The sequence below is a fragment of the Streptomyces sp. TP-A0874 genome (genome assembly GCF_001748085.1).
In the GTDB taxonomy this organism is placed as follows: Bacteria; Actinomycetota; Actinomycetes; order Streptomycetales; family Streptomycetaceae; genus Streptomyces.
Genome location: NZ_BBZK01000011.1, coordinates 1 through 56,427, shown reverse-complemented (window position 1 = coordinate 56,427; position 56,427 = coordinate 1). Strand labels below are relative to the sequence as shown.

The following is a 56,427-nucleotide window of genomic DNA, read 5'->3' as shown; positions in this document are numbered from 1 at the left end:
CTGCGAGCCGCCGGTCCGGACGGCAGACCAGTACGCCGACGTCGCCGTCGGTGGCGAGACGTTCGAGCTCGTCCCGCAGCCCGCTGGGCACCGGGGCGGGGATGGCGTGGGTGAAGCCGTGACCCGTGCTCTGGATCTCCCCCGGGCCGTCGGGAGCGTGGGGGAGCTGGCCCTCCCAGAAGGCGGCTTCCCTCATCTCACCGAGGGACAGGTGGTGCAGGTGGAGGCAGTAGGCCGCCCTGAGGTGGCCCGCTCCGGCGGCCAGCTGCCACCAGAACTGGGCGCTTTCAGGATGGTCCGACAGGTAGAGCAGGCAGGCGAACACCTGGGCGCCCTCGACGTCCAGGTCCTTGAGCGGCGCGCGGGTGACCTCGCCCCCTTCCTCGCCGATCTCGGAGGTGAGCCGCTCGACGTGGTCCAGGGCGCTCGGCTGGGTCAGCGACCAGCGCGCCACGGCGGACAGCCGACGCCGTGCCCGGGAACTCCTCCGCACCGAGCTGCCGGGCCCGACGTAACCGGCGTCCTCGGCCAGGCGGCGCAGCCCGGCCGCGACATCGAAGGGGCGTCGGGCCTCGCGCACCGCCGCCCCGGCGTCGGCCAGCAGTTGTTCCATGGCGGTCATGTGCGGTCCCTCTTCTCCTCGGCGCGCGGGTAGACCGCGGCGTACAGGCGCTCCCTGCCCTTGCGGCAGTGGTAGTCGACGGTGCTTGCGGTCACCCCCATGTACCAGCTGATCCTCTTGGTGTCGTGCCCCAGGACGTACCGCATGACGATCGCGTCGAACTGACGCGGAGGCAGGCTGCCGAGCGCGGTGAACAGTCCGAGGTCGCCGTCCAGCAGGGCCAGGTTCTCGCGGAAGTCGATCAGTGCCTGCGATATGACGACCCGCCGGAGGATGGCCCAGATCTGCTGCTGGAGGTTGTCCTCCGCCAGCAGGGCGTCCCAGTGGTGGAGGGTCTCCAGGGCCGCGCGGTGGACCGCCTGCTCAGCCGCCTCGTTGGAGCCCAGTAAGAAGAGCGCGTAGTTGTGGAACTCCTCCTGATGGGCGAGGTAGTGCGCCTCGAACTCGAGGGGCAGCGGCAGCACGGTGTCGACGGCCGGACGGGCCCGGGTGCCGTCCGTGCGGGGGTCTTCGTCAGTCACGGGGCATACCTCCGTCTTGAGAGGAAGTCGGGACGCGGCCCGGGAGAGGCCGCGTCGTTGGAGACACCACTCAATCGCTCCGGGGGGCCGAACACGCATGCGCGGCTCGACGAATATCACGCACAGCACGGAGGCATATTCGGATCGTAGTATTATTAACGGTCGGTAACCGGTGCTGAGCTGGGATTTTACCCAGCGTCACCTGACGCGTCGGATGGTGCTGGGATACATGGCGGTGACGCAACTCACATCTCAGGCCAACGCGTCTGATGGGGATCATCGCCGCCAACGATCCGATTCCCTGCCTCAACGGCCTCCGTCGACGGCAGGGGCGCTCCGCGGGCCCCTCCGGGGCGGCCGCCGCTCCGGTCCCGCTCGGGCAACGGCTGAACAACGCCTGGCCGGTCCTGGCCCGGCCGCCCGAGAGGTGCCTGAACCCGGCGCTCTCCGTGTCTCCGCCAGATGTCCGAGCCGGTTCTCGGCGGCAGGCGCGCGGCGTCGGCCCCGGTACCCGGCCGCGTCGCACGACGGAGCACCCGAGCATCGCTGACGCTCGGGTGCTCCGTTGCGCGACGCGAGGTCAGCGCCGTGTGGTGACCGTGTGCTCGAAGCGATGGAAGGCGGATTCCTGACGCCACTGGGTGGCGGCCTTCTCGCTGGAGCGGAGCAGGGCGCGGCAGCGGGGGCCGGGAGCAGAGCTGCCGGGGTGTTCGTGGCGGCAGGCGCCGACGGGGACGTAGCCGTTACGGGTGGGGTTGCCGGCCCAGAGACTCCGACCGGGGAGGAAGGCGTACTCCAGGGAGGAGCGGGCGAGGTCCTTGAGCTCGGGGTAGGTCAGGCCGTAGGTCCTGGCCGCGTACTGGTACTCATGGCCGATGTCGGTTCGCGAGACACCGGGGTCGTCGGTGGCGAGCACGACCGGCACCCCGAAACGGCGGTAGGTCGCGAAGGGGTGCTCGTCGCCCTTGACCCCGAGGATCTGCGCGTTGCTGGTGAAGGGGACCTCGACGGCGATCTCACGGGCGGCCATGGTGCGGGCGGTCTTCTGCCAGTTGTCTTCGTGCACGAGGTCGACGCCGTGGCCGATGCGCTCCGCTCCGGCCACCGTGACCGCTTCCTTGATGTGGAACGCGAGGTCCTCGGGTTTGGCCAGGCCAGGCCACAACTCGCCGGCGTGCAGGGTGAGGTGGGCCTTCGGATAGACACCGCGCAGGTACTTCAGCATCCGCATCTGGAGGCGGTAGTCCGCCAGGGCGGTCTCACCGTCCTCGGGCTGGACGAGGTTGACGGCGACGAACCGGTCGTCACGCTCGGCCAGTCGCATGCCCAACGCCATCTGGGTGAAGACGCGTTCGGGGGAGCTGCCGCGGGAGACCTGGGAGATCCAGCGGACGGTCAGGTCGCAGCCGGGCTGGGCGCGCTCGGTGCCGCAGTGCGCGGCGGCGCGGAACTCGGCGTCGGCGTCGTCGGCCTCCACACCGGCCTCGTCCACCAGCTTGTCGAGCCTGCCGCCGGCGATGAGCTTGCCGTGCAGCCTGTCCAGGTCGTCTTCCCAGCCGACGTCGGTGGCGAGCTTCTTCGCTCCCTCCGAGGCCGGGGTGACCAGCGTCTCCAGGTAGAACTGGTTCTGCGTCGCTGCGGTGTCGGCGACATCGGCCAGGAGCTTGCCGCGGTGGCGCCAGGTCACCTCGCCGAACTTGCCGAAGGTGGCGAAGAAGTGGTCGTGTCCGTTGCCGTCGGCGGGGAAGTCCTGCATCGACCACTCGCGCACGATGGCGTCGCGGAAGGCCTCGTCGGTGCGTGCGTCGGTGGCCGGACGGGTGCCGGGTCCGCAGGGCGGTGGGACAGCGGTCATGGTGGCGGTGTCGATGCACAGGCCGTCCTCGCCGGCCAGTTCGACGAGGTACTCGGTGGTGACGGCGCCGGAGAGGTGGTTGTGCAGATCACCGCCTTTGGGCAGGGCGGTGAAGAAGCGGGACAGCCGGCGGGGGTCGTCCCGGATCGTGTCGAGATAGGCCTGGGTGTTCGCCTCGGAGGCGGTCGTCGGCCACCGGTCGGGCACGTCGACGGCGTGGGCCGGGCCGGCGGGCAGGGCCAGGGCGGAGCACGACAGCAGTCCGGCGATCAGGGGAAGGGCCTTGCGGCCGAGACGCGCGGTGGCTGTGGGTCGGTGTTCAGGGATCACTGGCTCATGATCAGCAGTAACGCTTCGCCCGTATGGCTCCTGAGGGGGCAAATCACTCGGTCGGATGAAGGTTCTGACGCGGTTCAGAGACTTTCGGCGGGCTGCGTGGGGCCTCGACCGGCGCCCCACTGCCGTGTCAGGCGGCATTCCCCCCGTCGCGACGCCCGGCACGCTGCCCAGGGCTCTTCGAGCAGGCGCTTCAGTTGTTGTGGAGTTGTCCGTCCCCGGGTGGCGGCGCTGATGGAGCCGGATTGCTGGTGGTGAAGCGTTGGCGGTAGGCGGTGGGGGTGATGCCGAGATGGCGGTCGAAGGCGCGGCGGAGTGTCTCGTCGCTGCCGAATCCGCTCTTCCGGGCCGCGGTGGTGACACTGTGACCGTCGAGGAGCAGTCGTTGGGCGTGGTCGAGTCGGACCCGTTCGACCCAGCGGGCGGGGGTGGTGCCCACTTCGGTGTGGAACAGCCGGGTCAGATGCCGCGGGCTGACGGCCACGGTGCGGGCCATGGACGGCAGATCGTGATCGGCGGCCGGATCGGCCAGTACGGAGTCGATCAGAGTGCGCAGTAGGGCGTTGCGTGCGGGCGGAGTGGCGGCCGTGGTGAACTGCGACTGGCCTCCCGGGCGCTGCAGGAAGACCACCAACTCCCGTGCGATGCGGCGGGCTGTCTCGGCTCCGTGGTCGTCCTCCACGAGAGCCAGCGCCAGGTCGATGCCCGCGCTGATCCCCGCCGAAGTGATGTACCGTCCGTCGCGAACATGGATCGCGTCCGGCTCGACGCGCACTCCGGGGTGGCGGCGAGCGAGGGTGCCGGCGTGCCGCCAGTGCGTGGTCGCCCGACGCCCGTCGAGCAGACCCAGCTCGGCCAGGACGAAAGCGCCGGTGCACACCGAGGCCACGCGCCCCGCCCGCACGGCGGCGGTACGGGTCGTGGCCAGTAGTTCCGCGTCCACCGGCTGCTCGACCAGGCGGTCTCCGCCGGCCACGAGCACCGTGTCGACGCGGCCGGCCTCGGCCGCCGTCACGGTGCCGCTCAGTGGCACCCCGGTCGAGGTCCTGACCTCCCCGCCACGTCCGGAGATCAGGACCAGGTCGTAGGGGTGGCCGAGCCGGCCCGCCTGGTGCAGGACCTCCGCCGGTCCACTGACGTCCAGCATGGTCACACCGTCGAACACGATGAAGCCCACGCGGCTCGTCATGTCCGAATCCGTGGTTTTTCTGTCAGGAAGGACATGGCGCCATGGTACGTGCTCGGCGATGCTGGAAGAGAGCGGGCGAAGAACCGTCGACACGAGGAAGTGCAGGGAGACACCTATGAGCGAGATGATCGCGGAAGTGCCGATCCCGGACAGCGCCATGGCGCGTGAGGCGACGGAGCTGGTCCGTGAGGTGGCCTCACCGTTGCTGTTCGACCACTCCCGGCGCGTGTTCCTCTGGGGAGCGCTGCGAGGACGCGAACAGGGGCTCCAGTTCGATCCGGAGCTGCTCTACCTCGGGGCGATGTTCCACGACCTGGGGCTGACCGAGCGGTTCCGCCGCACGGACCAGCGGTTCGAGATCGACGGTGCCGACGAGGCGCGGCGCTTCCTGCACGCCCACGGTGTCACCGGCGAGGCGGCCGACCTGGTCTGGACGGCGATCGCCCTGCACACCACGCCGGAGATCCCCCTGCACATGGCCCCCGAGATCGCCTTGGTCACCAGGGGAGTGGAACTGGACGTGCTGGGCATCGGCTACCACGCGGTCTCCGACGAACAACGCGCCGCCGTGGTGGCCGCCCATCCCCGCCCCGACTTCAAGCCCCAGATCCTGGCGGCCTTCACCGAGGGCATCAAGGACCGCCCCGAGACGACCTTCGGCAACGTCAAGGCCGATGTGCTCGCCCACCACGTGCCGGGGTTCGTCCGGGGCGACTTCGTCGAGGTCATCAGGAACTCCGCCTGGCCCGAATAGCCCCCGTCCACCAAGACGCGCTTGCCGCCCGAACGTCCTCAAGCGCGGCAGGCGCGGTCGCGGGGCGCCGCTCCTGCCGGCCGTACACGGGTTTCCCCCTCCGGACGACGCCTGAAGGCCGCGGGGTGCAGCGGCGCGGAAGCGCGGCGGGTCACTTCCCGTCTGTTCCGATCGCCCGCCGCAGCACTTGTGCCAGGTGTACCGCCCGGCGTCCGCTGCCGAGTTGGCCGATCTGGGTGCGGCAGCTGAAGCCGTCGGCCAGCACCACGGTGTCCGGACCGGCGGTGCGCACCGCCGGCAGGAGTACCCGCTCGGCCGCTGCCACGGACACGTCGTAGTGGCCGCGCTCGAAGCCGAAGTTCCCGGCCAGTCCGCAGCATCCCGAGTCCAGCACCTCGTTGTCGAGTCCGATCCTGGACTCGACCCGGCGGTCGGCCGAGGTGCCCAGTACCGCGTGCTGGTGGCAGTGCACCTGGGTGACGGCCTGACGGTCGGAAGGCGGCAGCCGGGGCAGCTCGACGGTGTCAGCGTGCTCGTCCAGGAACTCGGCCAGGGTGCGGACCCGGGCGCCGAGCGCCCGGGCCACCTCACCGTGCCGCGGATCGTTGCCGAGCAGCCGGGGCAGTTCCTCGCGCAGGGCCGCCGTGCAACTGGGTTCGAGGCCGACGATCGGTGTGCCGTCGGCGATCTGCTCCCGCAGGTTGCCGGCGGTGTGCCGCATCACCCGACGCGCGGTGTCCAGTTGCCCGGTGGAGAGCCAGGTGATGCCGCAGCACACCTGTCCGCCCGGCAGCTCGACGGCGAAGCCGAGGTGCTCGAGGACCTCCACGGCGTCCTGCGCCACCTCCGGCTCCATGTACTGCGAGAAGGTGTCGGGCCACAGCAGCACCCGGGGGGCGTCCCGCGGCACCGGGTGCTCGGCCCGGTACTCCCGGAACCACTGGGTGAACGTCCGTTCAGGCAGGGCCGGTAGCTGACGTCTGCCGTCGATCCCGCCGAGACGCTTGAGCAGTGCCGAGAGGCGGGGTCGTCCGCTCACCAGGTTCGCCAGCCGAGGTGCCAGGGCCGCGCCGCGCAGCCACAGCGGCAGCCAGCCCATCGAGAGATGAGCGGCCGGGCGCAGCCGCCGCCGGTAGTGCTGGTGCAGGAACTCGGCCTTGTACGTGGCCATGTCGACGTGTACGGGACAGTCGCTGGAGCAGCCCTTGCAGCCGAGACACAGGTCCAGGGCCTCGCGCACCTCGCGGGAGCGCCAGCCGTCGGGTATCGCCTCGCCGCGCAGCATCTCGGCCAGCAGCCGCGCACGTCCCCGGGTGGAGTGCCGCTCCTCCCCGGTCGCCATGTAGCTGGGGCACATCACGCCGGTACTGGTGTCGGTGCACTTGGCCACGCCGACGCAGCGGTGCACCGCCCTGGTCAGGCTGCCGCCGTCTTCGTCGTAAGGGAAGGCCAGCGGCAGTTCGCGCATGCTCCGGTGCGGCCCCCGCGGCGGGTCGAAACGCAGATCGCGGTCGAGTGGCCTCGGGTCCACGAGGTTGCCCGGGTTCAGCAGGTTCTCGGGGTCCCAGATCCGCTTGAAGCGGCCGAACAGGTCGATGATCTCCGGCGGGTACATCCGGGGCAGCAGCTCCGCGCGGGCCTGTCCGTCGCCGTGCTCCCCGGACAGCGAGCCGCCGTGCGAGGCCACGAGGTCGGCGGCCTCCTCCATGAACCGGCGGAAGACGTCCCGGCCACCGGCTTCGGTCAACGGGAAGTCGACCCGCAAGTGGACGCAGCCCTCACCGAAGTGCCCGAAGGGGACGCCCTGGAACCCGAAGCCCGCCATCAGCTTGCGCAGATCCCGCAGGTAGGCGCCGAGGTGCTCCGGTGGAACCGCGGAGTCCTCCCAGCCGGGCCAGGCCTCCGAACCGTCCGGCAGCCGGGTGACGATCCCGGCGGCCGCCTCCCGGATGGCCCACAGCTGCCGTTGCTCACCGGCGTCGGTGAGGACGGCGGCGGTCGCGCCGCGCTCCGACCGCACCGCCGAGGCCAGGGCCCGGGCCGCTTCCTCCGCCGCCTCCGGACTGTCGCCGCCGACCTCCATGAACAACCAGGCGCCTCCGTCCGGGAGCCGGTCGAGCGCGGGGGGACGGGGACCGGCGGCCACCAGAGCGGCGACCAGGTCCGCCGCCATGCCCTCCAGGGTGAGCGGGCGCAGGGGGAGCAGCGAGGGCACCGCGTCCGCGGCCGCCGTCTCGTCGGGGTACCCGGCGACCAACAGGACCCGTGCGGCCGGCGCCTCGACCAGCCTGACCGTCGCGCCGAGCAGCAGCGCGCAGGTGCCCTCACTCCCGGTCAGCGCCCGCGCCAGGTCGTACCCGCGCTCGGGCAGCAGCGCGTCCAGGGCGTAACCGGAGACCCGGCGCGGCAGGGTGGGAAAACCCTGCCGGAGCAGCGACAGGTTGTCCCCCGCCAGGTCCTGGAGCGCCCGGTGCAGCTCGCCCTCCCTGCCGGGAAGCGAGCGCAGCCGACGTCGCTCCTCCGGCGTGGCCGGACCGCCGACGGTCAACTCGGTGCCGTCGGCGAGCAGCAGGTCGAGTGACTCCACGTTGTCAGCGGTACGGCCCCAGGCCACCGAGTGGGAACCACAGGCGTCGTTCCCGATCATCCCGCCGATGGTGCAGCGGCTGTGCGTCGAGGGATCGGGGCCGAACCGCAGCCCGAACGGGCGGGCGGCGGCCTGCAGGTCGTCGAGGACGGTCCCGGGCTCCACCCGTGCGGTACGGCGCTCGGGGTCCACGGACAACACCCGGTTGACGTGTCGTCGGTAGTCGAGCACCACCGCCCCCGGACCGATGGCCTGCCCGCCGATACTGGTGCCCGCCCCCCGCGCGACCACCGGCACCCCGTGCTCCCGGCATACGGCCGTGGCCGCCCGGACATCGGCGGCATCGGCCGGCAGGACCACGCCCAACGGCATCTGCCGGTAGTTGGAGGCGTCATGGCTGTACACCACGCGCTCGGCGGTGTCGAAGCGCACCTCACCGCGGACGGCCCGGGCCAGTGCGCGGGCCAGGTCCGCCGCCTCGGCACCGCGAGCGTGCGGCCGTGTCCCCTCTGCGTTCACTCAGATCCTCCCGGTCAGCATGCGACCGACGACGTGTTCGGCGATTGCCAGCGCCGATGTGGCGGCGGGGGACGGCGCGTTGCGGACGGCGACGACCCGGTCGACGGTCTCGATGCGGAAGTCGTCGACCAAGGCGCCGTCGCGGTCGAGCGCCTGGGCCCGCACCCCGGCCGGCGCCCGGCGCAGATCCGCCGGGTCCAGCTCGGGCACGTAGGCGCGAGCCGCCGCGACGAAACGCCTCTTGACCACCGAACCGGCCAACTCCCGCGCTCCGGTCCGCCAGTGCCGGCGGCCCAACTGCCACAACCCGGGCCAGGCCAGCGACTCCCTCAGGTCGCGCAGGTCGACGTCGCGGTGCCGGTAGCCCTCGCGGGCGAGCGCCAGCAGCGCGTTGGGGCCCACGTCCACCGAGCCGTCGTGCCGGCGGGTCAGATGCACACCGAGGAAGGGGTAACGCGGGTCCGGGACCGGATAGATCAGCCCGCGGACCAGGGACGCCCGCTGCGGGGTCAGGCGGTAGTACTCGCCCCGGAACGGCACGATCCGCGGGCCCGGCGCGCCGCCCGCCAACCGCGCCAGCCGGTCCGCGTGCAGCCCGCCGCACAGGACCGCCTGGTCCGCGACGACGTGCTCCGCGCCGGTGGAGACCCGGACCGCGCCCGCCGACTGGTTGATCGCGCGGACCGTACGACCGAGCAGCACCTGCCCGCCGAGGGCGGTGATGTCCTCGGCGAGGGAGCGGGCGACCCGGGGGAAGTCCACGACGGCCGTGTGCGGGGAGTGCAGGGCGGCACGCCCCGTGGCGTGGGGCTCGATCGCGCGCAGTCCGTCCGGGCCGAGCATCCGGATGTCGGGTACGCCGTTCGCCAGCGCACGCTCCCGGATGCCGAGCAGACGGCTCTCCTCGTCGCGGTCGAGCGCGACCAGCAGCTTGCCCAGCTTCTGGTACGGGATGCCCTTGTCGGCCGTGTACTCCTCCAGCAGCCCGACGCCCCGGCGGCACAGCACGGCCTTGAGGGAGCCCGGCGGGTAGTAGAGGCCCGCGTGGACGACACCGCTGTTGTGGCCGGTCTGGTGGGCCGCGACGGTCGGCTCCTTGTCCAGGACGGTCACGGCGCTGCCGGGCCTGCTGAGCAGCAGGGCCCTGGCCACGGACAGACCGACGATGCCGGCCCCGACGACGACGTAGCTCACGCCCCGGCTCCCCGCGCGCCGGTGTCAGTGGTGAGCAGGCGCCCGTCGAACCGCAGCGGTACCGGGCAGTCGGAACCCCCGGGGCCGCACCGCAGCTCCTCCGGTAGCAGCTCGGCCGGCAGCCCCTGGAGCGAGGAGGGGCGCAGCCAGCGCTTGATCGCAGCCGCACCGACGCTCGTCGTACCGGAAGCCGTCGAGGCCGGATATCCGCCGCCGTGGTGGGTGGCCCATCCGACCCGCAGACCGGCCGTCGGCCCGTTCCACACCACCCGGCCGGAACCGGCGGCCAGCAGGGGGAGCAGGTCACGGACGGCGGAGGTGTCCTCGGGGTCGGCGTGGACCGCGCAGACCAGCGAGGCGGGCAGCGCGGCCAGGGCCCGGGCGAGTTCCGCGGTGTCCCGGTAGCGCACGACGACCGCGTACGGGCCGAAGCACTCCGTCAGCAGCGACCGGTGCCCCGGGTCGAGCAGTGTCTCCACGTCCGTCGAGAGGAGCAGCGGAGGCACGGGGGAGCCGCCGGTGTCCCCGCTCACGTTCCGGGTGAACAGCACCTCGCACCCCGGCAGGGCCGCCCGCTCCGCGGTCCCAGCCAGGTACGCCTGCCGGATCGACGGGCTCAGCAGGACCGGTTCCGGCGCGGCGGCCAGCCGGTCCCGCAGACCGTCCACCACATCGGCGCACTGGTCCGGGACGAAGATCAGGCCCCCCTTCGTGCAGACCTGACCACCCCTGACCAGCAGCGAGGCCTCCAGTGCCGCGACGATTCCGGCGGGCCGGGCGGACCCGGCGGAGGGCAGCACCACCACCGGGTTGACGCTGCCGAGCTCCCCGTAGAACGGGATCGGCTCGGGCCTCGCCGCGCACAGGTCGAAGAGTGCGCGGCCCCCGGCGACCGAACCGGTGAACCCCACCGCGTGCACCGGCGGTGCCTGGACGAGCGCGGCCCCCGCCTCGAAGCCGCTGACCATGGTCACCACGTCGGCGGTCGTCCCCGCCCTCTCCGCGGCCTCCCGCAGGGCACTGAGGACCAGGCGGCAGGTGTCGGGGTGGGAGGGGTGCTCCTTGGCGATGACGGGACAGCCGGCGGCGAGCGCGGAGGCGGTGTCACCGCCCGCCACGCCGTAGGCGAACGGGAAGTTGGAGGCGCCGAAGACGGCGACCGGGCCGAGCGGCACCAGCCACCGGCGGATCAGGTCGGCGTCGTCGCCACCCGGCGCGGCGGTGTCCACCGTCGCCTCCAGGTACGAACCCTCCCGCAGCACCTCGGCGAAGAGCCGGAGCTGGTCGGCCGTCCGCACCACCTCGGCCGCCAGGGCGTCCTCGGCCAGGAAGGTCTCCCGCCGGGCGGTGGCGGTCAGCTCCTCACGCCGCTCCAGCAACCGGGCGGCCATGGCCTCCAGCAGTTCCGCCCGGCCCTCCCGGCCGAGCGCGGCCAGTGGCCCGGCCGCGCTCGTAGCGCGGGAGACGGCATCGGGGACGGGCAGCAGGCCCTCCGGCTGCCCGCACGCGGAGTTCCCAGTGCTCACGTTGCCTCCTCATCGGTGGACGGCGTGTCGGTGGACAGGCCACCGGTGGACGGGGCGGCGAACGCCTCGACCTGCGCTCTGGTCGGCATGGAGGTCTGTGCCCCCATCTGGCGTACGTTCAGGGAGGCGGCGCGTACCGCGAAGGCCGCGGCCTCCGGCAGCGGGAGCTCTCCGGCGAGGCCGTCGGCGAGGGCCCCGCAGAAACAGTCACCGGCGCCCGTGGTGTCCACGGCGGTCACGGCGGGTGCGGGGATCAGCGTCGCCTCCGGCCCCTCCACCACGACGGCCCCCCGGCCACCGAGCGTCACGACCACCCGCTCGCACGGCAGCTCACGGGCGAGCCGGACGACCTCCGCGGTGTCCCCCGGCACCTCGGCGCCGCACAACCGGGCCAGCTCACCCCGGTTGGGGACCACCACATCCACGTGGCGCCACAACTCCTGGGGCAGCTGAGCCGCTGGCGCGGGGTTGAGGACGAATGTGCCCGCAGCCAACCGGGCCGCCTCCAGCACGGCCGCCACGGGGATCTCCAACTGCGCCAGAACCACCGCGGCCGAGGACAGCCGCTGCCGCGCCGCTCTTATCTCCTCCGCGCCGACCCGGGCGTTGGCTCCCGGCGAGACGACGATGCTGTTCTCCCCGTGCGGGTCGACCAGCACGACGGCCTGCCCCGTCGGGACGTCTTCGGCCTGCCGCAGGCAGCCCACATCCACGCCCTCGGCGCGCAACCCGTCCAGCAGCCGCCGACCCGCCGCGTCCGACCCGACGGCGCCGACCAGACTCACCGCGCGGCCCAGCCGGGCCAGGGCGACTGACTGGTTGGCGGCCTTGCCACCCGCGAACAGGGTGACCGGACCGCCGAGGACGGTCTCGCCCGGCAGCGGCAGCGCCTCCACCTCGATCCGGTGGTCGGCGTTGACACTGCCGACCACGACGACCTCACGGTTGAGGTTCACGCCTCGCCTTCCTTTCCGCGCGGGGCACGCAGCCGGTCGTGGACGCCGCCCATGAGCCGGGGCTTTCCGGGCAGCAGCTCCTTCGCCAGCGAGACGGCGACGGTGTACGAGGGATTGACCAGATTGCCGACGCGTGCGGTACAGCCCTGGGACACCAGTTGGTAGGCGTCGAGCCGCGACAGCCCGCAGACGCCGGCGACCCAGTGCACCAGGTCCGCCACGGCCACCCGGTAGGCCTCCTCCAGCGGACGCCCGCAGCCGATGGAGACGATCTCCTCGTCCGTCTCCGCACGCGGCCAGTCCACGCCGTCCGCGTCCCGCGCCGCCCCGGCGGACAGGACGCCCGCACGCAGCCGGGTGAGCATCGCCCCCTCCACGGCGGTTCCGGCGAACTCCCCGTCGCCCTGGGCGAGGTGGCCGTCGCCGATGGACAGCAGACCGCCGTCGACATTGGCCCGGAGGTACAGCGTGGTGCCCGCGGCGACGACCGGCAGGTCGAGATTGCCGCCGTAGGCGTCCGGCACAGCGCTGGTGCGCACCTCTCCATGCGCGGGTGCGACCGCGACCGTGCCGTGGAACGGGCGCAGCGGCACGGCGAGCGCATGCCCGCCGTCCACCGTGGTGCGCACCGTCCCCGAGGCCGGGTCGGTCCGCCAGATCCACACCCGTTCCTCGGTCTGCGGCTGGAGGTTGGGGCTGAACCGGGTGCCGGACAGCGTGCCGAAGCCGGGGGAGACCGTGGACACGCCCCAGTCACGGGCGGGCTCGACCGCGCTCAGGTGGACGGCCACGACATCCCCGGCACGCACCCCGGTCAGCTCGATGGGCCCGGTCAGCGGGTTGACCCGGGGAAACGGGGCCACCTCGCGGGGCTTCCCCGAGGTGGTGGAGAGCCGCCCCGAGAAGCAGTCCTCGGTGAAGACCTCGAACTCCTCCCACAGCCCCACGGCCGCCATGGCCTCGCGCCCGCCGACGGTGAACGCGTACTCGCCCTCGCCCGGCTCGATACGCCTCATGACCCGGCCGCCGTCCGGTACAGGTCGTCGACCACCGTCACGAAGGTGTCCAGGGCATCCCGGTGGATGCTGTGCCCGGCCTCGGGGACGGTGACCACCGCCTCCGGCCCGACCGCCGCGACCAGGGACTCCGCGTCCGCCGCGGGAACGAACCGGCTCTCGCCCGGCAGCAGCCAGCGGGTCGGCACGTGGCGGGCGACCTCGGCCGCGGACTCCCGCAGGTCCCACGGCGCGTTGCCGGCGAAGGCGGCCCGCGCGGCGTCCCAGTCGGTCTGCTCCAGGCTCAGCAGCTTGCCCGCCGCGTCCAGGCGGCTCCACCCGGGGTTGAGCGCCAGGAGGCCGTCGATGTCCCGGGGCAGGTTCGTGCGGTCCCACTCCAGCATGGCGGTGGGCACCTCCCTGTCGGGCTGGTGGGAAACGGGGTCCTCCAGCACCATGGCCCGGGGCCGGAACAGCCCGCGGAGGACGCCCTCCTGGGCGAGGTACCCGCCGAAGGAGTGGCCGATGAGGACGTCCATCCCGTCGGGGACGACGGCGCCGAGATCGGCGAGGAGCGTGCCGGTGTCGTATCCCCCGGCGGGCTTGGGGCTCTCGCCGTGCCCGCGCAGCTCCGGGGCGAGGACCCGGAGACCGAGCGCCGCCAGCCGGGGACCGACCGCCGTCCAGGATGCGGCGTTCGAGGTGATCCCGTGCAGGCAGAGGCAGACGGGGTCCCCGGGCCTTCCCCAGGCGGCCACGTTCAGGGGCAGGGCCGGTGCACTCATCGGTTCTGCCCCGCCGTCCAGGAGACCAGCCCCTGCCACATCGGGGCGTAGCCCTCCCAGTCGGTGAAGGCGCTCGGGGCCCAGTGCGGGGCGCAGTCGGACGTGAAGACCGCGCCGCGGCCCTTGCCGTACTCCCAGGTGGCGATGAGCGGGTCGCCGCCGACCGTGGCCAGCACATCCGCCTCGGGCCGGGGCTTGACGACGTTGTAGCCCAGCAGGGCCGGCCAGTCCGCCGGGGGTACCTCGGAGAGCGCGGGGTGGTCCTTCATCTCCACCGAGGGCGTGATGCCCGCCGGGCGCTCGGACCGGTCGTCGAACAACTGCATGGTGACCGGCAGCGCCTCCTCGACTGCCGTTCCGGCGTACCGGGCCTTGCCGTCGATCCCCTGGAACGTCAGATAGCCGCCCACCATGATCACGCCGCCGCCGGAGTACACCCAGTCGCGGAGTACCGCGAGCCGGTCGGGCAGCGCCACCGACTTGGTGAAGGTGTCGGGGTGCAGCAGGAAGGTGTTCGCACCGACATCGCTGATGACCACGCAGTCATAGGCGTCCAGTTCCTCGGCGGTGGCCGGGAAGTCCGTGGCGGCTACGTGCGCGGGCTGGTAGGTGACGTCCCAGCCGCCGGCCTCGAGCGCGTCACGGAGCCAGCCCACCCCTTCGGAGTACTCGGTGGTGGTGAAGCTGTCGAACCCCTTGTGGTGGATGCTGTGGACAGTCCAGGACTCGCCGGCGATCAGTACGGACTTGCGGCTCATGATGGGTCACTCCTCAGTGGCGGGGGGAAACGTTTATGCGAAGGCGGGGTTGTGCGAGACCGGGGCGGATCAGACACCGGCCCGGGCGGGCAACCTCCTCAGGGCGTCCACGAGGGCGTCATGGACGCGCGCGGCATCCAGCCTGATGACCACATCGGCGTTGGGCTCCTCCGAGGACTTCCCGCCGAGATCGATCACGGTGCGCCCGTACGTGTACCTGCCGGCCAGCTCCACATCGGCACGCACCGTCACGCTCTGGCCCAGTGAGGGGTCCGCGGCGTACAGGACGGCGCACGGATCGTGCAGGGGGACGGGCGTGGGGCCGAACACCCCGGTGCGATGCGTGGTCTTCAGGGAACTCAGCAGCTCCGCCGACAGGACGGCCGAGGCTGTGCCCGGCTCGGCGACCCGGCTGATGAGCGGGTCATCGATCGGAACGGTGGTGGTGGCATCCGTCGGCAGCACGGTCAGCGGCAACCCGCTGCCGTAGACCACGGAAGCCGCCTCGGGGTCGCACCAGACGTTGAACTCGGCCGCGGCCGTCTTCCCACCCAGGCCCCAGGCGCCGCTCAAGGTCACGACCCGGGCGATGTTTCCGGCGACACCGGGGTCCTTGCGCAGCGCCGAGGCGATATTGGTCAGCGGACCGCTCGCCACGACGACCAGGCCGGGGTGCTCCCGCGCGGTCTCGACGATCAGATCAACAGAGTGGCGCGAGTCGAGCTCCACCGCGGGCAGATCGTCCCGGAACCGGTCGAGACCGCGCTCCAGATCCACGATGCCCGCCAGCACCTGATCCCTGACCAGCGGCTTCTCACTGCCACGGGTCACGGGGACAGCGGAGCCCGCGTGGTGTACGGCGATCGCGGCGTTGTGCGCCGACTGCTCGGCGGGGGAGTGCCCGGCGACTGTCGTCACGGCCAGCAGATCGATCTCCGGGTGCCCGGCCGCCGCCATGATCGCGACGGCCGTGTCATTGCCCGGGTCACAGTCGTAGAGCAGAGGGATGGTCATGGGGGTGGTGCCTTTCTGCGGTGGATCTTGGGGTCGGCTGGTGGGGCGGGCGGGGCGCTCCCCGCGATCACGTGGTTCGCATCCGCTTGGCGCGCAGCCGCTGCAACAGCCCCATCCGGGCGGCGGTCAGCGCCAGGATCGCCGCGATGTAGGGGACCGCGAGCACGAGCTGGTTCGGGATCGCTCCGCCCTGCAGCCGGTCGGCGGCGGCTCCGGCCGTGCCGAACAACGCGGACGCCGCGAACGAGCCGCCCGGGGTCGCCCCGCCGAAGAGCATCGCGGCGAGTCCCAGGAACCCCCGGCCGCTGGTCATGTCGGGCAGGAAGAAGTGCAGCGTGGCCATCGCGAGCTGGGCGCCCGCCAGCCCGCCCAGGAGACCGCTGATCAGCACCGACACCAGCCTGGCCCGTGGCACGTTGATCCCGGCGGCCTTGGCCGCGTGCTCGTCCTCCCCGGCCGCGCGCAGGGTGTAGCCGAAACGCGTCCGGTACAGCACCAGCGAGCACACCGGCACCAGGAGCAGAGCGAGGAAGACGATGACGCTCTGCCCGTTGAGTGCGGGACCGATGACCGGGACGGCCTTCAGCCAGGCACCCTCGATCTTCCACAGCTCGGGGAATGAGTCGGGCCGCAGCCCGCCGGGGTTGTCGTAGACCCGCTCCAGCAGGAAGACCGTGATACCTCCGGCCAGCAGGTTGATGCCCAGGCCCGCGACCAGCGGGTTGGTGTTCAGGCCGAGGGTGAACACCCCGAAGAGCAGGGCCATCAGCAGGCCGGCGCCAACCGCCGCCAGCAGGGCGAGCAGCATGCTGCCACTCATCAGCCCCACGGCGATGGCGGTGAAGGCCGCCATCAGCATCATGCCCTCCACGGCCACGTTGAGGATGTTCGCCCGCATGGTGAACAGCGCGGCGAGGGCCGCCAGGAGCACCGGCGTGGTCTGGAGCAGGGCGGCGAACAGGAACTCGCTCATGACGACACCTCCTTGCTGAGGCCGCGCCGGCGCCGCCGCCGCACCTCGACGGTCATGAACAGGACCAGCAGACCGGTGAGCAGGCTCACCAGGGACCTCGGCACATCGGTGGCGATCTGCATGTAGGCGGCCCCGTTGAGCATCACGGCGTAGAACAGGCTGGCCAGCAGGACGCCGACCGGATGCAGCCGGGCGAGCAGGGCCACGGTCAGGGCGATCAGGCCGAACTCCGGGGAGAAGTTCTGCTCGAACCGGTGCCCGGTCCCCAGGACGTACACCGCCCCGGCCAGACCGGCGAGGCCGCCGGAGAGCAGCATCGCCCGGACGATCTCGCGGTGCGCCCGCACCCCGACGGTCTCCGCGAACCGCTGGTTGGTGCCCGAGGCACGCAGATCGGCACCCCAGGTGGTGCGGAAGAGCACAAGCCACGCGAGGGGTACCAGGACCAACGCGATCAGCAGCCCGATGTTGGCCCCCTGCAGGCCGGGCACCCCCGGCAGCGCCGCCTGCTCGGGCAGCATCTTGCTGGTCGCGCCGTACGCCTGCGGATCCCGCAGCGGCTTGGCCACCAGGTAGGAGGTCAGCAGCATGGCGATGAAGTTCAGCATCAGCGTGGTGACGACCTCGTCGACACCGAACCGCACCTTCAACTCGGCCGGGATCCATCCCAGGAACGCCCCGGCCAGCACACCGGCCGCCAGGCACAGCAGGATCAGCACTACCCCGGGCAGGTCCGGCAGCGCCAGCCCCACGGCCGCCGCGCTCACGGCGCCCACGTAGAGCTGGCCCTCGCCACCCACGTTGAACACACCGGCCCGGAAGGCGAACACGATGCCGAGCGCGATCATCAGCAGGAAGGACGTCCTGGTCAGCAGCGAGCCGATGGCCGCCGGCGTGGAGAAGTTCGCCAGCAGCAACTGCTCGTAGGCGAGCAGCGGCTGGTCCGAGACGAGGACGACGATCAGGAAACCGAACGCGAGGGTCAGACCCGCGGCCAGCAGGGGCTTGCGGACCGCTTCCCACAGACCCTGGGCCCGTCGGGGGGCCGCGGACAGCGCCGCGTCGCCCGCTGCCGCGTTCGCGGCGGCCTCCGGTTTCGCGGTCTCTTGGGGGATCATCACGCGGCCTCCTGTCCGCCGCCGCTCATCAGCAGGCCGATCCGGGTCTCCGTGGCTTCGGCAGCGTCCAGTACGTCCACCAGGCTGCCCTTCAACATCACGCCGATCCGGTCCGACAGGGCGAGCACTTCGCTCAGCTCCGAAGAGATCAGCAGTACGGCCGTACCGCGGGCGGCCGCCGCGAGGATCTGGTGGTGCAGGAACTCACTGGCCCCGATGTCCACTCCGCGGGTCGGCTGGGCAACCACGAGCAGGCTCGGCTCACGGGCCAGCTCCCTGGCCACCACGACCTTCTGCATGTTGCCACCGGACAGGGTGCCCACCGGGGTCTCCGGCCTGGCACCGCGGATGTCGAAGCGGTCGATCTGTTGGTGGGCGAACTCCTCCAGCCCCTGGCGGGAGACGAGCCCGCGACTGGTGAGACCCGCCCGTCGGTAGTTGGACGCCGCGAGGTTCTCGGCGACGGACATCGCCACGCTCAGTCCGCGGTCCAGCCGGTCCTCCGGGATGAACGCGCATCCGGCCTGGCGCCGGCGGTGCGCCGGCCAGGACGTCACATCCCGCTCCTCGAACACGACGGCGCCGGAGGAGACGGCACGGAGTCCCGTCACGGCCTCCGCCAGCTCCGTCTGGCCGTTTCCCTCCACACCGGCTATGCCGAGCACCTCGCCCGGGCGTATAGCCAGGCTCACCTCGTCGAGCACCCGCCTGCCCTCCTCGTTCTGGCAGGTGAGCCGGTCGAGCCTGAGAAGCGGGGGCACACCGTCGGTGCGCGGGACCGTGGTCTTGCGCTCGGCGAGGAAGACCGAGCGCCCGACCATGAGACTGGCGATCTCCGCCTCCGCCAGCCCCTCGGTGGACCGGGTGCCGACGCTCTCGCCGTGACGGATCACGGTCACCCGGTCGGCGACCGCCTTCACCTCCCGCAGCTTGTGCGTGATGAAGAGCACGGTGCAGCCGCGCTCCCGGAGATTCGCGATGATGCCCATCAGCTCGTCCACCTCGGACGGGGTGAGCACCGCGGTCGGCTCGTCCAGGATGAGGATGTCGGCGTCGAAGGCCAGCGCCTTGATGATCTCCACCCGCTGCCGCTGCCCGACCGTGAGCGAGCCGACGCGCTGGTCAGGGTCCAGATCGAAGCCGTAGCGCTCCAGCAGCGCCCGGCAGGAGGTGCGCATCGCCTCGCGGTCCGCCAGGATCCCCCAGCGCCGGGGCTGCCGGCCGAGGTAGACGTTCTCGGCCACCGTCATGGACGGCACGAGTGTGAAGTGCTGGTGCACCATGCCGATGCCCAGGCGGGAGGCGTCCGCGGGACCGTCGATGCGCTCGGCCGCGCCACGGATCCGGATGGTGCCCGAGTCGGGCTGGTGCAACCCCACAAGAATGTTCATCAGCGTGGACTTACCGGCGCCGTTCTCGCCGCAGATGGCGTGCACCTCGCCTTGGGCGACCTCCAGGTCCATGGACCTGATGGCCACCTTTCGGCCGAATATCTTGCTGATTCCGTTCAGTTGGAGAACCGGCCCACCGGGAGTGTTGCCGTCCACGTCGTTCCTTCCGATGGTCAGGGGTGAGGGTGGCTGGGAAGCTGCGCCGTCCGGGCCGAGGGCTGGCGGACCGGACGGCGGCTGCGCCGGGAGGTGGCTACTTCAAGGTGTTGGACTTGACCTTGACCTCGCCGCTGATCACCTTCTGCTTGGCGTCGTCGATGGCCTGCTTCACCTTCGCGGGCACGAGTTCGTCGTTGTAGACGAGGCCGACACCGTCGTTTTTGAGGCCGTAGATGACCGTCTCGCCCATCTTGAGGTCTCCGCTCTGCTCCTTCTGGATCGAGTCGTGGACCGAGGCGCCGATCTGCTTCAGCATCGAGGCGAGGACGTTCTTCGGGTACAGCGCGTTCTGGTCGGAGTCGACCCCGATCGCGTAGTGGTTGGTGTCCGCCGCGGCCTTGAGGATGCCGAGGCCCGCCGGACCGGAGACGTTGTAGACCACGTCGGCGCCGGAGCCGTACATCGTGGTGGTCAGGTCGTACGCCTTCTGTGCGTCGTTGAAATTGCCGACGTAGGAGACCTTGACCTGGATGTCGGGATCCACCTCGGCGACGCCCTGCTTGAAGCCGATGATGAAGTCCTGGATGGGCGGCAGGTCCTCCCCGGCGACGACGCCGATCTTCTTGGTTCCCTTGACCAGCGGGAACGACTCGGGGTCGCTGGCCGCGGTGGCGGCGAGCACGCCCGCGAGGTACGAACCCTCGTTCTGCGCGTAGCGGATCGACAGGACGTTGGGGGCCTTCAGCTCGTCGTCGAAGAAGACGTACTTCTGGTCCGGGTGCTGCGGGGCCACGGCCGCGAGGTTGTCGTGCATTCCGGGACCGGTGAAGACGAGCCGGTACTTGCCGGAGCCGGAAACCGCTTCCAGGTTCTGGCGCCACAGCTGCGGGTCGGTGGGCGATGCCTGCAGGAGCTTCGTACCGAACCCCTCGCGCTCCGCCTTCTTGAATCCGGCAGCGGCCGAGTCATTGAAACCCTTGTCGCCAAGGTTGTCCGACATGACGTAGGTGACATCGAATTTGGAGTCCTTCGACGAGGACCCCGCGGTCGAGGTGCTGCAGGCTGCCATCGAAACGGTTATGAGTCCCACGAGGAGGGCCACAGATCTCGAACGAGCAAGGTTGGATCGCACGGCGCCCTGCCTTTCTTTCTCATGTGTACGGAACACGATAACGGGAAATACGCGCCCAGGATTTTCGGATCGAATTGTGAATCGCGGATCCGTGCTCTTCGGAAAGACGGCCGAATCCTGCCTCGACTCGGTCGCCGCCGCCGTCCGCACCTTATGATCCGCTCGGACGAGCGAGCGCCGTCGTCTGGCGTTCGATAAGAGAGACGGGAAGAACCCGGTCACGCACCGGGCCGCCGTCGGAAGCGCCGTCGAGGACGTTGAGCAGCGTGTCAGCGGCGATGGAGCCCATGGCCACCGCGTCCTGCCGGACGGTGGTGATACCGGGGGTGGTATGTCGGGCGGTGAAAATATCGTCGAACCCGACGACCGAGCACTCGTCGGGCACGGACAGCCCTTCCTCTGCCAGCGCCCGCAGGACGCCGAGAGCGGCCATGTCGTTGAGGGCGAAAACGGCGGTGACCGCGTCACGGCCTATGGAGGGGGCGCGGTCCTTGACCGCGTGGTAACCAAACTTCTCCTCGAACGATCCCTCGACCATACTCGGTAGGGATCCGGTGCGCTCTTCCCATACGGCGGAAAAACCCTCCACGCGGCGTCTGGCGCTTTCGAGACCGGAATTCACGCCGACGATCAGTGCTCGGGTGTGCCCGAGGTCCGCGAGATGCTCTGCGACCATACGGCCCCCCGCCTCGTTGTCGGAGACAATGGTGGCGAGGGCGACATCGCCGAGTTCCTCGTCGACCGCGACGACCGGCATTCCGGCCAGCATCTCGGTGAGCTGGGAGGAGGGCGCCGGAACTCCTGCGGCATAGACGACGCCGTCCACGGCCCGGGATCTCAGCGTCTCGATGTAGAAGAGTTCGCGCTCGAGGTTCCAGCCGGTGTTGCAGAGAACGACATTGAAGCCGCGCCGTATCGCGGCCCCCTCCACGCCTTTGGCGATGTCGGCGAAGTAGCTGTTCCCGATGTCCGGAACGAGCAGGCCGATGGTGCGGGTGGTCCCATGGGCCAGGTTCTGCGCCGTTCTGCTGGGGACGTACCCCAGCTCCTCCATCGCGCTGCGGACACGCTTGGTCACTGCCTCGCTGACGCGACGCTTGCCGCTGATGACGTGGGAGACCGTCGTCCGGCTGACGCCGGCTCGATGGGCGACATCACCGATCGAGACAGCCATGGGGACCTCCAAGAGGAGTTGCAAACCGGTTTGGTAACCGGTTTGGCACATCTAATGTCGTCTCCCTGAGGAAGTCAACCCCCCCAAGAACGGTCCTGTCGCCCCTGGTGGATCAGCGCCGCCGCACTGTGCGACCTTGCCGCGGCGCTCGGTGCGGGTAAGGTCTTCGCCGGCGCCAACCACGGGCCCACCGTGATTCCCACCGACTCGGCAGTGCCGGACACCGGGTACGTGCCGGACTGGTGCGGTGGGCTGGAGGCGAGCTGTCTCAGCCGCTCAAAATGAGAGGCGGTCTGTTTCGTTCTCCTGACGAGACCAGGTGTGCAATGTGACTCGGCGGCGTTCCGCGCCCGCTGCTCCCCGTGCGGCTGAGCCGTCAGCGCCAACCGGGGTGGACCGTGTGGCCGGGCAGTTCCAGGTCGGTGCACCCGCGCCTTTTGCTCTGGTCCTCCACGAACCCCGTGAGAAGCCTCCGAACCTCGCTCATCGGCAGCACCGGCCGAGAGCGGTCCCGGCCCTGGCTGGTGGCGAGGAAGTTCGCGGACTCCCCGGCACACTGGGCCTTGGCGCGACCGAAGTCGCCGCCGAGTAGCGCGTCGCGAGCGCTGAGCCCCTCCGGGATCTCCACCTTTTCCATGAGCAGGGTCTCGAAAGGCTCATCGGTCCAGTCGCCGTACCAGCCGCTGAGGTTCAAGGCGGACTCGCCCGTACCGGAGTCGATCAGCGAGCAGTTGGTGATCGGGGCCCGCTCGCCGGTGGGCGCGACGACCCGCCACTCCTTGCCGGACGGGCTCTTGGGCAGCGCCCTCCGGGCCAACCAGCCGCACATCGTGTTCTCCGCCTGGCTCAGGGACAGCTTCCGGACGGGTTCGACACGGTCCGGCAGTGGCAGGGGGTCGGCCCCGCAGCCAATCTCGGTGTTGGCACCGTTGGCGATACGCACGGCCGTGCGCAGGGATTGAGGAGAGGGAGCACTCTCCACTCCGTGCGTGTACACCTTGGTGACGAGGCGACGCTTGCGCCCCTCGGAATCGCGGCCGAGCTTCGGACACTCCTGGATGATCACGGGGCCGAACTTGCCGTAGAAGCCCGGGACTGAGCTGCCGTAGACGTAGTGGAGGTCCCTGGGGACCATGAACTCCATGGCCAGGGGGCCCAGCCGCTCGCCATTGTCGATCTGTGCCTCGACATCGAGGACGAAGTGCCGGCCGTCGCTCTCGTCCACCCCGCACCTGAGCGCGTCGCCCCCGGATCCGAAGGTGTCCTTGGCCGCCCGTAGACGTTCGTTCGGCAGCAGTTCGGCGAGATCGCCGCCGGACAGGTTGCCCCCGCACAGCGACGCGGCGTACCACCAGGGCTGCCACATCGGCTTGGCCAGCCAGCCGACCCCTGCGACGGCAGCGAGCACCACAGCCGCGACCCCCAGCGTCCACCTGCTCGGCAGCCACCGCCGATTCCGTATTCCCGTTGCCATGACCTGCAGTCTCTTCCCCCGGGCTCCCTTGATGGCCGCAGCCTACGTGGTACGCCAGTTGCCCAGGCGGCGGAGTCGGACAACGGCCAGCGTTGCCAACCCCGGCGGACTGGCCCTGGCCCGGTGTGGGGAGGTGATGGGTGCCGGAGAGCAGAAGGAACGGACAGGGGGACGGCGGGCAGTGGCCGCTCCTGTCGTCGAGCTCGTGTCAGGTCGTGTTGAGCAAGCGGGCGGGGACACTCGCGTGGGCGAGGACGGACAACTCGCACGGGCGGAGCGCGTCGGTACGTTCCCACTCCGCAGGATCGATCGTCTCGCGTTGCCGGGCGTACTCGATCGGCTGGAGCCGGTGTTCAAGCAGGAGGGCGTCCATCTGCTCGATGCTGAGGAACGTTTTCCATGGCTCACCCTGCTCGGCCGCCGCTGCCGTGACCAGTTCCGCATACGCCTGACCTGTGTCGTCGCGGAGTTCGGCCGGGAGGAGATGTTCCACGATGAGTTCTGTTCCGGGTGCGAAGCCGCTGATGACGGCAAGGGTCTGCCTGATGGCCTCCGAGGTCAGGTACATCGTGACCCCGAGCCAGCTGACCAGGGAGGGTCGGCCCGGGTCGAAGCCGGCCTGCACGAGGTGATCGGCAAGTGACCGGGCGGACGCCTTCTCGAAGTCGACCGGGACAAGGAAGGCGGACGGTGGGACGATCGTCCCCGTCTCGACCAGCAGTGCCCGCTTCTGTGCGACATCCCGTGAGTTCCCCTGAGCCCCGCTGAGTCCCTGGGCCCGTGGCCAGCGGGTTCTTCCTCCTTCGTGTGCTCTGCCGGCTTGTGACGTAACTTCGGGATTCTTGAAGCGTTCTCATCTCGTCCGACCGATTCGCAGTCGGGTCGAAGGTGAGGAGGCTCGGGTTGGCGGCGCTGGCAGTCGTACGGGACCTGCGTGAGCACTGGGCGCCCGCGTCGGCTGAGGAGCTGGAGCGGTTCGAGACCGATGTGCTGTCCGGGTTCGTTCTCGCGCGGGCCTCAGCAGGGCTGGCGGACGGCACCATCCGCGGGGACGTCGGTCACCTGGATCAGATCAGGACCTGGTTCGGCCGGCCTTTGTGGGACATGGAGCCCGCTGACGCGGACGTGTACTTCGGGAAGGTGCTGCGGCACTCGCCCAGCGGCACCCGGCTGGGCCGGTCGCAGGCGTTGAGTACGTACTTCATGTTCCTGGAGCTGCGACACAAGGTCGAAGTCCACCGGATGACCGGCCGGGTGGTCGAGTGCCCGATCGACGAGATGAACCGGCCGCGCGGGGCCAAGGACGCCCAGCTGCGGATCCCGCCGAGTGAGCCGGAGATCGGGACGTTGTTCACCGGCTGGGGCGGCGAGCTGGCCACCTGCCGGAAGTTCGCCCCCACCGCCCGGAACTACACCGCCTCGAAGCTGATGTCCCAGGTCGGCCTGCGGGCGAGCGAGGCATGTGGGCTCAACCTGGACGACATCAAGTGGGACCTGGGCCGCTTCGGCAAACTCCACGTCCGCCACGGCAAGGGGGCCCGTGGCTCGGGGCCGCGCGAGCGGATGGTTCCGCTGATCAATGGTGCCGACCGGACACTGCGTTGGTTCATCGAGGACGTGTGGGGCCAGTTCGATGACGATCACACTCGCCCTGGTGCCCCGCTGTTCCCCTCTGAGCGCAAGAACACCGACGGCTCCGCCCGCCGGGTCGGCGACGACGCCCTGCGCAACGGGCTCGACAACGCGGTCCAGGCTCATCTGGCGAGTTGGACGGGCAGGTTGACACCGCACGTCCTGCGGCATTTCTGCGCGTCCCAACTCTACGGAAACGGGTTGGACTTGCTCGCTATCCAGGAGGTCTTAGGACATTCCTGGATCGCTACGACCATGCGGTATATCCACGTGCAGCAGACCCGGGTCGAGGACGCCTGGGTCGCCGGGATGGAACGGGCCGCGAAGCGGCTGGAAGGACTGGCCCGATGAGGTGGAACCTGCGGCTGACCGCCGCGAACAAGGGCATCTGGAAGGCGTCCGAACTCCAGCGGAGCCTGGCCGAGCACGGCCTGGTGATCTCAGCCGGCAAGATGTCCGGGCTGTGGTCCGGCCAGCCGGTCTCGCTCAAGCTGGAGGACCTGGACGTCATCTGCGTGGTCCTCGGCTGCGAGATCGGAGACCTGCTGATCCCCGAACCGGAGAAGGTCCGCCGCCCTGGCCAGGCAGAGGAGACCGAACGGGCCGCGGTCGGCGCGGGAACCGCCGCACCGAAGGTGATCCCCAAGCGCCGGGACGGCCGGTCGCTGCCGCCGGAGTGAGCCGATGGCACGGTTCCCGAAGGGCTACGTCAAGCCCACCGACTCCTGCGACAGCTGCCTGGCCTGGGGAAACTTCAGCGGCCGCCTCTGCCCCACCTGCTACATGTTCGGCCGCGGCCACGACGCGGCCGCATGCACCGGCTGCCACCGCGTCCAGCCGCTGAAGTGGAAATACTGCCGCCTGTGCTGGTGCCAGGCCCGCCTCAGCGCAAAGGCCGTCGTCGGCCAGCCCACGGACGAGACGGACGTGCGGGACCGACTCGCCGCCGTCCGGCATCACCAACTGTTCTTCGTCGGGATGCACTACCGCAGGAGAGCGACCCCCGCGGCTCGGCCCCGCGGAGGACGGCGGGGAGCCCCGCCCAAGCCGCCCCCTGCACCGGCCTGGCGCCCGGATCCCAGCTGGCGGCAGCTACCGCTGTTCACACAGATCCTCCGTGACTACAGCCGGCTCGCTCTGGCCGACGCCGACCTGGCCAGCCCGTGGCTGGCCTGGGCAAAGTACCTCGCCCACCGGCTCGCCGAGGCCCGCGGCTGGGGACGTAACATCCGCTTCGCCGTCAACCGCGGCCTGGCCCTCGTCCTCACCGGCTACGTCGAGGGCGACTTCATCCGACACACGGAGATCTTCGCCCCGCTGCGGGCCCTGGACCTACCGGTCGGCCACACCGTCACGGTCCTGGACGAGATGGGGATCTTCGAGGACGACAGCGAACCCTCCTTCGAACGCTGGCTCGCCGAGAGGTTGGAGGGTCTCGCACCCGGCATCCGCTCGGAGGCCGAGCGCTGGACCCGCGTCCTGCGGGACGGCGGCCCCCGCAGCCTCCCGCGACGGGAAGGCACGGTCTGGCTCTACCTCAACCGGGTCCGCCCGGCCCTGCTGGAATGGTCGAACCCCTACGACCACCTGCGGGAGGTGACCCGCGACGACGTCCTCGCCTACATCAAGACACTGCACGGCCGCCAGCGCCACGACCAACTCATCGCCCTGCGCTCGCTGTTCACCTGGGCCAAGCGGAACGGGCTGATCTTCCGCAACCCCACCAGCCGGATCAAGGTCGGGCAATACGAGTACGCCGTGCTGCAACCGCTCGTCCCCGAGCAGGTCGACCGCTCCGTCGCGGCGGCCACCACCCCGGCGACGCGGCTCATCCTCGCCCTCGCAGCGGTCCACGCCGCCCGGGTCGCCCAGATCGCCACCCTCACGCTCGACGACCTCGACATCGGCAACCGGCGGCTGACCATCGCCGGACGTGTCCGCCCGCTCGACGACCTCACCCTGAAGCTGCTGCTGGACTGGCTGGAGCACCGGCGCCACCGGTGGCCGAACACCGCGAACCCTCCACCTACTGATCAACAACCAGACCGCCACGAAGACCAGCCGCGCCAGTAACCACTGGATCAGCGCCGCGATGCGCGGGCAGGACGCGACGCTGGAACGGCTCCGCATCGACCGCCAACTCGAAGAGGCCATGACCCACGGGCCCGACCCGCTCCACCTCGCCGAGGTGTTCGGGCTCGACGAGAAGACCGCGATGCGCTACGCGGACTCCGCACGGGCGCTGCTGCACCAGGCCGCTGAACAGCCACTTCAATGAGTCTGCTTGACCGGTCCACGCCTTTGCTGAGGATGCGCACGCGAGGCACAGTCAGCATCCGGGGCCGATCGGCGGAGACGACGTCAGGGCGAGGGCGGCGTTCCGCAGCTGGGCCGCCCATGTCTGCTGGTCAAGCCCCAAGGTGTACTCGATGCAGCAATCGCATTGCGGGATCAGCGCCACGAACGATTGCTCCGCCTCGGTCTCGACCTCCGTCTCCCACCAGTCGTCGGTCGCCAGGTCGGCGGGAGTTATCTCTCCAGCGATGAGTCTCGCCGCCATCCGGCGCAGAGCGTGGCGCCGTGCCAGGCCCCGATCCGGCAGCCCGATCCCGGACTCGGTAAGTGCTTGCTCGAACGCTTCGCGAATATCGCGGGCATCCGCGTTGCGAGGCCAACCGGCGAGCTCGCACAATGTCGGGGTGTCCAGTCCGGCTGCGAGCGCCTCAGCAGCGATCATCGGCAGATCCTCCGGGCGTATCTCATCCGCCTGATAACGACACGCCACCTCACCCAGAGATGTGAGCCCACTCTGCACAGAGGTTTCCGGTTCCGGTGTCGTTCCTTCTGCTCTCATGACTCCTACGGTGGCAGCACTGTTTTCAGGGAAGGCACCCAGGGGTGGGCCCGCTCGGCACCCACCCCGCGTGTTCGCATGAACCCGGGGCACGAACCCACGAGAACACGACCGTCCGCCCTCGGGTTCCCACGGAAAGTCCTTCAGTTTCCGTGAACTCGCGGGCCTCCACGGCCTTGGGGACCATCGGAACAGCCATTAGCGCTAATACTCCAGCTGTAGATCGTGATCTTGCTGGTCGGGGCTGGTGTGGAGACGGGTGCGGCCACCGTTGATCATCGTGACTTGTGTGGAGTAACGATGAGACGGTGGCCGCAGGTCACAGCATAGATCCCGTCCGTTGGCGGGAGGCGTTCGAGGTGGCCATGGGCCGTATAGCGGGCCGGTTCGCGCGGGTCGAACCCCGTCTGCGGGCCGGACGGTTGGTGCTGGGGCTGCTGTCGGACCTGCCGAGAAAGAACTGCTGGACGATCGCGGAGTGGGCCGGGGAGAGCAGCCCGCACGGCATGCAGCATCTGCTGTGCCGGGCCGTCTGGGACGCCGACGCCGTCCGCGATGACGTGCGCGAATACGTCGTCGAACACCTCCACGACGAGGCCGCCGTGCTGGTGGTCGACGAGACCGGCGACGTGAAGAAGGGCACCCACACGGTCGGGGTCCAGCGCCAGTACACCGGAACGGCCGGGCGAATCGAGAACTCCCAGGTCGCGGTCTACCTCGTCTACCCCGGGACACGCGGGCTCGCGGCAGTGGACCGGGAGCTGTACATCCCGCGCTCCTGGACGAGCGACCCGGACCGCTGCCGGGCCGCGGGACTCGGCGAGGACACCGTCTTCGCGACCAAGCCGGACCTGGCCCGCACGATGATCGAACGTTTCCTGGACACCGGACACCACGTCGGCTGGGTCACCGGGGACGAGGTCTACGGCGGCAACCCGAAACTCCGTACGGCTCTGGGGGAACGCGGCATCGGCTACGTCCTCGCGGTGGCCTGCTCAGCCGAAGTACCCACCGGTGCAGGGAAGTTCCGCGCCGATGCCCTGGCGAAGAAGGTGCCGAAGTGGGCCTGGCAGAAACTCTCGGCCGGGCGCGGCGCGAAGGGGCAGCGGTTCTACGACTGGGCCGTCATCGACCTCGCCGAGCCGGCCCCGGGCCGCCACCAGCTGCTGATCCGCCGCAACCGCAGCACCGGTGAACTCGCCTACTACCGCTGTCACTCCACCACGTCGGCATCCCTGGCCACCCTGGTCAAGGTCGCAGGCTCCAGATGGAGAGTCGAGGAGACCTTCCAAACTGAGAAGGGGCTGGCCGGGCTGGATGAGCACCAGGTCCGCCGCTACCCCTCCTGGGCCTGCTGGGTCACCCTCGCGATGCTGGCCCACGCCTTCCTCGCTGTCGTCCGCGCCGACGAACACGCACACCGACCCACCCCGGACGGCCTGATCCCGCTGTCCTGCAACGAGATCTGCCGCCTGTTCATCGCACTCGTCGTCCGGCCCGTCCACGACGCGGCCCACCGGCTTGCCTGGTCCGGCTGGCGCCGACGCCACCAGGCACGATCACGCACCAGTCACTACCGGCGACAAGCCGCAGCCCAGACATGAAGATCACGATCTACAGCTGGAGTACTAGCCCGCACCCTTCTCGCGCTCGGCACACTCCTCACCCTGGCCTTCAGCGATTCCGCAACCCTCTTCCGCCCAGTGGCCTTCCAGGGCAACCACCCCACGTGCCACGGAATCGAAGCTGGAGGAGCGTTTTGTCTCGTTTCCAGCGACGGGTTGGATGGAATGCGGTGGGCCTGTGTAGCGGTCCTGCTCACCGTGGCCAGCGGCTGGCGGCCACGGCTGACCGCACTTCCCCACGCGTACATCAGCTTCAGTGTCTTCACCGGCATCGCAATCGGTGACGGCGGCGACCAGATGACCACCGTATTGACCCTTCTGCTGGTGTTGCCCGCTCTCGGCGACCGCCGGCGATGGCACTGGAGTACTGCCGGCTCCGAGGCCACGCAGCCGCGGTGGGTGTTGATGGCCGGGGCCAGCTCCCTGGTCGTGGTGCGTCTGCAGATGTCGTTCGTGTACTTCCAATCTTCCGTCTCGAAGCTGCCGCACGCAGAGTGGGCCGACGGCACTGGGATGTGGTATTGGGGCAACAGCCTGGCCTTCGGTGCATCCGGGTGGCTGCACACGTTGGTCGGCCCGGTACTCGACAACCCCATCGGCGTCGCCGCACTGACCTGGGTCCCGCTCTTCATCGAGATCTCCCTGGCGGTGACGCTGCTGCTACCCCAGCGGGTGCGTTACATGCTCCTGACAGCCGGCGTGTGCTTCCATCTTCGCATCGCCACCATGATGGGCCTGTGGAGTTTCGCTCTGGCGATGTGGGCAGGCCTGCTTCTTCTGTGCCTGCCACTGGGCGGGGAGTTGCGTGCACGCAAGCCGCCCGCGGATTACCGAGCCTCCTTCCAAGAGGAGCGCAACAAGGCGACGGTTCTGGATTCCGAGAAACCGGCCTCACGAGCCTCGGTCACCAGCTGAGAGGCGACTTCGTGCAGTCGTGCTTGGGCCGGGGCGGCGATTACCACGGCGCCCCGGCCACGCCGGAGGTCGATCAACCCCTCATCGCGCAGTTGCTGGTAGCCCCGCAGGACAGTATGCACATTGACCTCGAGAAGCCGTGCCACCTCCCGAGCGGCGGGCAGTCGCTCACCGACACGCACAGCATCGTCGGCCAGCGCCCGCCGTACAGAGGCGGCGATCTGCTCTGCCAGCGGGAGGGTAGAACAGGTGTCGATACGGATGAGCATGTCAGATGTCCTGTCGGGTGTCCTTGGTCAGTAGGTCCCCCAGCAGCCCGGCAGCCGTCGCAGCGTCATCGACGACCACGACGAACTGCCCGCCATCATTCAGGTCAAGCCACACCGCATCCCCGGATCGCAGCGCAAGCCCGCGCCTGCCCTTGGCGACCCGATAGCCCCAGCCTCCAAGATCGGGCAATGGCCGCGCCTGCGCGACCCACACCCTCTCGATCCGCTGAAGCGGGATATGAACCCGGGGTACTCGGAGCAACGGCGGTCGGATGGTCAGTCCCTCGCCACCAATACTCACCTGGGTGGCGGCCACAGCCGCGAACAGCAGCCCTATGGGCCACAGCCAAAATCCAGGGCTCCATCCGAGTACTCCAGCTGCCACGGCGACAACCGCGCCCAGCATCCCGGCGGCTACCAGCCAGCGGGGGCCAACACTGCGGACCCATACGGCCTTTTCGCCCCGCCGCAAGCCCACAGTGCCAGAGGCCGTCGGCTGGTCTTTGCCAGCAGGGCGCTTCTGGAACATCAGCGCCCACACCCCACCAGCTGCGGCCGCGGCCAACGCCACTGCGACGGCCAGATGCCACAGCGGCATCCGCACTGCGTCAGCATCAGCGGCGTTGGCGTTTACCAGTACCAACACTGTGAAGAGATATCCCAGAAATGCAGCCGCGGCCGCAGAAGCGGCATAGAGCGCTCGCAGAGAGAGCGATCCCCGCACCGCACTCCGGGACAGCCCAACACCGAAGCCGAGCAGGGCTAGTGCCGCATCAGGCAACGTTTGCCCTGTCGACTACGGCGCGTAGGCGCTGGTCGTTGGCGTGGCGGTTTCGCCAGATGATGTAGCGGCGGATCATGCTGCCCTGGGCCTTGTGGGTGGGGTGGTCGGTGCCGTCGAGGGTGAAATAGCGCAGGGCGGTGAACTGGGCCTCGATGCGGTTCAGCCAGGAGGAGTTGGTCGGGGTGTAGGCGATCTCGACGTTGTTGTCCCCGGCCCAGTCGGCGACCCGGCGGCATTTCTTGGTGGTCAGGTGCGGGGAGTAGTTGTCACACACGATCGCGATGCGGATCTCGGGCGGGTAGAGGGTGCGCAGGTAGCGGCAGAACTCCAGGAACTGGGTTCGCTTCTTGGTCTTCTTGATGTGGCCGTAGAGCCTGTCTTTGGCCAGGTCGTAGGCGGCGAACAGGTGCCGGACGCCGTGCGGGCGGGTGTAGGTCGCCCGCCGTCGCGGTCGGGGCTCGCGGTCGGGGTCCTTGTGCTGGCCGCCGCGTTCGGCCCACTGTCGTCCAGGGTGAGGCTGGAGGTTGAGCGGGCCGAACTCGTCCATGCAGAACACGACGTCGGGCTCGCCGTCCTCGGGTATGACCTCGCCGTCGGCGATCGCGTAGAGGTGTTCGACACGGGCCTTCTTGGCTGCGTAGTCGGGGTCGCGGGAGGTCTTCCAGGTCTTTAGGCGTTGAAAGGAGACGCCTTCCTCGCGGAGCAGGATGCGCAGGCCCTCGTGGCTGATGTCGTCGACCACCCCCTCGGCGACCAGGAAGTCCGCCAGTTTGGTCAGGCTCCAGGCCGAGAACGGCAGGCCGTGCTCGGTGGGCCTGGACTTGGCGATCTTCTTGATCTCACGCCGTTCGGGCAGCGTGAACGTCTCGGGCCGGCCGCCCTTGTACTTCGGGTAGAGGGCGTCGAAGCCGTCGGCGTTGAAGTTGTGGATCACGTCCCGAACCCGGTCCGCGCTGGTGAACGTCACCTCGGCGATCTTCGATACGGGCATGCCCTGCGCGGACAGCAGCACGATCTGGGCCCGCCGCCAGGTCACCACCGACCCGGTGCCTCTGCGGATGATCCGCAGCAGGCGCTGCCCCTCGTCATCGTCGATCTCACGGACGTGTACTGGTTCTGCCACCCGCACAGCATGACAATCAAGGGGGCTGAAGCGGCGTCAATCGTCTACGTCGGATGCGTCGACAGCCGTCAGTGTCACGGTGCCGTCGTCTGCGACCGACCAGCCGGGGTTGTGGCATACCCTCCCAGCGGTGGCCGTCGGGGTCGGCGAAGTAGCCGTGGTAGCCGCCGAACGCCGCGCGTTGCGGCTCTTTGAGGACAGTTGCTCCTGCCACACGGGCCCGCTGCATGGCCTCGTCCACTTCGGCGGACGAGTCGAGGTTCTGGGCGAGGGTGAAGGGCGTCCCGGCTGTTGCTGGATGTCCGGTGTCAGCGCCAAGGTCAGCCAGAGGGAACAGTCCCAGGGCCAGCCCCTTGCCAATCTGGTAGAAGACGATCTCTTCCATATCAAGCAGTGGTGTCCAGGCCAGGCCATGGCTGTAGAACTGGCGGCTGACCTTCAAGTCCTCGACACCCAATGTCACCAGGTTCAACTGCTGGTTCATGAATCGCCCCTATGCGCCGGTAGGAGATCACCGTCCGGCCGTAACGCTACCGCCACGACAGGGCAAACGTTGCCTGATGCGGCACTAGTTCAGGGATCAGCAGCACCTCAACCGGGGACGCTGAGCGGTTGCCACCTCCCCCCCGCACCGAAGTGGATGGCCATGGGATCCGGCAGCTTCGGCCACGACACGATGAACACCACAGCCACCACTAATGTTGCCACCAGGCAGGGAAACCCGGCGAACCATCGCAACGGGCTCGGATGCTGGGCACGGGAAGTCTGGTCTTGGTGGTCTATGCGGCCTCCTTGGCGACTATAGTTCGCCTAGAACTAGAAGAACTAAATTCTAGCGCTGCCGCCCGATGCTGCCGAGTGGGCGTCCAATCTGGGCGGCAAGTTGGTTGATGACAGCGGCGCCTGAAGTCCCGGACGGCGGCCTCCTGGGCGTCGCGGAGGGCCTTCGACGTCGTCCATGGTCCTCATGATGCCGAAGCCATCCCGTACCGGGCTCACTCGTCCTGGCCGTCGTCATCGTCGTCGAGATCGACGGCTTCCGGATCGCGCAGCGGGCGCAGGCCGTCGACCGGCTGGGAGGCGGTGAAGCTGTAGCGGCCCAGGACGTTCAGATTCTTGTGCTTGAGCGGGGAGAGCCGGGCAACGTCCTCATCCTTGATCTCGTGGCCCTCGGCACGGAGCTGGGCGGCGTCGATGTACCTCGTCGTCCAGAGCACCACGGCGTTGAGAACGAGACCCAGCGACCCCAGCTGATCTTCCATCCCGTCCCGGTATGCCTGGTGGATGGTGCCCTTCTTGCCGTGGCATATCTCGCGGGCCAGCTGGGGGAGAGGGTCATAGCTGTCGGCTCAGGAGGACTGCGTGCTCCTGGATGACGGGAAAGAGACGTGTTCGCAGTTCGTCGACCGAGACCCGGGCGGTGGCTGCGCTGACGGAGAGGGCGGCGACTGTGGCGCCGGTGGAGTCGGCGACGGGCACGGCGATCGAGCGCAGGCCGAGTTCGAGTTCCTCGTCGGTGAGCGCGTAGCCGTTCTTGCGCGCTTCGCGTACGCGTTGGGCGATGGCCTCAGGGTCGGTCGGCGTGGTCGGTGTGCGTGCCAGGAGCTCTGTCTTCGCGAGTCGTGCGGCCACTTCCTCGTCGGCGAGTCCGGCGAGTAGGACGTGCCCGGTGGCTGAGGCGTACAGGGGGAGACGGGCGCCGACGCGTACGCCGGTGTTGAGCATCCTGGTCGTCTCGCTGCGGGCGACGAACAGGGAACCGTCGTCCTGCAGGACGGCCAGCGAGGCGGATTCGTCGACGGTGTCCCGGATCGCGACCAGGTGCGGCTGCGCGAGCTGCGGCAGCTGCGCGGTCTCCTCGTAGGTGGCGCCCAGGCGGAGCACGCGCGGGGTCGGCGAGAAGAACTTGCCGTCGAAGGTGACGTAGCCCAGCTCGGTGAGGGTCATCAGGCAGCGGCGCGCGGCCGCTCGGCTCAGACCGGTCGCGCCCGCGGCATCGCTGATGGTCAGGCGCGGTGCCTTCGTCCCGAACGCCTCGAGCACGGCCAGGCCTTTGGCCAGGCCGGCCATTCCCTCATTGCTCATAGATGTCCCCCTTGACAGACGTCATGCCAGCCATTCTACTGAGCGCTGTTCGCAAAACATACATGTGTGCGCTATCCGAACGCAAGTTGTTGTGCGTCAAGCGTCGCATGGCCGAGGAGGATGCATGGCAGACGGCAACAGGGCGGCGTCGGCGATGGCCGGGCGCAGCTGGCCCCGATCACTGACCGAGGTGCCGTACTGGGTGTTCCAGGAGGAGGAGGTCTACCGGGCCGAGCAGGAGAACATCTTCCACGGGCCGTTCTGGAGCTATCTCTGCCTGGAGGCTGAGTTGGCCGAGCCCGGTGACTTCTGCGCCACCTTCATCGGTGAGCAGCCGGTGCTGGTGACCCGTGACCACGACGGTCAGATCTACGCCTTCGAGAACCGCTGCGCCCACCGCGGTGCACTGATCGCGATGGAGCACTACGGACACACCAGGGACTTCACCTGCGTCTACCACGCCTGGACCTACAACCTCCAGGGCGACCTCACCGGGGTCGCCTTCGAGGAGGGCATCAACGGCAAGGGCGGCATGGGCAAGGACTTCTGCAAGGCCGCGCACAGCCCGCGCCGACTACGGCTGGCCAACGTGCACGGTCTGATCTTCGGCAGCCTCGACAACGACGTGCCCGAGATCGAGGAGTACCTCGGCCAGGAGATCCTCGACCGGATCGAGCGGGTGCTCGGCGGCCGCAAGCCGGTCGTGTTGGGGCGTTTCACCCAGGAGCTGCCGAACAACTGGAAGCTCTACATGGAGAACGTCAAGGACTCCTACCACGCGAGCATCCTGCACCTGTTCTTCACCACCTTCGGGCTCAACAAGCTGAACCAGAAGGGCGGCATCATCGTCTCGGAGAACGGCGGCCACCACGTCAGCTGGTCGGCGATCAACCGTGAAGCCGAGGCCAAGGCCGCGTCGACGTACAAGGACCAGAACATCCGCTCCGACTCGGAGTACCAACTCCAGGACCCGTCTCTGGTCGACAGCTTCAGCGAGGTCGGCGACGACATCACCTTGCAGATCCTCTCCGTCTCCCCCGGATTCGTCCTGCAGCAGATCCAGAACTCCATCGCGGTGCGCCAGGTCCTGCCGACCGGGGTCGACACCACCAGCCTCAACTGGACCTATCTCGGATTCGAGGACGACACCGAGAAGCAGCAGCTGACCCGGATGAAGCAGTCCAACCTGGTCGGGCCAGCGGGCTACGTCTCGATGGAAGACGGTGCCATCGGCGGCTTCGTCCAGCGTGGTATCGCCGGGGCCAGCAGCGAGTCCGCGACCCTGCAGATGGGTGGCGACCAGGCGGTCTCCAGCGAGAGCCGGGTCACCGAAGCCTCGATCCGCGGCTTCTGGAAGGTCTACCGCGAGGCGATGGGCTTCAGCATCGGCGAGACCGAAGGAGCAGGCAAGTGACGGACGCGTTCACCCGCATCAGCCGGGCTCAGGGCAGCTACGTCCGTGCCATTGACGACGGCCCGATCGAGGACTGGCCCGAGCACTTCACCGAGGACGCCTTCTACAAGGTGACCACCGCGGACAACCACCGCCGCGGGCTGCCCGCCGGTGTCATCTGGGCCGACAACAAGGCGATGCTCAAGGACCGGATCTCCGCGCTCAAGGAAGCCAACATCTACGAGCCACACGCCTACCGGCACCTGCTCGGACAGCCGGCGATCGCCGAGGAGAACGACACCGGAGCGACCAGTGAGACGTCCTTCCTCGTCGTACGGATCACCGGCAACGGCCCGACCGACATCTTCGCCAGCGGCCGCTACCTCGACGAGTACGTGTTCGCCGAGGGAAGGGCGCTCCTCAAGAAGCGGATCGTGGTCTGCGACAGCTCCCGCATCGACACCCTGCTGGTGCTGCCGCTGTGAACCGCCTGCTTCTCACCATCGGCGACCCGAACGGCATCGGCCCGGAGATCGCCGCCAAGGCGGTCGCCGAGTCCGGCGCCGCAGCGCCGGTCCTCGTCGGGGACCGCCTCGCGCTCGAAGGCCCCGCCAGGCAGGCAGGCCTCACGCTGCGCGACGCCGTTCCCGGCGCGACGGCCGAGGCCGGGGCGTGCGACATCGTCGATGTCGGCGCCCTGGCGCCCGCCGACCTTCAGATCGGACAGACGACCGCGGCAGCCGGTGCCGCCACCATCGCCTACGCCGAGCGGGCCGTGCGGCTCGCCATGGACGGCAGCTACGCCGGCGTGGTCGCCTGCCCGCACTCCGAGACCGCGGTGCACCAGGCGGGCATCAGCTTCGCCGGATACCCGCCCTTGATCGCCGAACTCACCGGCACGCCCGTCGACCGGGTCTTCCTGATGCTCGTCGGCGGCGGCCTCCGCATCGCCCACGTGACGCTGCACGAGTCGCTCGCCGACTCGCTGGCCCGGCTCACCACCGAACTCGTCACCGAAGCCGGACTCGCGCTGCATTCCGCTCTGGCCGCCATGGGGATCCCGACCCCGCGGATCGGTGTCTTCGGGATCAACCCGCACGCCGGGGAAGGCGGCCTGTTCGGCACCGGGGACCAGGAGATCACCGAGCCGGCGGTCCTGGCCATGCGGGAGCGCGGGCTGCGGGCGGAAGGCCCGACCGGCGCCGACATCCTGCTCGGCGGCGAACGCGACCACGACGCCTACCTGGCGATGTACCACGACCAAGGGCACATCCCGATCAAAACGCTGGCCGGCCGGACCGCCGCCGCTGTCACCATCGGCGCCGGCGCCCCCTTCGCCAGCGTGGGCCACGGCCCCGCTTTCGACATCGCCGGCCGTGGAGCCGCCGACCCCAGCGCCGTACTGGCCGCGCTACGCCTGCTCGCCCCGACCGCCCCGGGAGCTCTGAAATGACGTTCACCGTCAGTGTCAAGGACTCCGAGATCGCCTTCGACTGCGGTCCGCAGCAGAACGTCCTCGACGCCGCCGAGAGAGCCGGCTGGGCGATCCCGTACTCCTGCCGCAAGGGCGTCTGCGATTCCTGCGTGGGCACCCTGGTCGCGGGCACATTCCAGGTCCCCGGCCGAGGCAAGGTATCCGGCCCGGCCGAGGTGCGACTGTGCCACGCCCACCCCAAGAGCGATGTGGAGATCGCGCCGAAGCGGGTCGAGCAGCGTACCCCTCCGGTCCGCAAGCGACTGACCACGACCGTGCACCGCAGACGCCAGGTCGCGCCAGGCGTGACGATCCTCGATCTGCGCTACCCCATCGGGCGGCGCACACCGTTCAGGGCCGGGCAGTTCCTCAACATCATCCTTGACGACGGCGACACCCGGTCGTACTCGCTGGCGAACCCGCCGCAGTACAACGACCTGGCTCAGCTGCACGTCCGGCACGAGCCGGGCGGTGTGTTCTCCGCCAGGATCCTTCAGCAGCTGGAGTTCCACGACACCGTGGAGATCGAGGCGCCTTTCGGCGAGTTCTTCGTGGACGACCGTTCCGAAGCCCCGATCACCCTGCTGGCCACCGGAACCGGGTTCGCCCCGATGCGGTCGATCATCCTCGACCACGCGGCCCGCCGACTCACCCGCCCCATCCACCTCTACTGGGGCGCCCGCACCCTCGACGACCTCTACCTCCTCGACACCGTCGAGACCTGGACCAAGCGCTATCCCTGGCTGCGGTTCACCCCCGTCCTCTCCCGCCCCCACCCAGGCTGGGAAGGCGCGACCGGGCACGTCCAAGACGTGCTCATCGCCGACCACACCGATCTGCACACCCACCAGATCTATGCCTGTGGCAGCGAAGCCATGACCAACTCTGCAGCCGACGCGTTGGCCCGCGAACGCGGCGTAAACCCCGAACGCTTCCACGCCGACGCGTTCGTCTCGGCCGCCGGTGCTCCGGCCGCCGTCTGAGGAACGCCCCAGACGGCTCTCTCTCCCAGTGGGGTTACTCCATGACCGACACCACCGCAACGGCCACGCCGCTGCGCCTCCCCGAATTCATCGACAACCGACGACCCAACAGATTCCAGCTCGGCACGGTACTGCTGTGCGGCCTGGTGATGTTCCTCGACGGCTTCGACACCCAGGCGATCAACTACATGGCCCCGGCCATCACCGAGGACTGGGGCCTGTCCAAGAGCACGATGGGCCCCATCTTCTCCGCCGCCCTGGTCGGCCTGATGATCGGCTACCTGCTCATCGCCCCGCTCTCCGACAAGTTCGGCCACAAGCGTCTCGTCGTCGTCGGTGTGCTCACCTTCTCACTGTCCACCCTCGCCTCAGTGTGGGTACAGAACCCCGAGCAACTGCTGGCGATGCGCTTCGTCACGGGCATCGGACTGGGCGCAGCGACACCCAGCACCATCGCGCTGACCGCGGAATACAGCCCCAAACGCGTCCGCGCCAGCCTCGTGCTGGCCATCTACTGCGGCTTCTCACTCGGCTTCGTGGCCGCCAACTACGCGGCCGACTGGCTGATCCCCGCCTACGGCTGGCGGTCGGTCTTCGTGGCCGGAGCGGTCGCCCCGCTCGCTCTGGTCGTCATCCTGCTGTGGCGGCTCCCGGAGTCGATCTCCCACCTGATCCGCCGCGGCCAAACCTCCGCAGCGTACGCACTGTGCCGCCGCATCGACCCCACTCTGCTGCACGTGGACGCACCGCACATCGAGACCGAGAGCGCCGGCCCCGGCAAGCGGGTCAGGCTGCGGCAACTCGTCTCAGGCGGTCAGCTACTCGGCACCGTCCTGCTGTGGCTGGTCTTCTCCATCAACCTCGCCATGTTCTACGGCCTGCAGAGCTGGATGCCGACCATCCTCAGCGAACGCGGCTACTCCGCCTCGACCCTGGCCACGGCCGCCTCGATGACCACCGTCGGCGGCATCGTGATCGCCTTCGTCATCGGCCCGGCCATGGACCGGATCGGCTCCTTCGGAGCCCTCGGCACGCTCTATCTCACCGGATGCGGCTTCCTCACGCTGATGAGTGTCGCCCTCGGCGCTCCGGTCTGGGTGGTGCTGATCGCGATCTTCCTGATCGGCTGCTCGGTCAGCGGAGGCCAGAAGAGCGTCATCGCCCTCGCCGCGGTGTACTACCCCGAGGAAGTCCGCTCCACCGGCGTCGGCTGGGCGCTCGGCATCGGTCGCGTCGGAGGCATCGCCGGCCCCCTCCTGGTCGGCGCCCTGCTCACCGCGGGGTGGAGCCACCAACAGCTGTTCCTCACCCTCGCGGTCCCCTCCGCCCTGTGCGGTCTGATCGTGCTCTACCTCGGCCGCCGCGCCAAGGCCGGAGACGGTTTCCGTTCCCCGTGACACACGGAGCGTCAAAGATCGCACGTCGATCGTCAGGGCCTTCATCCAGTCATGATCTCGGTTTCGGCTGATCACTCCCGCCGACCGCGGTCGAACCGGCAGGACCCTGTCTGCCGAGGTGCGAACCTATCGACAACGGTCTGGAGCTGGCCTTCCTCCCGCCTGCCGATCGAGCGGTTCGCTCCTTCCCCGGAGCACCCGCGCGATGAGCACGCGCAGGCGCGGATCGGCACCGAGCGCGGCACCAGAGCGGCTACCGCCCTGCCCAGCAGAAGGACGGCGACACCCGGCTCCTACTTCCTCACCTGACCCCGGTAAGCCACGACGACCGACAACGCGGGCAAGCCCGAGAGCGACCCTCGGTAACGCCCGCGTTGTCGGCGGCTGGAAGGCTGGTCGGGTGAACGGCCCTCGGGCTCGGCATCGGCCGGCTCCTGGCCGACCGTCCCTCGCCCGGAGGCGGAAGCGACGTCAACGCTCCAGCGTGCAGGCTGCGCCTTCCGCCGGAGGGCGAAGCCCCGGCCCGTTCACCGCCCCGCCTGCCGCGCCAGACCACAGCACCTCACCTTCCGCCGCCGCGGAGGAGGCAGGACTCCTCGAACGCCACCGCTCGCGGCTGTGCTGGCCCCGCGCCCCAGCTCTCGTCACCCACTCACACGCGGGAATCGCTCTGGGCCTGCCTGGTCGACGGGACACTGACCAGCTGCTCGAAACCACCGGACGGGCCAAGGGAGCGACACCGGTGTCCTTCCCTGACCGGTCATGGTCGGCTCGCCCATCGGACCGTCCCGAGGCACGCTGGGAGGCGTGGCCAGCGCACCGATCACCGTGCACCGCCCGTCCCGCAGGGGCGGCCGGAGAGTCACCGTGCACAGCCATGGTCGGGACGAGATCCTCGGCACGGCCTACAGCGACCGTGACCTGGTCGTGTTCCTCGAGGACGCCGGCGTCGCCGACCCCGAGACCATCTTGGACGACCCGCAGTGGGTGGAGTGGCGCGGTGGCCCCGCCCATCAGTTCGAGGCTTCCTGATGTGCAGGGCACCGTAGCCCGGGATGGCTGTTCCGAGGCCGGGGGGGGGGGCGCGCGCCAGCGCACGGAAGGAACCCCGCATGACGATCTCCACGCCCGCCGGCGCCGGCACCAGCGGCGGCAGGAGTCTGCGGCTCGTCTGGCCGGAGTGGCAGGGCGCCGGGGCGGTCAGCTCCTGTGCCGGAGTTCCCGTTCTCCACCCCGCTCGTCGCCGGCAACCGGATCCTCCAGGCGATGCTGCCCGAGCACGAAGGCCCACCGAGACCGTCCCCGTTCCCTCGGTGACGACGGCCTGGACATCATCCGCCGCCACGACCCGGCGCGGATCACCACCTCGGCGGTGACTGTTCGGTCAGCCTCGCCCCGTTCACAGCCCTCGCGCACCGCTACGGCGATCTCGCCACCGTGTTGATCGACTTCCAGCCCCCGCCGTCGGTACCTCCGACGGCGACTGTCCCCCGCGAGGCTCTGAACCTCCAGCAGGTCCTGACCGCATTCCCGCTCATCTCGACCAGCACGACCGGCTGAACCGCTCTCACTATCGCAGCCAGCCCGTCACCGCGCCTGAAGGGAACCTCATGCCTACCGGTGACGGTTGGGTGTCTGTGTTCAGCTCTGGTGGGTGCTCGGTGGCGCCTTGCGGGGCATGGGCAGGGGCGGCAGCTTCCCTCAATCCAGGAGTCATCGATTCCCGCGTCCGCGTCGGAGCGGTCCTGCTGCCGGTTCCGCAGTTGTAGGGGCCTCGTCCCCATGGCGTCGTCCGGGTGAGCGGCAGTGACCACGCAGGTCTTGTCAGGTAGCGGTGCTGACGCTCTGCCCGAGTTGCCCATGCGCCTGCCCTGGGGAGAACGGCTCGCCTTGGTGGGCTCCACTGCTGGGCCGCTGGGATGTGTCGTCCACTGATCTGCGACCCGTCACCACTCGTATATGACGATTCGTGCGCTCGTCGAGCAGGTTCTGGCCGGCGGGAAGACGTGGTGGTCCTCGCGCAGGCCGGGTGTCGAACCCGGGGGTCGGATACCCCTCCCGGTCTGACGGTGCCGGACCTGCCTGGGCGCTGTCGTTCCCCGCAGGGGTCCCTCAGGTCCGAGGACCTGGTGTGGCCTCGGGACCGGTCAATACGGTCAGCTGCCTGAGAAGGGTGATGAGTTGGCGATGCTGGAGGTCGCTGGGGACGGTACGGTCGTTGAAGAACACGGTCAGAATGCCGTCTCGAAGAGACCATCTCCTCGGTCCCAGCTTCACCGTCAGGGTGCGGATGTCCTCGGTCACTAGCTGACGCTGCTTGTGGGGGTGGATGGTGTAGCGGCGATCGAAGGCGCCGAGCTTCTTCCAGAACCGCGGAATGAAGGGGTCGTGCTGGTTCAGCCATAACTCGGGCAGTTCCTCAGCGCCGTCCTTGGGTCGCAGGTGGGCGATGAGTGAGCGCTGAGTGGTGAGCCCCCCGACTCCCCCTCCGACTCCCTCCTGGCAGGCGACCCATATGTCGACGTTGTCGACGTGCTTGTGGGCCAGCAGCCACGTGCTCTTGTCGCGCGCGTCGCGGCGCACCAAGGCCGGTAGCTCCGATGTTTCCTCGACGATCCGCCAGCCGGCCGCTTCGGCAGCCGCCCGGCGTCCGTTGTTCTCCTCCTCCCCCTTCCGCCGCAAACGCCGTTCCCCAGGAAGCAGGATGAGGACGGTGAGGAGGACCACCGCTGCAATTCCACCGAAGACCGATATGAACAGAGTGAGCATCTGCTCACATATACCCGTCCTGTTCCCACTCGACACGCGGTGGCTCGATGAACAGGCCATCGTTCTTCGGCCGGGTCGCTCCGGTACGGCAGGTGGGCTACCGGTGGCGGACGAGCAGCCAGTCCGCGAGGGCGCCGTCGGCGGCTGCGGTCTGCCCGGAAGGGCCGTACGTGCTGGCACACTTCCGCTCGACAGGTGTGAGGTCAGATGGTCTGCGGGCGGCCGCTGCTGAGTTGGCGGCCAGGTGGATGGGGGAGCGCGGGCGCGGTGATGGGCGTTACTCTTCCGCGCACCAGCGCGTCACGGTGGCTTCCCGGGGCGCGGTGCGGTTCCACACTGGCCGCCGCACCGTGGTCGACGGTGCGGCGGCCAGGCTCGCCGTTAGGGCGGGGTGTTCGCCGTCAGATGCCGGCGCGGTTGGGGGCTAGGCAGCCGCCGCAGTTGTAGTAGGTCACGTCCCAGTGGTTGCTTTCGTTGTAGTAGACGTTGCCACTGGCGGACTTCCACTTCGAGCCGCCGATCGAGCTGAAGTGGTTCTTGATGTAGCTGGTCAGGCAGCTGGTCATGCCGATGTCGACCTTGTAGCCGTTCCAGTGGCTGTAGGTGCCGCTGGCGTGGCCGGTCTCGGTCCCGCCGGTGAGCCGGATCGCGCAGCCGCTGGCCGACTTGAGGGTGATCACACCGTCCACGGTGGCCGAGTTGATCTGGTCGAACGAGGTGCAGTTCGACTTGTTGCGGTCGGAGCAACCACCACTGGAACTCCAGGTGATGCCCTTGGCCTTGAACTTGGCGGTGGCCTGCGCGTGGGTCAGCTTCGCCATGGCGCCGACATCGGTCGTGCCGCTCTGGGCGGCGTGGGCGACGCCGGGTACCGCCAAGGCGAGGGTGGCGCCGACGGCCACGGCGGCGGCACCGAGCCGGGTACGGCTGAAGAGGCGTCTGTGGGGGGTCTGCACGCTTTGTCTCCCTGGTTCGATCGTGTTGGGAGCCGACGAGGGGCTGCGGATCGCCTCTGGAGATGAGCCCCCGTCCACTCCACGGACGTCCGAGAGTCGCACAATTTACAGGTACACGGCAACGGGTCAGGGTCACACCTCTGCTCAGCGACAGGCAGGTCCTGGCAGACCGAGGCACTTCCCCGAGCAGCGTTCCCTCGGCGTGGTCCGGGTGCAGCGTCGCGCTCAACTCGTAGTCGCTCCACGCGCATCGGACGGTGCCGCGGAACAGCAACACCAACCGGGCCCGAGCCGTGGTCCGGTTCCTCCCTACCGTGCCGGTCCGGAAGCCGTGGCCGGCCGCCACGGAGGCGGATCACCCGACAGCTCCACCGGCCTGGGCGGTGGGCCATACACGAGTGAGGCACCCGGCCTCGGCGTGAGCCCGAGGCGGGCACGTTGATCTGCCGCGCGGCAGACAGCACGATCGTGGAGTTCGTGCGGGCCCGGCCACCAGCCTTGAGGCCGCCATGCTCCATGGCGGCCTCAAGGACCCGGCCCAGAAGCTGGCCCCCGCGTCTCCCGCGATCAGCCGGTCCCTGAACTCGGTGAGGACCGAGTGGTCGAACCCCGGATCGGCCAGCTCCAGCCCGAGGAGGTACTTCCAGTCCAGCCGTCCGCGCAGGGCGTCCGCGGCCTGCCGATCCGAAAGCTCTTCGGCGAACTGCATGACCGACACCAGCGCCAGCCTGCCCGGCGACACGCCGGCTTCCCCCTGCTCGGATACAGCCCGGCGAAGTCCGCGTCCTGGAAGAGTTCGCCCAACTCGTCTCGGATCCGCATCGCCAGGCTGCCTTTCGGGAACGCAGCCCGTGCCACCCGGGCCGTCTCCTCAGGAACCCCGTCGACCTTCCTGGTGTGCAGAGACACCGACACCCTCCCCAAATACAACGTCGGCCTTCACGACCACAACGGGTCACGAAGGCCGACGTCACGTCCAGGCCCCGGATTCGCCAACAGTGTCCCTATGTCGGCGGGGGCGGGTGGATTTTGAGAGCTGGCAGGCAGTCGGCGACTGCGACGAGTTCGATGTCGTCACGCCGCTCCTTGGTCCAGTCCTCGTAGGTCAACGGCCAGCATTCGATCTGTGCCCGCTCGCCCCGCCGAGTGTCCCAGGAGACACCGTTTGGCACATACCCCAGGGCCTCAGAGGCACGGTTCGAGGCATGGTTGTCGACGAACGCATCACTGCCGGCCCCACCGGCACCCAGCCCTCCGAAGGGCGGATGCGGCACGCCTGGCGCCATCTCCTTCCCCAACCCGCCACCGCGCACATCCGGGCTGAGTCAGGCGAAAGTGGTCACCTTGCCGAACCTGGCGAAGTCGATGCCGATCAGATCCTGCCCACGGGCTTACCGCCGACTACCACGACGAAGTTCAGGCGCCAAGAGCCAGTACTCAGCCGGCCCCGACCAGACCATCCCCCGCAACCAGCGCCACTCACGTACCGGGCTGTCCTCAGGGGAGACCGGCCGCGTGCGACGCGGGGGAGCGGGGCCACGGCTCTTCGACCGTGCCCTCTGCAAGCCCTACAACGCTGTCGGAGGCTGCTTCGGCCGGCTCAAGCGGTTTCGTGTCATCGCGACACGGCTCGACGAGTTCGTTGCTGGCTACGAGGTGGGACTCCACGCCGTCCGCAGGGGGCGCCCGGGCCGTTCCGACAGGTCGCCGGGGTGCGGTGGTCGGAGTGCGTCAGCCCGGCGTTGTAGTGGAGCCGCGGGTCGAGTGCTCCGGGCAGCGGTTCCGGTACCGCCATTCGGCGCACCCCGGCTGCCTTTTCCTCGTCCTCCAGACATCGTGTGTCCACGGCGCTGTTTCTCCCAGGCGGAAACTTGTCACTACGATCTTTCCGGTATGGCGTGATTGTCAACAACAGCAACTATTTGTCGCTTCGATCCTCCTCGGGAGTCGTCATGGCACAGCTCAGCATCATCGGGTCCGGCTCCATGGGCCGGGCCATCGCCACTGTCGCCACCAAGGGCGGCAGCACTGTCGACCTGCTCGGCAGGTCCGACCTTCGCCGCCACTCTGGCCTCCAGCACTGTCGGTGAGCGCCCCACCACCGTCCTCGTCGCCGGCGATGACGCCGACGCCAAATCCCTGCTGGCCGGTGTGGTCACCGCCGGCGGCTTGCGCGCCGTCGATGCCGGCTCGCTGGAGCGTGCCCGCGAGCTGGAGGCGGTCGGGTCCCTCCGGCTCACCTCGCCGTGAGCGAGAAGGTCCCCTGGAGCGGAGGCTTCGCAGTCGTGGGGTGATCAGCGGCCTTCGCGGGCCCACGGAGTGGTTCGCCTTGGACGAGTGTGAGATGACCGAGTGGGGCCTGTCGGCCCTCGGAGGTCCTCTCAGCTGGACGATGTGGTGGCTGAGCGAGACGTGCGGGATGCCCGGGGGCTCCTGGTCCCTGTGACCGCAGGCGCCCCTTGGGCGTCCTCGGGTTTCTGTGTCTCGTATCCGCCTGGGTGGGGCGGTCGGTCTGTGGACTACTGCTGTCGCTGCCCCGGTCGGGCGGGGGCTGTCGAAAGTCGCAGGGGGTGCCGGTGACGTTTGGTCTCGTTCTTGCGAGGCACCCCGACTATCACTCTTCTTCGACGCTTGGAGGACTGGACATGGCCAGCGACAAGACGGGGCCGCTGCATGACGAGGAGATGAAGGCCGAGATGCAGGGTGAGCTCAAGGCTGACCGCGCCACACGCGCGGAGGAGGAGCGGGACATGGAGCCTTCGGGTGAGGATCAACCCGAGGTGAGTCGGGCTCCGGACGAGGCCCTGCACGGCGGTACTCCTCCGGGCATGAGCCAGGACGATGTGGAAGTCCGTTCGGACCTGGCCCGTCATCTTGGCCTTGCCGCCTTCCCGGGCGACCGCGTCGTCGTCCTGGACACCCTGCGGGAGAACAACGCTCCCGACCGGTTGATCGACATGGCGAGCGGGCTTCCGGAGGGCAGGGAGTTCCAGAACGTGCAGGACGTGGTGCGGGCCCTGGGCCTGGGCGTGGAGGACCGCAGGACCTGACCGCCGACCGGACCTGACGCGCGAACCGCGTGGCCATGACACTTCTTCCCGAACCGCTCTGGCCGGGGGTGTCGTTGCCTGTGGGTGTGCCCGCACCGTGGTTGCCTTCCGTGCAAACAGTGCGCGCTTATCCGGTCACGGTACGCGGTCGTTGGCTGGTTGGAGTGCTTCCTCCAGCTCGTGAGGGAGCTGCGGGGGATGCCCTGACCCAGCCGCCCATGTGGCACGGGGCGGAGCTTGGCCGCGGTCCGGACGTCCGTCCACTGTGTGGTGATGCGTGCGGCTACGAGCTGGCGCACATCTTCGCGGGAGCCGGCATGCTACGCCCGTCGGTGGCCTGGTCGCCGTTCACGGGCAGATCGGAGACGTGGGAGACCACGCAGCCGCTATGCCGTGCACGTCATCCGTTGGTGGGTCGGGGCCTGCGTACGGGGCCGGGGGCACGGAGTCCGAGGAGCGTCCGTACCGACGAGTGCCTGGAGCAGTCGCTCTGCAGGTCGCGGCACGGCGGCTGGCGAGCCTGGACGCCACCACTATCTCGCCTGTCATCGCGCGGTGCCGGTCATGTACACGCTGCACTAGTCCGACGAGGTGTGGCCCCGCACGCTCGACAACCTGACGTCCGGCGCTGAGGCGTCCAGCGGAAGTTGGGCGGTAGGGATGCCGCCGTCTGGGATGGCTGGCCCCTTTGCTTCCGAAGCGACGGTGAACGCACCAGGGCCACGCCGACATCCGCCACCTGTGCCCGGCTCAGCACGGGAGGCTCTTCTCGAGCTCGTAGCTCACAACCACCCACCGGTCGCCGATCGTGCGCAGGGACTCGGTGACCCTGTACCTGCGGGGCTGATCTTCCAGCGGGTCTTCCTTCCCGGTCTCCTTATCCACCGGGATCCACTTGGTTGTGTCCACGCACTCGGTGACCGTCGCCGTCTTCGGGGACTTCTCCACGTCGATCGCGGTGACCTTGCTCTGGGAGGCGGTGATCTCCCCGCGGAAAATCAGACCGGCGTCCCGGTAATTGGCCAGGTCCGCTCGCATCCTCCCCAGCGCCGTGTCGCTGGTGTAGGTCTCCAGATCGGTGCCCTTCTCCGACGCCTTGGCGTACGCCTTATTCTGAGCAGCCCTCATCCCGGCAACCGTGGCCAGGACCTCCTTCTTGTCCGCGGCCAGGGGGTCGGCGGGGGACGGGCTGGAGGAGCTGGGTTCAGACGGCTTCGGATCCTCCTGGGCGGCGTCCGAGCAGGCCGACACTCCCAGCGCCAGCGCGCCCAGCACGATGAGAGAACCGATACGGCGATTGCGACAGAGCGATGCTGATGCCATCGCGCCTCCCTCTTGATGTGTGGTAGCCGGCACGGACCACGTGCACGGCAGCAATCAGTTCTGTAACCGGAAGATTACGCATATGCCATCCCTGGGCCGAGCCCGGCCCAAGCCCCTGACTCTCTCTCAGGTCCATGTCCGCCACCTCCAGTCGTACGGCGATCGCCTGCCCCAAGAGGTTGGCTCCAGCTGACCGGGCGCGCGTCCTCGCTCGCTCTGCGACCTCCCGGACGTGGGCACGCGCGTTTGACGCGCACTCGGGTCGGGCTGCCGCCGCACGATCGCAGGCATCGTTGAGCGCCTGGACGGCCTCGGAGATCACCTACCAGCAGCTGGGACAGGGCGAAGCCGCCGTCCTCCCGCCGTCCGTACACAGCGAGCAGCCGGTCCCCGACGGATCCGGAGTCCTCCGTCGGCGCGCCCGATCAGCGGCTCGGTCCTTCTCCCGCTCGGTGCACGCACACGGCAGATGGTCCCCTCTGCCTCGAGGATCCCGTCTTCGCAGCGAGGGGCTGGGCACACCGACTTGACGATGGCTGCCGCGGCGCTGACTGGGCTACGGAGTTGGCCGGCAGCGTGGAGGTCGGCATATCCGTGGGTCGACCAGCGCCGAGTGACCCGGCCGGTGAGGCGCTCGACCGTGGCAGTCCGCAGTTCGCGCTCGATCTGGGCGACCAGAGTGCGGGGCCGGACGGTCCCGGCCGCCTGCCGCAGAGCCTGGACCAACGGGTCCGGGAAGCCGGCCAGGACGCGGGCGGTGTCCCTTCCCACCCGGGGGCCTGACTTGGTCGGCGCCGAGGCGCCGCTGGTCGCGGCGAAGCCGCCTTCGCATGGCTTCCCCTGCTACCGGTAGACAGCCTCCGGCGTTCAGTGGCGCTACGCGCCGAAGGCGCTCGCCGTGGTTGCTGTTGGTCTGGTTGTTGTTGATCTGGTCTTGTACCGTACTTTCTGTCGGCACGGGCCCCTACGTTTTCGTCACCTGCTGTCCCATCGCCAGCCAGCTCTGCAACGCCAAGGAGCCCGATGACGCTGTTCGAGCTGCAAGCCTGGCTCGGACACCGCTCGCCAGAAGTCGACTCAACACTACGTCGAGATCAGCCCGAACAAGCTGGTCAAGGCGTACAGCGACGCCGGGTACTTCGAGCGCAACGTCCGCACCATCGAAGTGCTCGTCGATCGAGATGCGGTCAGCTCCGGCGCCGCCGCGAAGGGCGACCCCTGGCAGTACTACGACCTCGGCCACAGCTGGTGCACCTACACCTTCTTCGAGCACTGTCAGCACCGTATGGCCTGCGCACGCTGCGACTTCTACACCCCCAAGGCGTCCAGCAAGAGCCAGCTCCTGGACGCCAAGGAGAACCTGCAGAAGATGCTCGCCACCATCCCGCTGACCGACGACGAGCGCGCCGCCGTCGATGACGGCCAAGCCGCCCTCGACCAGCTACTGGAGCGACTCACCGACGTCCCCACTCCGGGCGGGCCGACTCCCCGGCAGATCGGTATCCCAGCGCAGGCCACCGTGCTGCCTGTCATTGAGATCAACCGGCATCCGACAGGGCAGTAGCGCTCAACGGTCCAGCCGGTGCCGAACGTAATCCGGCTGGGCCGTACCGACCTCGATGCGGTTCTCGTCGAGGCCGTTGACGATCCGCAGACAGTCCCCGGCGAAGACGAACTCCACCGCCACCGTGCCGGTTGCCAGGTCATGGTCTGCCGGCCGCCACTCAAGCAACGCGACCTCGCACAGCTCCTGGCCGACAAACGGTTCCAGGCGTTCATCACTGTGGGACCACTGGGGTGTGAGCTCGAACCACTCCCACCCGGTGATCGTCGCCGCAGTGTCGATCGTGTCCCAGCCGATCGAGAGGAGGTCGAGCTGCGAGTGACAGACCTCCACCTGGACGCCGTCGAAGTCCAGCACCACCGGGCAGTCGGCGAACCAGTTTTCGTCCTCGACGAAGCGCACCAGGGCGAACCCCGTCAGCCGCCTACCGGCGAGCACCGCTAGAAGTGATCCGTGCGCCTGCCGAACCGCCTCGATCCCGACCAGGAAGGACGGCTTGAAACCAGAGATCCCCATGTCCACAGCAGGGAGTCTCCCGGGCTTCAGCCCGACCGGCCAGCGCATATTCGGAGCAGCAGGATCCTCGGCGCCACTTGACATCTCGGATTCCACAGAATGGCCCGCTACCTGCGGCTTCGCGACCTTCAGCGGGAGATCGAGGAGGGCTTGAACGTCATGGAGTCCTCCAACGGCGCCAACTCCGTGATCGCTTACGGCAGGGGCGGGGAGATCGCCTCGAACCGGCGCGACGAGCAGGAGGTGTTCGTGCTGTGCCTGCGGATTCTGCAATCGGCCCTGGTCGACGTGAACACCCTGATGCTCCAGGACATCCTCGGCGAACCGGAGTGGGCGGACCTCCTCACGCTCGCCGACCGGCGCGGCCTGACCCCGCTGTTCTGGTCCCATGTCCGGCCCTACGGTGAGGTCAACCTCGACATGGGCGCTCGTCTCAACCTCGCCGCGGCCTCCTTGCCGGGACCCCGGGCCCCGGACGATCAGGCCGCCGCGTGATCCACTGTGGAGAAGGTCTGAACCTGCGCCTCCACGGCACTGCGAGCGGGCCGCGCCGGCGTCTCGCGTGGCACGACGCCGACACACAGCTACCCTGAGCGTGCTCGAAATGTGTGCGCGGTGCTCCGGAGTGGGCGGTTCTTCGTCCTGAGGCTACGGTTCAAGCCGCGCGACCCCTCCCGTTTCAAGGGCCGCCCACAGAGCGCCGTCGGGACCCAGGGTGATGCCGTGCGGCTCGGACGACGGTGACGGCAGGCTGTACTCGGCGATCTTGCCGCTACCGGTGATGTGGCCAATGCTGTTGGCTCCCCACTCGGTGAACCAGCAGTCCCCGGTAGAGGCCGCGACGATGGCATGGGGTTTGGCCGTACGGTCAGGGAGCGGGAACTCCTTGATCGCGCCGTCCACCGAGATCCTGCCGATCTGGCCCGCTGAGATCTCGACGAACCACAAGGCGACGCCGTCGCTGGTGATGCCCACGGGTGCAGCGCTCGGGGTGGGGAGCCGGTGGATAACGATGTCTCCGTGGACAGTGATGCGGCCGATCGCGTTCGCCTGGTTGAGTGTGAACCACAGGGCCCCATCAGGGCCTGCCGTGATCGCCGAGGGATAGGCGCCCGTACAGGGAAGGACGAACTCGGTGATCTCTCCCGTGCTGGTGATGCGGCCGACCCGGTCGGTGTTCATCTCCGTGAACCACATCGCATCGTCCGGACCGGCGGTGATCCCGAAGGGTCCGCTGTCGGGCGTCGGCACGGGGAAGGACTCCGTTTCACCGTCGGCGGTGATGCGGCCGATCCGGTGGTCCTGGAATCGGGTGAACCACAGTGCTCCGTCGGGCCCGGGCGTAATGACCGTAGGGCGACACTCGGGCGATTCCAGGGGGTATTCGTTGAGTTCCCCGTCGAGGGTGAGGCGCGCGATGCGGCCGCTGTGCGCGAAGGTGAGCCACAGTGCGCTGTCAGGTCCGGCCGCGATGCCGTACGGCCCAGCGCCCTTGTCTGCCACGGACATCTCGCTTACGGCCACAGCAACTCCTTGCAGGGGTGGGGATCAACCGAGGTTCCCGACCGATGCCGCAGCTCGGTCTCGCACCAGGTCGAGAATGATCGCGGCGAGGTCAGCAGGCCGGGTCATGGGGATGTTGTGGTTCGCGCTGATGTCGATCAGCCGGCGGCCAGGGACGGCATCGACGACGGCACGCACTTCGTCGCGCCGCGAGGCGTAAAAACCATCCTCGGCCAGCACGATCGTCATCGGACAGGTGAGGCGGTCGTACACCTCGATACTCGGGAAGACTTCTGCGTCGGCCTCCACGGCGGTGACAGTCACGATCTCCTCGATGGCCGGTCGCCGTACCCACCGGTGGCCGCGATGCAGGAAGGAGCGCCGCGTGACCTCCTCGACAAGTTCGTGCCGTGCTCCGGCGTTGAGCCAGTCCCCTCCGGCCTCCCGGGCGCACTGCTCGACATAGGCATGCATCTGGTCGTCATTCATTTCCCAGCCGTAGCGGAACATCGTCCGCAAACGGCCCGCCGCCTCCGTGGTCCGTGCAGCGGCATGCTCGGCGAGTGACGCGCTACGGTCATCGAGCACCATGCCGTCCACGATGCAGAGGGCGGCCGGTTCCACGAGGCCACTGGCAGTGGCAGCCGTCACCGCGTACCCGCCGGTGGAATGGCCCACCAGCACGGGACGGTCCCAGCCCAGCGCGGTGACGACGCCACCGATGTCTCGCCAGTATTGCTCGGGGCCGGTGGAGTCGAGCCGGGTCTGCCCATGGCCACGCAGGTCGATGGCGATCGGATGACACTCGCTCACCAGACTGGACGCCACATCCCCCCAGGCGGCGGCGTCGTGTCCGCTGCCGTGGACCAGCAGCACCTCCTCACCGTGGCCGCCGAAGTCCACACCCGAGAGGACCCCGTCCACGACGGGGAGTTCGATCTCTGTTCCGATCACCACCGCACCCTGACGACCAGAAGCCAACAAGCGCAACTCCTTTTCTCGCAGGAGTCGGCGCGGGGTGAGGATGCCTTGAGACCGCCGAGAGCGGACAACGCTCCTGCCGCAGTAAATGCCGGATTTACTGCGGCGGAGCCTCTGCCGTGATTATCGCGACACGCGGCGGGCCATTCCGGCCGCCGGGGTGAGGTGTACGCATTTACTGCGACAGAGTTGGAAGGGCGGGGTGGGCGTGACGATCGAACCAGTGACCGAACTCGGGAGCGGGGGCGCGATCCGGTTGCCGCGCGCCCGAGTCGGCCGACCGAGCACGGCGACCGGGAGTCGGAGCCCGGCCACCAGGAAGCTTCGACCTGATGGCCCTGCGGGAATCCCGCACGGACATGGAAGCCCTCGTTCTCACGGCGAGAGCGGCTGCGCCACCTCGGGGACGCGTTCGCCGCTGCGGCAGACCGGTCCGCGCCACGATGGACCACTACGCGTACCGCGACGATGCCGAGAGGCCGCATCCGGTGCGTGAGCGCCACCAGCAGGCACACTGCCTGCGGGAGCCCGGACCGCACCGCGGCCGGGAGGCCGGCCACTGAGCCGACCCGATACCGCGCGCCCGATGCTGTGCATCGCCCCCGTGGCACCGACGATGTGCAAGTATCCACTCCACTCGGTAAAGCCAGAAGCTGCTTCAGGTCTGCTGTTGTGTGACACCCGGTGACGGTCGGGCTGTGTTGTCGGTGGTGGGTGACATGCTGCGGTCATGACTGAACCTGTGAAGGGACCGGCCAGCTACTTTCCATCAATCGAGAAGAAGTACGGTCGGCCCATAGCCGAGTGGAAGAACCTCATCCGTACGTCACCGCTGTCCAAGCACATGGAACTGGTCGGCTGGCTCAAGGCCGAACACGGCCTGGGGCACGGCCACGCCAATGCTCTTGTCGCCCACACGCTCGCGGAGGCCGACGGAAAATAGAAGCCCCCCGGCTGGACCGATCCACGTCGGATCTGGCCTCCTATCTGCGAGCTTTAGGTGCGAAGTAGCGAGGGCGCCCTGTGCCGCGTTCCAGTCGGACCCGCGCATCCGTCAGTGGTAGACGTCCAGCTCTGAGCAGTCAACGTCAGCCCGCCAAGGTCCTCGCTTGGCGGGCTGGCGCATCTGCGCCATGCCCCGGCTTCAGATGTAGATCATGATCTTTCCGCGTGTGTGTCCGCGCTTGGGTTGCGGGGCCCGGCTGGACAGTTCGAGTCCCGATGGGTAAGCGTTGTCCCGTAAATGATCTACGGCATGCCGGTTGACCAGTGCTGTTGTCTCTCATCCGGCCAGTGTGAGGTTGTGCAGGCGGGCGATGCCGAGCATGGCGTGGTGGACGCCGTCGCCTTTCAGGCGGCAGTCGCGGAGGATCTTCCAGGGTCTTCATGCGGGCGAAGGCGTGCTCGACGCGGGCGCGGACCTTGCGGTGCGAGCGGTTGTGCTCTTCTTTCCAGTCCGGGAGTTTGCTCTGGCCGGGGTCGCGGCGGTGCGGGATGACCAGGCCGGTGCCACGGTAGCCGCCGTCCGCGATCACCGTGGTGTGGCCGACGGCGTCCTTCGCGCCGGACAGCTCCCATGCCTTGCAGTCGTTGCGGTTTCCGGTGGCCGGCCGGCCGACGGCGACGACGAGCCGGGTGTCGGCGTCGATGACGACCTGGTGGTTGGTGGAGTACCGGTAGTTCTTCGACTGTTCGGCCACGGTGTGGTCGCGGGTGGGGACCGGGGTGCCGTCCACGATCAGCACGGTGTCCTTGCGGAAGCGCTTGCGCTGCTGGAGCGTGAGCGCGGGCCCGAGGTGGTCGATGATGCGGTCCGCGGCCGACTTCGACACCCCGAACAACGGTGCCAGTTGCCGCAGGGTCAGGTTCGTGCGCCAGTACGCGGCGACCAGGAGCACGCGGTCTTCCAGTGGCAGGCTCCAGGGCCGGCCCTTGCGTACCGGATCTGCACCCTCACGCCGGAGCGCGGTGATCAGCTTGCCGAACTGGCGCGGGCTCAGCCCGGTGAACGGGGCTATCCAGGACGGCTCCGACGCCGTGATCACACCAGACACAGCAAGATCATCTAACCTGCGACCAGCAGTTACGGGACAGCCCTTAGACCGCATCGCCCTGCCATTCCGGCTCGGCGCAGGCGACGGCCAGTGCGCCTTCACCCGCTGGCGCCCTCGCCGCTGATGAGCAGGTCCCGAGTGCCGTGCGGTGGATCGGGGCCCGCTCGCACGAGTGCCGTGGGGACGCGCACGTGTCCCCACGGCACAACGCGCCCGCCGCCGACAGGTCACACATCCTCTGCACCTGTCAAGATCCGAGACTTCTCACCGAAGATTGAGCGCCGCGCTGCCGAGTGGTCGCACATGGCCGCGACCGGGTGGGGCGGAGTTGGGCGACTTCCCCAGGGGTAGGCCGCCCACGCTTCGCTCAGGATGGGATTGGTGCTAGACCGTCTGCCGACGAGGGTCCGCAGCGATCATCCCGAAGGCGTCGGCCGCACGATCCGGGCATACAGTGCCTGACGCTGGACGACGTCGCCGGTGCGCTGAAGGTGCGGCGGGCCACGGTGTCCGCCTGGGAGTCGACCAAGAAGACGACCGAACCGCGCGGCCCCGAGCGTGAGGCGTACGCGCGGTTGCTCAAGCAGCTCGCGGAGCTCTACCCGGCCCCCGTGCCCGCCACGTTCACAGGCTTCCCCGCCCTGCATGGCCCGATCCGGACACTGAGAAGGGCCGGTGACGGTAGGACAGAACGCGAGCGAACAGGACAGGGGGGAGAGGACATGGTCGAAGCCCTACGGGTGCTGCTGCTTTCATGGTGGGTGCAGGGATCTGGTCGGCCTGGCGGCGCAGCCTGTTCCCCGGAGCATGGGCCCACACCTTTCACACGGCATACGCCGAAGAGCGCGCCCGGCTCACCCAGGCGCGCAGGAGACTGCGCGCGGTGGACAAGGACCAGCGCCAGGCGGAGACGGAGGCAGCTGGGCAGGTCAAGGCGGAACGCGAAAAGCACGAACAACTGGTCGCCAGACTGGAGCGGGAGGTCGCACTCCTACAGGCCCCAGGCCGCGGCACGGAGCTGGGACGTCTCGGAGACCTCGTCCTGTACGAGCACGCGGTCACGGCCTCACTGGAAGGCCGGCTACTCCCACTGCACGGACTGCGCGCGCGGTTCGACCGCGGCGACCGGATTCACTCGCTGTATCTGACCAAGCCCGACGGCGGCGGTGACCGGGCGAAGTTCCCTCACCGCCCGGACCCCGCAGCTGGACCGGAGAACAACATCCGGCTCTTCGACGAGGAAGGGATACGCGACTTCGAGATGAAGATCACTGAGCTTTTTCAGCGTTGCCGCTCGAGAGTGAGTACGGCCTTGGCGATTGACGTCATTCGATTCGGGCTGCTGCGTGACCTGCGGAAGATGCGCCAGGACTTCAGTCGTGCCATCCCGCGCTCGACAGGTGCGCGGGCCGTGGCGAGAGCGCGGTTGACGGTGTGCTGGGTCGGGGTGAGTTCGCCACCGGGTGGCCGCTTGAGTCCGACGGTCACCCAGGGGCCGGCGCCCTGGTAGGCCCGGTCGGCGAGGACCGGAACGCCCTGGCGCTCGCAGATGCGGATGATCCGGTGCGTGCGAGCTGCGGTCAGGTCGTGAGACCGCCCCGGCAGTGCGGGCGAGATCCACAGTACGTTGCCGGCCGGATCGGTGAGGACCTGCACGTTCACACCGTGGCGGCGGTGCTTGGCGGAGTAGTCGGCCCGGCCGTCGCCGGTGCGGTCGCACTCGGCAAGGGTGCCGTCGAGCAGGACGTAGTCAGGGTCGTTCTCGCGCAAAACTTTGAGCAGGCCCGGTGCCTGGTCGGCGAGCAGATCGATCGTCTTTGCGGTGTAGGCGTGGGCGGTGCCGAGCGAGATTCCGAACCCGGCGGCGATCTGGGCGAGGGGGTCGTGCTTGCGCAGGTACACCAGGGCGACCAGCGCACGCTGGTGCGGGGGCAGCTTGCAGCGGCGGTCACCCTCGCGGGTGACGATGAGCATGGTGGCCCACTCGACCAGGGCGTGAGGAAGGTCGAGTGCGGCAGGGTAGGGAACCAACGAGGCTCCTGTGCCGGTGGGTTGAGACTTCGAACACCTCCCTCAACGGCACGGGAGCTTCGTGCGTTGCGCACCCCACGACCATCACCCGACCAGTGGCCCAGCTGAAAGAGC

The 56,427-nt window shown here is 69.0% G+C and carries 50 protein-coding genes and 6 pseudogenes (1 of these 56 only partly in view); 19 read left to right on the top strand and 37 right to left on the bottom strand.

What is annotated here, in order from left to right; all coding sequences use genetic code 11:
• The 4 genes from BGP73_RS18755 to BGP73_RS18740 all read right to left on the bottom strand — a co-directional run.
• On the bottom strand, window positions 1-622 hold the 5' portion of the coding sequence (locus BGP73_RS18755) for a hypothetical protein (protein ID WP_069816424.1). It extends 32 nt beyond the left edge of the window; 622 of the gene's 654 nt are visible here — the first part of the coding sequence; its start codon is at window positions 620-622; its stop codon lies beyond the left edge, outside the window.
• Window positions 619-1,143 (bottom strand): RNA polymerase sigma factor, encoded by a 525-nt coding sequence (locus BGP73_RS18750; RefSeq protein ID WP_069816422.1) that lies wholly within the window; start codon window positions 1,141-1,143, stop codon window positions 619-621. Before BGP73_RS18750 ends, BGP73_RS18755 begins: the two co-directional genes overlap by 4 nt.
• 580 nt (window positions 1,144-1,723) lie before the next feature.
• Window positions 1,724-3,325, bottom strand: coding sequence for an adenosine deaminase family protein (locus BGP73_RS18745; protein ID WP_069816630.1), 1,602 nt, complete (start codon window positions 3,323-3,325; stop codon window positions 1,724-1,726).
• A 202-nt stretch (window positions 3,326-3,527) separates the two neighbouring features.
• The gene (locus BGP73_RS18740; protein WP_069816419.1) at window positions 3,528-4,523 is read right to left on the bottom strand and encodes a GlxA family transcriptional regulator; all 996 of its coding nucleotides are present in this window, start codon (window positions 4,521-4,523) and stop codon (window positions 3,528-3,530) included.
• Between the two features lie 115 nt (window positions 4,524-4,638).
• Here BGP73_RS18740 and BGP73_RS18735 point away from each other — a divergent pair, with 115 nt between their 5' ends.
• Window positions 4,639-5,277: an HD domain-containing protein gene (locus BGP73_RS18735; RefSeq protein WP_069816417.1), complete on the top strand. Its 639-nt coding sequence runs from the start codon at window positions 4,639-4,641 to the stop codon at window positions 5,275-5,277.
• A gap of 151 nt (window positions 5,278-5,428) precedes the next feature.
• Here BGP73_RS18735 and BGP73_RS18730 read toward each other — a convergent pair whose 3' ends face one another.
• From BGP73_RS18730 to BGP73_RS18660, 15 genes and pseudogenes are all read right to left on the bottom strand, one after another.
• A complete protein-coding gene (locus BGP73_RS18730) occupies window positions 5,429-8,383 on the bottom strand; it encodes an FAD-binding and (Fe-S)-binding domain-containing protein (protein WP_170837881.1) in 2,955 nt (984 codons plus the stop codon).
• Window positions 8,384-9,577, bottom strand: coding sequence for an L-2-hydroxyglutarate oxidase (lhgO, locus tag BGP73_RS18725; protein WP_069816415.1), 1,194 nt, complete (start codon window positions 9,575-9,577; stop codon window positions 8,384-8,386).
• Window positions 9,574-11,103, bottom strand: a complete 1,530-nt coding sequence (locus BGP73_RS18720) for an aldehyde dehydrogenase family protein (protein WP_069816413.1) — start codon at window positions 11,101-11,103, stop codon at window positions 9,574-9,576. The genes lhgO and BGP73_RS18720 overlap by 4 nt, the downstream gene beginning before the upstream one ends.
• Window positions 11,100-12,059 carry a ribokinase gene (locus tag BGP73_RS18715; protein ID WP_069816411.1) on the bottom strand — a complete coding sequence of 320 codons (960 nt, stop codon included), beginning with the start codon at window positions 12,057-12,059 and terminating at the stop codon, window positions 11,100-11,102. The genes BGP73_RS18720 and BGP73_RS18715 overlap by 4 nt, the downstream gene beginning before the upstream one ends.
• On the bottom strand, window positions 12,056-13,075 hold the full coding sequence (locus BGP73_RS18710) for an acetamidase/formamidase family protein (RefSeq protein WP_069816409.1): 1,020 nt from the start codon (window positions 13,073-13,075) through the stop codon (window positions 12,056-12,058). The genes BGP73_RS18715 and BGP73_RS18710 overlap by 4 nt, the downstream gene beginning before the upstream one ends.
• Entirely contained in the window at window positions 13,072-13,839 is a 768-nt protein-coding gene (locus tag BGP73_RS18705; RefSeq protein ID WP_069816407.1) for an alpha/beta fold hydrolase, read from the bottom strand. Before BGP73_RS18705 ends, BGP73_RS18710 begins: the two co-directional genes overlap by 4 nt.
• Window positions 13,836-14,597, bottom strand: a complete 762-nt coding sequence (locus BGP73_RS18700; protein WP_069816405.1) for a glutamine amidotransferase — start codon at window positions 14,595-14,597, stop codon at window positions 13,836-13,838. The genes BGP73_RS18705 and BGP73_RS18700 overlap by 4 nt, the downstream gene beginning before the upstream one ends.
• 69 nt (window positions 14,598-14,666) lie before the next feature.
• Window positions 14,667-15,611: a nucleoside hydrolase gene (locus BGP73_RS18695; protein WP_069816403.1), complete on the bottom strand. Its 945-nt coding sequence runs from the start codon at window positions 15,609-15,611 to the stop codon at window positions 14,667-14,669.
• 67 nt (window positions 15,612-15,678) lie between these two features.
• Window positions 15,679-16,584 carry an ABC transporter permease gene (locus tag BGP73_RS18690; RefSeq protein ID WP_069816401.1) on the bottom strand — a complete coding sequence of 302 codons (906 nt, stop codon included), beginning with the start codon at window positions 16,582-16,584 and terminating at the stop codon, window positions 15,679-15,681.
• Window positions 16,581-17,702: an ABC transporter permease gene (locus BGP73_RS18685; RefSeq protein ID WP_079127666.1), complete on the bottom strand. Its 1,122-nt coding sequence runs from the start codon at window positions 17,700-17,702 to the stop codon at window positions 16,581-16,583. The genes BGP73_RS18690 and BGP73_RS18685 overlap by 4 nt, the downstream gene beginning before the upstream one ends.
• On the bottom strand, window positions 17,702-19,249 hold the full coding sequence (locus tag BGP73_RS18680) for an ABC transporter ATP-binding protein (protein WP_069816398.1): 1,548 nt from the start codon (window positions 19,247-19,249) through the stop codon (window positions 17,702-17,704). The genes BGP73_RS18685 and BGP73_RS18680 overlap by 1 nt, the downstream gene beginning before the upstream one ends.
• A gap of 97 nt (window positions 19,250-19,346) precedes the next feature.
• Window positions 19,347-20,321 carry a BMP family lipoprotein gene (locus BGP73_RS18675; protein ID WP_079127665.1) on the bottom strand — a complete coding sequence of 325 codons (975 nt, stop codon included), beginning with the start codon at window positions 20,319-20,321 and terminating at the stop codon, window positions 19,347-19,349.
• A gap of 214 nt (window positions 20,322-20,535) precedes the next feature.
• Window positions 20,536-21,558, bottom strand: coding sequence for a LacI family DNA-binding transcriptional regulator (locus BGP73_RS18670; RefSeq protein ID WP_069816395.1), 1,023 nt, complete (start codon window positions 21,556-21,558; stop codon window positions 20,536-20,538).
• Between the two features lie 376 nt (window positions 21,559-21,934).
• On the bottom strand, window positions 21,935-23,032 hold the full coding sequence (locus BGP73_RS18665) for a hypothetical protein (protein WP_244501261.1): 1,098 nt from the start codon (window positions 23,030-23,032) through the stop codon (window positions 21,935-21,937).
• Between the two features lie 208 nt (window positions 23,033-23,240).
• A pseudogene (locus BGP73_RS18660) lies at window positions 23,241-23,756 on the bottom strand (class I SAM-dependent methyltransferase); the annotation flags it as partial.
• A 179-nt stretch (window positions 23,757-23,935) separates the two neighbouring features.
• Between BGP73_RS18660 and BGP73_RS18655 the strand changes: the two are divergent.
• Genes BGP73_RS18655 through BGP73_RS23670 form a run of 4 tightly spaced genes read left to right on the top strand, consistent with a single transcriptional unit; the run spans window position 23,936 to window position 26,942 of the window.
• The gene (locus BGP73_RS18655; protein ID WP_069816394.1) at window positions 23,936-25,015 is read left to right on the top strand and encodes a tyrosine-type recombinase/integrase; all 1,080 of its coding nucleotides are present in this window, start codon (window positions 23,936-23,938) and stop codon (window positions 25,013-25,015) included.
• Window positions 25,012-25,344 carry a helix-turn-helix domain-containing protein gene (locus BGP73_RS18650; protein ID WP_069816392.1) on the top strand — a complete coding sequence of 111 codons (333 nt, stop codon included), beginning with the start codon at window positions 25,012-25,014 and terminating at the stop codon, window positions 25,342-25,344. The genes BGP73_RS18655 and BGP73_RS18650 overlap by 4 nt, the downstream gene beginning before the upstream one ends.
• A 4-nt stretch (window positions 25,345-25,348) precedes the next feature.
• On the top strand, window positions 25,349-26,737 hold the full coding sequence (locus BGP73_RS18645; RefSeq protein WP_244501260.1) for a hypothetical protein: 1,389 nt from the start codon (window positions 25,349-25,351) through the stop codon (window positions 26,735-26,737).
• A 19-nt stretch (window positions 26,738-26,756) separates the two neighbouring features.
• Window positions 26,757-26,942 (top strand): hypothetical protein, encoded by a 186-nt coding sequence (locus BGP73_RS23670; RefSeq protein WP_244501259.1) that lies wholly within the window; start codon window positions 26,757-26,759, stop codon window positions 26,940-26,942.
• 51 nt (window positions 26,943-26,993) lie between these two features.
• Here the strand turns inward: BGP73_RS23670 and BGP73_RS18640 are convergent, their stop codons facing one another.
• Window positions 26,994-27,401 carry a hypothetical protein gene (locus BGP73_RS18640; protein ID WP_069816391.1) on the bottom strand — a complete coding sequence of 136 codons (408 nt, stop codon included), beginning with the start codon at window positions 27,399-27,401 and terminating at the stop codon, window positions 26,994-26,996.
• 482 nt (window positions 27,402-27,883) lie between these two features.
• Here BGP73_RS18640 and BGP73_RS18635 point away from each other — a divergent pair, with 482 nt between their 5' ends.
• Together BGP73_RS18635 and BGP73_RS18630 are read left to right on the top strand one after the other, a co-directional pair.
• Entirely contained in the window at window positions 27,884-29,122 is a 1,239-nt protein-coding gene (locus tag BGP73_RS18635) for an IS701 family transposase (RefSeq protein ID WP_079127685.1), read from the top strand.
• A 21-nt stretch (window positions 29,123-29,143) separates the two neighbouring features.
• Window positions 29,144-30,058 (top strand): annotated as a pseudogene (locus BGP73_RS18630) (sporulation-delaying protein SdpB family protein); the annotation flags it as partial.
• Here the strand turns inward: BGP73_RS18630 and BGP73_RS22300 are convergent.
• The 7 genes and pseudogenes from BGP73_RS22300 to BGP73_RS18605 form a co-directional block, all read right to left on the bottom strand.
• Window positions 29,971-30,327 carry a GntR family transcriptional regulator gene (locus tag BGP73_RS22300; RefSeq protein ID WP_079127662.1) on the bottom strand — a complete coding sequence of 119 codons (357 nt, stop codon included), beginning with the start codon at window positions 30,325-30,327 and terminating at the stop codon, window positions 29,971-29,973. The pseudogene BGP73_RS18630 and the gene BGP73_RS22300 sit on opposite strands and share 88 nt — an antisense overlap.
• A gap of 1 nt (window position 30,328) precedes the next feature.
• On the bottom strand, window positions 30,329-30,973 hold the full coding sequence (locus tag BGP73_RS22930) for a hypothetical protein (protein WP_139134585.1): 645 nt from the start codon (window positions 30,971-30,973) through the stop codon (window positions 30,329-30,331).
• Window positions 30,974-31,100: 127 nt separating this feature from the next.
• Window positions 31,101-32,234 (bottom strand): IS630 family transposase, encoded by a 1,134-nt coding sequence (locus BGP73_RS18620; RefSeq protein WP_170837880.1) that lies wholly within the window; start codon window positions 32,232-32,234, stop codon window positions 31,101-31,103.
• 16 nt (window positions 32,235-32,250) lie between these two features.
• Window positions 32,251-32,718: a VOC family protein gene (locus tag BGP73_RS18615; RefSeq protein ID WP_212732823.1), complete on the bottom strand. Its 468-nt coding sequence runs from the start codon at window positions 32,716-32,718 to the stop codon at window positions 32,251-32,253.
• 107 nt (window positions 32,719-32,825) lie between these two features.
• Window positions 32,826-32,927 carry a DUF1648 domain-containing protein gene (locus tag BGP73_RS24000; RefSeq protein ID WP_374701166.1) on the bottom strand — a complete coding sequence of 34 codons (102 nt, stop codon included), beginning with the start codon at window positions 32,925-32,927 and terminating at the stop codon, window positions 32,826-32,828.
• A 302-nt stretch (window positions 32,928-33,229) separates the two neighbouring features.
• Window positions 33,230-33,559 (bottom strand): annotated as a pseudogene (locus BGP73_RS18610) (Tn3 family transposase); the annotation flags it as partial.
• Window positions 33,560-33,569: 10 nt separating this feature from the next.
• On the bottom strand, window positions 33,570-34,319 hold the full coding sequence (locus BGP73_RS18605) for an IclR family transcriptional regulator domain-containing protein (RefSeq protein ID WP_212732822.1): 750 nt from the start codon (window positions 34,317-34,319) through the stop codon (window positions 33,570-33,572).
• Between the two features lie 124 nt (window positions 34,320-34,443).
• Here BGP73_RS18605 and BGP73_RS18600 point away from each other — a divergent pair, with 124 nt between their 5' ends.
• From BGP73_RS18600 to BGP73_RS18575, 6 genes are all read left to right on the top strand, one after another.
• On the top strand, window positions 34,444-35,733 hold the full coding sequence (locus BGP73_RS18600) for an aromatic ring-hydroxylating dioxygenase subunit alpha (RefSeq protein ID WP_069816383.1): 1,290 nt from the start codon (window positions 34,444-34,446) through the stop codon (window positions 35,731-35,733).
• Window positions 35,730-36,197, top strand: coding sequence for an aromatic-ring-hydroxylating dioxygenase subunit beta (locus BGP73_RS18595; RefSeq protein WP_069816381.1), 468 nt, complete (start codon window positions 35,730-35,732; stop codon window positions 36,195-36,197). The genes BGP73_RS18600 and BGP73_RS18595 overlap by 4 nt, the downstream gene beginning before the upstream one ends.
• Entirely contained in the window at window positions 36,194-37,165 is a 972-nt protein-coding gene (locus BGP73_RS18590; protein WP_079127661.1) for a PdxA family dehydrogenase, read from the top strand. Before BGP73_RS18595 ends, BGP73_RS18590 begins: the two co-directional genes overlap by 4 nt.
• The gene (locus tag BGP73_RS18585) at window positions 37,162-38,169 is read left to right on the top strand and encodes a 2Fe-2S iron-sulfur cluster-binding protein (protein ID WP_069816377.1); all 1,008 of its coding nucleotides are present in this window, start codon (window positions 37,162-37,164) and stop codon (window positions 38,167-38,169) included. Before BGP73_RS18590 ends, BGP73_RS18585 begins: the two co-directional genes overlap by 4 nt.
• Before the next feature lie 41 nt (window positions 38,170-38,210).
• On the top strand, window positions 38,211-39,566 hold the full coding sequence (locus tag BGP73_RS18580; RefSeq protein WP_069816375.1) for an MFS transporter: 1,356 nt from the start codon (window positions 38,211-38,213) through the stop codon (window positions 39,564-39,566).
• 807 nt (window positions 39,567-40,373) lie between these two features.
• The gene (locus BGP73_RS18575; protein WP_069816624.1) at window positions 40,374-40,598 is read left to right on the top strand and encodes a hypothetical protein; all 225 of its coding nucleotides are present in this window, start codon (window positions 40,374-40,376) and stop codon (window positions 40,596-40,598) included.
• Between the two features lie 1,080 nt (window positions 40,599-41,678).
• Here BGP73_RS18575 and BGP73_RS18570 read toward each other — a convergent pair.
• The 4 genes and pseudogenes from BGP73_RS18570 to BGP73_RS23175 all read right to left on the bottom strand — a co-directional run bounded on the left by BGP73_RS18570 (window position 41,679) and on the right by BGP73_RS23175 (window position 44,463).
• On the bottom strand, window positions 41,679-42,335 hold the full coding sequence (locus tag BGP73_RS18570) for a hypothetical protein (RefSeq protein WP_069816373.1): 657 nt from the start codon (window positions 42,333-42,335) through the stop codon (window positions 41,679-41,681).
• A gap of 401 nt (window positions 42,336-42,736) precedes the next feature.
• Window positions 42,737-43,291, bottom strand: coding sequence for a hypothetical protein (locus BGP73_RS18565; RefSeq protein WP_107474082.1), 555 nt, complete (start codon window positions 43,289-43,291; stop codon window positions 42,737-42,739).
• Between the two features lie 437 nt (window positions 43,292-43,728).
• A pseudogene (locus BGP73_RS23665) lies at window positions 43,729-44,200 on the bottom strand (transposase); the annotation flags it as partial.
• A 95-nt stretch (window positions 44,201-44,295) separates the two neighbouring features.
• Complete coding sequence (locus BGP73_RS23175; protein ID WP_170837878.1) at window positions 44,296-44,463, bottom strand: hypothetical protein; 168 nt, start codon at window positions 44,461-44,463, stop codon at window positions 44,296-44,298.
• A gap of 780 nt (window positions 44,464-45,243) precedes the next feature.
• Between BGP73_RS23175 and BGP73_RS23335 the strand changes: the two genes are divergently transcribed.
• Together BGP73_RS23335 and BGP73_RS18550 are read left to right on the top strand one after the other, a co-directional pair.
• On the top strand, window positions 45,244-45,381 hold the full coding sequence (locus BGP73_RS23335; RefSeq protein WP_212732821.1) for a 3-hydroxyacyl-CoA dehydrogenase NAD-binding domain-containing protein: 138 nt from the start codon (window positions 45,244-45,246) through the stop codon (window positions 45,379-45,381).
• A 555-nt stretch (window positions 45,382-45,936) separates the two neighbouring features.
• Window positions 45,937-46,341 carry a DUF2795 domain-containing protein gene (locus BGP73_RS18550; RefSeq protein WP_069816369.1) on the top strand — a complete coding sequence of 135 codons (405 nt, stop codon included), beginning with the start codon at window positions 45,937-45,939 and terminating at the stop codon, window positions 46,339-46,341.
• Between the two features lie 750 nt (window positions 46,342-47,091).
• Here BGP73_RS18550 and BGP73_RS18545 read toward each other — a convergent pair.
• Entirely contained in the window at window positions 47,092-47,664 is a 573-nt protein-coding gene (locus BGP73_RS18545) for a hypothetical protein (RefSeq protein ID WP_139134583.1), read from the bottom strand.
• A gap of 1,165 nt (window positions 47,665-48,829) precedes the next feature.
• On the opposite strand from BGP73_RS18545, the gene BGP73_RS18535 reads away from it, so the two are divergent.
• A complete protein-coding gene (locus tag BGP73_RS18535) occupies window positions 48,830-49,228 on the top strand; it encodes a hypothetical protein (protein ID WP_069816363.1) in 399 nt (132 codons plus the stop codon).
• A 3-nt stretch (window positions 49,229-49,231) separates the two neighbouring features.
• On the opposite strand, the gene BGP73_RS18530 is transcribed toward BGP73_RS18535, so the two are convergent.
• Entirely contained in the window at window positions 49,232-49,744 is a 513-nt protein-coding gene (locus tag BGP73_RS18530; protein ID WP_069816620.1) for a hypothetical protein, read from the bottom strand.
• Between the two features lie 99 nt (window positions 49,745-49,843).
• Between BGP73_RS18530 and BGP73_RS18525 the strand changes: the two genes are divergently transcribed.
• Window positions 49,844-50,239 carry a Tn3 family transposase gene (locus BGP73_RS18525; protein WP_069816360.1) on the top strand — a complete coding sequence of 132 codons (396 nt, stop codon included), beginning with the start codon at window positions 49,844-49,846 and terminating at the stop codon, window positions 50,237-50,239.
• 153 nt (window positions 50,240-50,392) lie between these two features.
• Here BGP73_RS18525 and BGP73_RS18520 read toward each other — a convergent pair whose 3' ends face one another.
• Together BGP73_RS18520 and BGP73_RS18515 are read right to left on the bottom strand one after the other, a co-directional pair.
• Complete coding sequence (locus tag BGP73_RS18520) at window positions 50,393-51,268, bottom strand: Vgb family protein (protein ID WP_079127659.1); 876 nt, start codon at window positions 51,266-51,268, stop codon at window positions 50,393-50,395.
• Between the two features lie 24 nt (window positions 51,269-51,292).
• A complete protein-coding gene (locus tag BGP73_RS18515) occupies window positions 51,293-52,201 on the bottom strand; it encodes an alpha/beta fold hydrolase (RefSeq protein ID WP_069816618.1) in 909 nt (302 codons plus the stop codon).
• Window positions 52,202-52,958: 757 nt separating this feature from the next.
• Between BGP73_RS18515 and BGP73_RS18510 the strand changes: the two genes are divergently transcribed.
• Entirely contained in the window at window positions 52,959-53,171 is a 213-nt protein-coding gene (locus BGP73_RS18510) for a DUF4287 domain-containing protein (protein WP_069816356.1), read from the top strand.
• 339 nt (window positions 53,172-53,510) lie between these two features.
• Here the strand turns inward: BGP73_RS18510 and BGP73_RS18505 are convergent.
• Window positions 53,511-54,282: pseudogene (locus tag BGP73_RS18505) on the bottom strand (transposase).
• 377 nt (window positions 54,283-54,659) lie between these two features.
• Between BGP73_RS18505 and BGP73_RS24040 the strand changes: the two are divergent.
• Window positions 54,660-54,923 (top strand): annotated as a pseudogene (locus tag BGP73_RS24040) (hypothetical protein); the annotation flags it as partial.
• Between the two features lie 640 nt (window positions 54,924-55,563).
• Here the strand turns inward: BGP73_RS24040 and BGP73_RS18500 are convergent.
• Window positions 55,564-56,313, bottom strand: a complete 750-nt coding sequence (locus tag BGP73_RS18500; protein ID WP_069816354.1) for an IS5/IS1182 family transposase — start codon at window positions 56,311-56,313, stop codon at window positions 55,564-55,566.
• Window positions 56,314-56,427 lie beyond the last annotated feature (114 nt).

What these genes read in the sequence shown, in the direction of transcription:
- BGP73_RS18615 (WP_212732823.1), bottom strand. Translation starts at nt 32,718, where the DNA reads ATGAACCAGCAGTTGAACCTGGTGACATTGGGTGTCGAGGACTTGAAG.
- BGP73_RS18650 (WP_069816392.1), top strand. Translation starts at nt 25,012, where the DNA reads ATGAGGTGGAACCTGCGGCTGACCGCCGCGAACAAGGGCATCTGGAAG.
- BGP73_RS18635 (WP_079127685.1), top strand. Translation starts at nt 27,884, where the DNA reads ATGGGCCGTATAGCGGGCCGGTTCGCGCGGGTCGAACCCCGTCTGCGG.
- BGP73_RS18605 (WP_212732822.1), bottom strand. Translation starts at nt 34,319, where the DNA reads ATGAGCAATGAGGGAATGGCCGGCCTGGCCAAAGGCCTGGCCGTGCTC.
- BGP73_RS18585 (WP_069816377.1), top strand. Translation starts at nt 37,162, where the DNA reads ATGACGTTCACCGTCAGTGTCAAGGACTCCGAGATCGCCTTCGACTGC.
- BGP73_RS18695 (WP_069816403.1), bottom strand. Translation starts at nt 15,611, where the DNA reads ATGACCATCCCTCTGCTCTACGACTGTGACCCGGGCAATGACACGGCC.
- BGP73_RS18675 (WP_079127665.1), bottom strand. Translation starts at nt 20,321, where the DNA reads ATGGCAGCCTGCAGCACCTCGACCGCGGGGTCCTCGTCGAAGGACTCC.
- BGP73_RS23335 (WP_212732821.1), top strand. Translation starts at nt 45,244, where the DNA reads ATGGCACAGCTCAGCATCATCGGGTCCGGCTCCATGGGCCGGGCCATC.
- BGP73_RS18530 (WP_069816620.1), bottom strand. Translation starts at nt 49,744, where the DNA reads ATGGGGATCTCTGGTTTCAAGCCGTCCTTCCTGGTCGGGATCGAGGCG.
- BGP73_RS18710 (WP_069816409.1), bottom strand. Translation starts at nt 13,075, where the DNA reads ATGAGGCGTATCGAGCCGGGCGAGGGCGAGTACGCGTTCACCGTCGGC.
- BGP73_RS18690 (WP_069816401.1), bottom strand. Translation starts at nt 16,584, where the DNA reads ATGAGCGAGTTCCTGTTCGCCGCCCTGCTCCAGACCACGCCGGTGCTC.
- BGP73_RS18545 (WP_139134583.1), bottom strand. Translation starts at nt 47,664, where the DNA reads ATGGCATCAGCATCGCTCTGTCGCAATCGCCGTATCGGTTCTCTCATC.
- BGP73_RS18665 (WP_244501261.1), bottom strand. Translation starts at nt 23,032, where the DNA reads ATGGCAACGGGAATACGGAATCGGCGGTGGCTGCCGAGCAGGTGGACG.
- BGP73_RS18640 (WP_069816391.1), bottom strand. Translation starts at nt 27,401, where the DNA reads ATGATCGCTGCTGAGGCGCTCGCAGCCGGACTGGACACCCCGACATTG.
- BGP73_RS18740 (WP_069816419.1), bottom strand. Translation starts at nt 4,523, where the DNA reads ATGACGAGCCGCGTGGGCTTCATCGTGTTCGACGGTGTGACCATGCTG.
- BGP73_RS18550 (WP_069816369.1), top strand. Translation starts at nt 45,937, where the DNA reads ATGGCCAGCGACAAGACGGGGCCGCTGCATGACGAGGAGATGAAGGCC.
- BGP73_RS18645 (WP_244501260.1), top strand. Translation starts at nt 25,349, where the DNA reads ATGGCACGGTTCCCGAAGGGCTACGTCAAGCCCACCGACTCCTGCGAC.
- BGP73_RS18580 (WP_069816375.1), top strand. Translation starts at nt 38,211, where the DNA reads ATGACCGACACCACCGCAACGGCCACGCCGCTGCGCCTCCCCGAATTC.
- BGP73_RS18700 (WP_069816405.1), bottom strand. Translation starts at nt 14,597, where the DNA reads ATGAGCCGCAAGTCCGTACTGATCGCCGGCGAGTCCTGGACTGTCCAC.
- BGP73_RS18570 (WP_069816373.1), bottom strand. Translation starts at nt 42,335, where the DNA reads ATGCTCACTCTGTTCATATCGGTCTTCGGTGGAATTGCAGCGGTGGTC.
- BGP73_RS18525 (WP_069816360.1), top strand. Translation starts at nt 49,844, where the DNA reads ATGGCCCGCTACCTGCGGCTTCGCGACCTTCAGCGGGAGATCGAGGAG.
- BGP73_RS18670 (WP_069816395.1), bottom strand. Translation starts at nt 21,558, where the DNA reads ATGGCTGTCTCGATCGGTGATGTCGCCCATCGAGCCGGCGTCAGCCGG.
- BGP73_RS18705 (WP_069816407.1), bottom strand. Translation starts at nt 13,839, where the DNA reads ATGAGTGCACCGGCCCTGCCCCTGAACGTGGCCGCCTGGGGAAGGCCC.
- BGP73_RS18685 (WP_079127666.1), bottom strand. Translation starts at nt 17,702, where the DNA reads ATGATCCCCCAAGAGACCGCGAAACCGGAGGCCGCCGCGAACGCGGCA.
- BGP73_RS18735 (WP_069816417.1), top strand. Translation starts at nt 4,639, where the DNA reads ATGAGCGAGATGATCGCGGAAGTGCCGATCCCGGACAGCGCCATGGCG.
- BGP73_RS18510 (WP_069816356.1), top strand. Translation starts at nt 52,959, where the DNA reads ATGACTGAACCTGTGAAGGGACCGGCCAGCTACTTTCCATCAATCGAG.
- BGP73_RS18600 (WP_069816383.1), top strand. Translation starts at nt 34,444, where the DNA reads ATGGCAGACGGCAACAGGGCGGCGTCGGCGATGGCCGGGCGCAGCTGG.
- BGP73_RS22300 (WP_079127662.1), bottom strand. Translation starts at nt 30,327, where the DNA reads ATGCTCATCCGTATCGACACCTGTTCTACCCTCCCGCTGGCAGAGCAG.
- BGP73_RS23670 (WP_244501259.1), top strand. Translation starts at nt 26,757, where the DNA reads ATGCGCGGGCAGGACGCGACGCTGGAACGGCTCCGCATCGACCGCCAA.